The sequence below is a fragment of the Pseudomonas sp. AC016 genome (assembly GCF_979253365.1).
Genome location: NZ_CEEDCC010000001.1, coordinates 4,984,613 through 5,042,283, shown reverse-complemented (window position 1 = coordinate 5,042,283; position 57,671 = coordinate 4,984,613). Strand labels below are relative to the sequence as shown.

The following is a 57,671-nucleotide window of genomic DNA, read 5'->3' as shown; positions in this document are numbered from 1 at the left end:
CATCCACCGCGTAGGGTTTGACCTGGGCAATCGCCTGCGCCACGTTGGCCGACGTCAACCCGCCCGCCAGAATGACCGGTTTGCTCAGCTCACTCGGAATCAATGCCCAGTCGAACGTTTCACCCGTACCGCCGGGCACACCCTCGACGTAAGTGTCGAGAAGGATGCCGCGCGCATTACGGTAGGCACGGCAGGCCTGTTCGATATCGTCACCCGCTTTCACGCGCAACGCCTTGATATAGGGACGATGATAGCCGTCGCATTCTTCCGGCGTTTCGTCGCCGTGAAACTGCAACATATCCAGCGCAACGGCATCCAGCGTTTCATTGAGCTCGCAACGGCTGGCATTGACGAACAGACCGACCGTGGTGATGAACGGCGGCAACGCGGCGATAATTGCACGCGCCTGCTGCACGCTCACGGCGCGTGGACTTTTGGCGTAAAACACCAGCCCGATGGCATCGGCACCTGCCTCGACAGCCGCCAGGGCATCTTCTATGCGGGTAATCCCGCAGATCTTGCTGCGAACGGCTGACATGTGGTGAAAACCTCAGACCTTTCGGAAAGTCCCGGATGTTAGCAAATGCTTGCCGGGGCGTCAGCCGTCAAGTTCGGCGAAGCCCGTCAGAAAATGCGGACCGATATAACGCTCGGGCAACGGAAACTGCTCACGGTACTCGACCTGCACCAGATAGAGCCCGTAGGGATGCGCGGTGACGCCCCCGGTACGACGCACTTTGCTTTCCAGCACGTCACGCGCCCATTCGACCGGACGCTCGCCTGCGCCGATGGTCATCAATACACCCGCGATGTTACGCACCATGTGATGCAGGAACGCGTTGGCGCGCACGTCGATGACGATCATTTTGCCGTGCCGGGTCACGCGCAAGTGATGCAGTTGCTTGATCGGCGACTTGGCCTGACATTGCCCGGCACGAAACGCACTGAAATCGTGGGTTCCAACCAGATGCTGCGCGGCCTCGGCCATACGCGTCACGTCGAGCGGACGATGGTTCCAGGTAATCTCCTGTCCCAGATGCGCCGGACGGATCTGATCGTTATAGATCACATAGCGATAACGGCGGGCGATGGCCTTGAAACGCGCATGAAATTCGGCGGGCATCACCCGAGCCCAGGTCACGCTGATGTCGTGGGGCAGATTGATGTTGGCCCCCATGACCCAGGCTTTCATGGAGCGCTCGGCCTGCGTATCGAAGTGCACCACCTGCCCACAGGCGTGCACACCGGCGTCCGTGCGCCCCGCGCACATGAGCGAGACCGGCGAGTCGGCCACTTTGGACAGGGCATTTTCCAGGGTTTCCTGCACCGTCAGCACGCCGGACGCCTGACGCTGCCAGCCGCAATAGCGCGACCCTTTGTATTCCACGCCCAGCGCGATTCGGGAAAAGCCCTCGGCAGCCATCTCGGCGGCCGGGTTATCTATGTTCGCCAAGGTGTTACAGCCTGTCGATTTGCGAAAAGTCGGCCATTATACGGCCGCAAAAAAAAGACGCCACACCGGGCGCCAAATGCGGACGGCCGCAAAAGCGGCCGTCCGGGATCAGCCTGAATGGAGTCAGGCAAGCCGCGAGAGCATGTCACGCGCTTCGCTTTTCTGACCGTCATCACCTTCATTGACGACTTCGTCGAGAATATCCCGCGCCCCGTCGGCATCACCCATGTCGATGTAGGCACGCGCCAGATCCAGCTTGGTCGCAGCCTCATCGGTACCGGCCATGAAATCGAAGTCCGGCTCATCGTCCAGCGCCATGGCGTCTTCTGCGGTGAACCTTGGCTCGTCGAGAGGCGGATGCTCGAGGTTCTGCGAAAGACGGTCCAGCTCGGCATTCACATCGTCGATTTCAGATGCGAAAGCCTGACTGGCCTGGTCCGATTCGATTTCATCAGCCAGCGACAAGTCAAAGTCTTCCGGCAGTTCCAGATCGTCACTGACCGGCGGCGTCTCCAGCGGTGCAGCGTCGACAACCGGCTCGACAGGATCGTCGCCGAGGCCAAGCAGGAAATCATCCTCGTTCTTGAGCACCGGATCCTCTTCGGTGAGGTCCAGATCGAAATCAGCCAGGTCGTCAGGTGTCGCTGCCGCCCGAGCGGCCTCCTGCTCGCGCATGATCGATTCGAAGCTCAGCTCTTCATCATCAGGCGCAGCGGAAATGACCGGCTCGTCCAGCAACAGATCGTCAGGATCGGTCACAGTCGGCAGCTCTTGCGCTGCAGGCTCGTCGAACTCGTCCAGGCTCAGATCGAAATCATGATCGAACTCTTCGGAGGCGACGGGTGGCTCTTCTACCACCGGAGACTCGACCTCGGACGCCACAAAAGGCTCAGGCTCCGGCTCAAGAATTGGTTCCGGCTCTGGTTCTGGCTCTGCAGAATCGTCGGCCAGCAGTTCCTCGACATACTTGGCATCCAGCTCCGCAGCCAAGGCTGCCGCTGTGGCGGCACCTGCTGCCACTGCCACAGGAGCTACCACCGATGCCGGCTCAGCGACGACCGGCGCCACAGGAGTTTGGGTCGAGTGTGAATCTTTTAGCTGCTCGCCCTCAGCTTCAAGCTTTCCCGAGGCCACCAGTTTGCGCTCGTGCGCAGCGTAGGCCTTGTTGTTGCCCTGTTCAGCGTAGATTTCCATCAGCTTGAGGCGGATGTCATCACGCTCGGGCTCGTTCTTCACCGACTCCTCGAGCAGCTCGACTGCCTGATTCATACGTCCGTAAGCAATGTGGATCTCAGCCTGCACCAGCGGGTCGGCCGGTCGCTCGCGCGCAGCTGTTGCCGCTGCGGCAGCGGGACCTGCGCCCATGCGCACGTTAGGCGACACGACATCGAGGCCGTCAAAGCTGGCAGGCGGTGCGTTCATGTCCATGTCGGATACGAATTGCGACTCTTCAGCCAGTGCGCGAGCCATGCGGCGGTGCTTCTCGGCTTCGGCCTTGGCAGCACGGCGGCGCGCCATGAACAGCAGGATCAGCGCCAGAATCAGCAGCACGGCACCACCGATCAACCCCAGCAATACCGGGTTGTCGAGAATCTTCTGCAGGGTGTCCTCCTCTTCCGGAGCCGCGACCGGCTCGACGGCGAGTGGCTGTTCGGCGGCTGGAGTCGCCACCTGCGCAGCGCCCGCTGGCAAAGCATCTTCAGGCGCAATCTCGCCCGCTGGTTTGACCGGTGCGCCATTGGCATCGACCAGCGAAGCCGGCACGGCTGCGTTGGCTGGACTGGCAGGATCGACTGGCGTAGCGGCAGGCGGCGGCACGGCTGCACCGGCGGCCTGCATCTTGGCCAACTGACCGTTCTTGAGCTCAACCAGACGCTGCAGTTTGTCCAACTGGCTCTGCAGGTCGTTCATGCGGCTTTTCAGCTCGGCATTGTCGCGACGCGTGGTGTCCAGCGCTTCCTGAGCCACTGCAAGCTTGTTACTCAGGTCACTGTCGCCCGCGGCGCCCTTGGCGGCTGGCTTGCCGCTGGCCGAAACCAGGCTGAGGTTGTCGGCGGTATCCACCTTGGAAGGTGCTGCACCGGCACGATCACGGCGAGTGGCATCCACCTGGCGCGGCCCGGCCGGGAGGCGGCGACCTTCACGCCATGCGCTGTACTGGCGGGAGACCTCGGCAACGGCCTGAGGCTGCGGCAAGGCCGTGGTCTGCTGAGGTGTCGGCAGACGCAGGACCTGACCTTTCTTCAATCGGTTGATGTTGCCGCCCATGAATGCATCAGGGTTGAGCGCCTGAATCGCGAGCATGGTCTGTTGCACAGTTCCGCCGGTACGAACCTTCGCAGCGATTTCCCACAAGGTGTCGTTGTTGGCCGTGACGTACTGGGACTGCTTGTCGGCAGGCGGCGGTGGCAGGGTCGAGCCCTGCGTCGCAGCGGGTTGTGCCGGCTGCTCGGCAGGTGTCGCCTCAGCCGATGGCGCAACGCTTGGCAGTTGAGCAGGCGCTCCGGTTTCTGCGGCGGGAGCAGCGGGAGCAGCAGGCGCGGGCGCTGCTGCAGCGGCGGCCGCCTCTGGCGAAAACTTCGGTGGATCCAGCAGCAGGCTGTATTCGCGCAGCAAACGTCCGTTCGGCCACAGCACCTGAACCAGGAACTTTACATAGGGCTCCCGGACCGGCTTGCTGGACGTGATACGCAGGACACTCTTGCCATTGGCATTGATGACTGGCGTAAAACTCAGATCATTGAGAAACGCTTGGCGCGTGATACCCGCCTGGGCGAAGTCAGCCGTCGTTGCAAGACTCGGTACAACCTGCGCGGCGTTGACGCCCTGCGCATCGGTCAACTCGATCTCGGCTACCAATGGCTGGTTCAGGGTCGACTTGACAGACAATTCCCCGAGCCCCAACGCCTGCGCCATCCCTGATGACAGCGCCGAAGCCGCAGCGATCGCTAATACCAGTTTACGAACCTGAACCATAGCCCATCCCTTGTTTAAAGATTCTCCGGCATCCGGAGAGGTAGTCCTGCGTTGGGTGTAAGGCGTATCGCCGCTAGAACAATTATTCAAAGTGTTGCCAAGTATCTTTTACACATAGTCTTTTATCAACAATTCGCCAACCTGCACAGCGTTGAGCGCTGCGCCCTTGCGAACATTATCCGAGGTTATCCACAGTTCAAGTTGCTCCGGGTCGTCTATTCCTGTGCGCACCCGTCCTACGTAAACCACATCCTGACCGACAGCATCGCCAACGGGCGTCGGGTAATCGCCGGCATCGACCAGCTCAATGCCTTCGGCAGATTCGAGCGCCGCATTCACCGCAGCGAGATCAATCGGCGCGGCAGCCTGAATCGACACAGTAAAGCTGTCGCCAAAGAAAACCGGGACCTGAATGCAACTGGCAGCCACTTTCAACGAAGGCAGGGCCAGCAATTCACGCACTTCCGCGACCAGACGTCGCTCCAGCGCGAGGTGCCCTGCTTCATCCGGCTTGCCAACCTGAGCCAGCACGTTGAACGCCATCTGCCGATCAAAGAATCGCGTTTCCAGAGGGCGCACGTTCAACAGCTCAGTGGTTTGGCGCGCCAATTCGGTCACCCCTTCCCGGCCTTGAGTGGAGACGGCCAGACAGGCCGTTACCGCAACATGACGCAGATCGAACAATTGGCGCAGAGGAGCAAGTGCCAGAGCAACCGCAGTGGCCGAAGCGCTCGGGCTCGATATCAGGCGCGGCGCAGCGTTGGCAGGTGTCAGCAGTTGGCCATTGATTTCAGGGACAACAGTGGGTGCCTGCGCGGCGGGAAACACGCCTGAAAGATCGATAACTGCGCATCCGGCCGCCACCGCCTTCTCGGCGTGGCTGCGACTGATCGCAGGGCCGGCGGCGAAGAACGCCAGCCTGACCTTGCCGAAGTCAAATTCATCGACTTCGCGCACGCGCACGTTTTTGCCGCGGAAAGGCACTGAGTGCCCTGCCGATTCGATGCTGGCCAGCAGGTGCAGATCACCGACCGGAAAATCGCGTTCTTCCAGAATCTGGACGATGGTTTCGCCGACAGTACCGGTCGCGCCTACAACGGCGATGTCAATGGACTGACTCATGCAAAAACCTCAGGAAAATCAGGGAGCGGCACTTTAACCGCCGAACTGCCGACAGGCAATTGAGCCTGTCGAATACCGGGCCGTCTCAGGGCTCAAGGCCGATCCTGAAGAACACGCCATGGCTCCACACGCCCAACCAGCGCTGACCGTCGATCTCTTCGACGACTGCCAGCTCTACCAACTGGTAAAACACATTGCGATGAATCAGCGCTTCGAGGTTGGTCCGCACGTGAACATAAGGTGCGGGCTCTTGAGTCAGGGGATCGATGACGACGCGCAAGGGATGTTCGGCATTCGCCTCAACCTCGTCCTCGACGTTGGTCACGAAGCGCAATATCTGGCTGACACCCTCGCCGACCACCGCAAGCGTGACCGCAACGAACGGTGCGTCATCGACCTTGATGCCGACCCTTTCGACCGGCGTGACCAGAACATAATCGTCGCCATCACGGCGCAGGATGGTGGAGAACAACCGCACCATCGGTTTACGACCGATGGGGGTGCCCTGGTAATACCAGGTGCCATCCCGGGCGATACGCATGTCGATGTCACCACAGAACGGTGGATTCCATAAATGCACAGGCGGCAACCCCTTGGTTTTCGGGATCTGCGCAAACAGATCGCCCGCCTTGCCTGAATCGGTCATGCCTTACTCCTAACGCGCGATACCCAACAAGGTACGAGCGTAGTCCTCAAGTGGCGGACCTAGCAAATCTTCGGGACTTGTATCGTAAAGCGTCAGCAATCCGCCGCGACTGCGAATCCGCGCGCTGTCTATCAGGTAACGGGTGCTGGTTTCGATCAACATGAGCTGAATGACGCCCGAGTCGACGCCCAGGCGATCCACCGCTTCCTGGTCGGACCACTGGTCACCGTTGCCGATGCGGTCGTCAGCCTTGGCGAAGCGGGTGTAGAGCAGATAATGCGCACCGGCACTGCGTGCCTCGATCATGGCTTCGTCCAGACCCAGCGGCGCAGGGGCGCGACGAACCATGGGGAAGTACTCGACGAAGCCTTTGAACGCTTCTTCGGCAACTACGTTGGGGCGTGGATAGGCTCGGCCGGGCGGCACGAAGGCGCCCTGGGCGATATAGATGAACGAGTCGGGCTGCACGCGCCAATTGGCGATACGGCGGGTCTCGCTGTGATCGAGCAGCCCCGCATCGCTGAACTGTTCTCGAACACCCTCACCCATGTCACTGACTTTCATGCAGCCGCCCAACGCCAAAAACGTCAGCAGCAAAACCAGGCTACGCATCATCCCCTCCAAATACCGGTGACGGAAAACCGGCGAATGGTCGTCGGATGCAGCTTCCGCGCCATGTCCGCAAAGAGGCCTGCAGAGTCTTGAACGGCGGCACATGAAGTGCCGCCAGAGCGATCAGGATACAGCCGGATCCGGCTTCGTTTCAGGAGGGGTATCGCCATCACGCTTGCGCTTGTTGCCCATGCGCACACCGATGTCCATCAGGAAGTGGAAAAAGCCTTCCTGATCTTCCAGCACGTTGCTCCAGAACGGCGAGTGATACAGCGCGACAGCGCCATGCACCAGCGCCCAGGCGGCACAGTAGTGGTAATAAGGCGGGACGTCTTCCAGCTTGCCTTCGGTGATGCGGCCCTTGATCAGCAGCGTCAGGTGTTCGAAGTTGGAGGCGCGGATCTTGTGCAGTTCCTCGACCAGCTCAGGGACCTGATTGCCCTTGACCACCTTTTCCTCAAGACGGTCGAACAGGCGATAGCGCTGCGGGTCGCGCATGCGAAACTCAAAGTAGGCACGTGAAAGCGCCTCCTTGTCCTTGTCGACATCGGCCGAGTGCAGCAGCTCGTTCAAATCGCGCTCGTAATCGAGCATCAGGCGCAGGTAGATTTCCGCCTTGGATTTGAAATGCTTGTAGATCGTGCCTTTGCCGATGCCGACGGCGTCCGCGATCATCTCGACCGTGACGCTGTCTTCGCCCTGCTCAAGGAACAGTTTTAGCGCGGTGTCGAGAATTTCCTGCTCACGGCGGCGAAACTCACGGACCTTACGAGGTTCTTTCTGCATAGGAAGGTCTGATTGGGATCGAAATCGAAGCCGCGTATTATGCCCAATTGCCGACAAATTGCACGGATCATCCGACCATATCGCCGTATATGAGCGAATCCATGCCTTCATCGGGCATTTGGTGATCGGTGCCGGAGACGTTTGACTCCCACGCTGCGGGGGTTTGGTACTGACGGAGGGGGCTGAGTGGTTTTTGAGTGCTCAAGAACCGGTTTGGTATTCCAAAACTGTTTAAAAAACGACCAATTCAAGCTGGACGCGCCGCGATACTTGTCAATAATTAAATCGTTGGCGCGTCATATCCCCCAAGTGACCCGCCAGTAAAGGCGCCAAAGGACAGCGTGCCTTTGTTTTACTCCTAATGGTCTTAACCCGGCTTCACCCCCCCAGAATCCGGGTTTTTTTTGCCTGCGATTTGCCCGTCGATCCGGAGCAGACGATTCAGCGGGATACGTGCGCCAGCGGAAACAGACGGGTGAAGTTTTCAGTGGTCTGCTCGGCGAAACGCTCGTAGGGCTCGCCCCGCAGCATCGCCAAAAACTCAGCCACTTCTCGCACATACTGCGGCAGGTTCGGCTTGCCCCGGTAAGGAATCGGCGCCAGATAGGGCGAATCGGTCTCGACCAACAGGCGGTCGGCAGGCACCTGACGCGCCACGTCACGCAGAGCGTCCGCATTGCGGAACGTCACGATGCCGGACAGCGAAATGTAGAAACCCAGGTCCAGCGCGGCCTTGGCCATGTCCCAGTCTTCGGTGAAGCAATGCAGCACACCTGCCTGGGGCAATGCTGCCTCGCGAAGCAGGTCGAGCGTGTCGGCGCGCGCGCCTCGGGTGTGCACAATGACAGGCTTGCCGGTGATGGCCGCCGCCTGAAGATGCAGACGGAACGACGCCTGCTGCAGTTCGGCCGCTTCCGGCTCGTAGTGATAATCCAGACCGGTTTCGCCGATCGCTACCACGCGAGGGTGGTCCAGCTCGCTCAGCAGCCAGCCCAGCGCGGGCGCCTCGCCCGGTTTGAGGTCGAGCGGATGGATACCGACCGAGCAGTCGACATCGTCGTAACGATCGGCCAGCGCCTTTACGGCACCGGCATTCTCGGCACTGACCCCGATACACAAAAAGTGGCCGACGCCCCTGCCCCGCGCAGCCGCCAGGGCTGCGTCGAGCGAACCCTCGTGCTGGGTCAGGTCAAGGCGATCAAGGTGGCAATGGGAATCTACAAGCATGGGCAAGAGGACAACTACATCGTATGGGTGGGACGGTCGGACTTCAGCGCACCGACCAGATAGGTTTCGATCAGGTTGCGAGCGGTATTGTCGCCGTCATTGAACTGCACGCCGACACCGGCTGCGCGATTGCCCTGTGCGCCCTTGGGCGTTATCCAGGCAACACGGCCAGTGACCGGCACCTTCTCCGCCTGATCCATCAGATTGAGCAGCATAAACACTTCATCGCCCAGCTTGTAACTTTTGCCGGTCGGAATGAACAGACCGCCGTTCCTGATGAATGGCATGTAGGCGGCATAGAGAACGGCCTTGTCCTTGATGGTCAGGGACAGAATGCCGTTACGCGGGCCTGTGTTGGGCGGCAGGTTCATGACAATACCTCAACGGTTGATGAGCGCAGTCTACGCCTGTCCAGGCAGGCCTGCCCACTGGACCAGCAATGCTTCGAGCAACAGCACGCGATTGAGGTTGGCCTTGGACATGACTTTCTGCCGCTGCGCCAGCACCCAATCCTGAATCTCCAGCACTTTGCCACGCGGCGATTTCTGCGCCAGGTATTGCACCACCTTGCGCATGTCGCCCAGCCCCAGGCCTTCTTCATCCTGAGTCAGCTGGTAGCGCAAAATCAGATGCGACCAGTCACAGAACCAGTCGAACAGCAGCAACAACGGTATGTCTTTCCAGCCTTCGGCCAATTGGGTCGGCGATTGCTGTTGCTTGAGCAGCTTCTTGACGCCGTCCACCACCAGTGCACGCTGTTCGCGAACGCCCTGGGCCTGGAGCGTGACAGCAGCCAGCGGCGAACCGGCGGCCAGGGTCAGCAACTCCAGACGCTCCTGTTCGGAGCTGTCAGGCAACGCGTTGCTCAACCATGCCAGACTCGTCTGCTCATCCGGCAACGGACAGGCCTGCTGCACGCAGCGACTCTTGACCGTTGGCAACAGGCGGCTGGGCTGGTGACTGACCAACAGCAGCACGGTATTGCCGGACGGCTCCTCAAGGCTTTTCAACAGGGCGTTGGCAGCATTGATGTTCATTGCCTCGACCGGCTCGATGAGCACGACCTTGCGGCCACCCATCTGCGAGGTCTGCACAACGAAACTGACCAGATCGCGAACCTGATCCACCTTGATCGGCTTGTCGGCCTCTTCAGGCTCCAGCACGTAGTTGTCGGGATGGCTGCCAGCGGCCAGCAGCAGACAGGATTTGCAGGTTCCGCAGGCATCGAGTCCGTCCAGCCGCTGACACAGCAGACTGGCCATCAAACGCTCGGCGAGCGCCCGCTTGCCGATACCGGCAGGACCGTGCAGCAGGTAGGCATGCGCATGCTGAGCGCGCCCCGCCATCTGCTGCCACAGTGCCTGCTGCCACGGATAGGCTTCAGCCACGTTGCAACTCCAGCAGTTGCGGCAACAAGGCATCCAGAGAGCGCTGCACGTCGCTCAGTGTCTGCGCGGCATCCACCAGCCGGTAACGCGAAGGCTCGGCGGCGGCACGGGCCAGATAGGTGCTGCGCACGGCATCGAAAAACGCACGGCCTTCCTGCTCGAAGCGATCCAGACGGCCCCGCGCTGCGGCACGCGACAGGCCGACTTCCACCGGCAGATCGAACACCAGCGTCAGATCCGGGCGCAGATCACCCTGAACGAACTGCTCCAGCGCCGCGATGCGCTCATGGGACAAGCCTCGCCCGCCGCCCTGATAGGCATAGGTCGCATCGGTGAATCGATCGCACAAAACCACTTCACCACGCGCCAGCGCCGGACGAATCACTTCGGCCAGGTGTTGCGCACGAGCTGCGAACACCAGCAGCAGCTCGGTATCAGCGCACATGGCTTCGTCACTGGGTGCGAGCAACAGCTCACGGATACGCTCGGCCAGCGGCGTGCCGCCGGGCTCACGGGTCAACAGTACCTGGACGCCCTGAGTGCGAAGCTGCGCTGCCAGGTATTCACGGTTGGTACTTTTGCCAGCCCCTTCAGGGCCTTCGAGGGTGATGAACAGGCCGGTCACAGGCAATCCTTAGTCATATTCATTGCGAAGCAGGCTCGCCTTGCGGGGCGTCCGGGCCATCCCCGGATACAGGCTCGGAAGCGTTCGAATCAGGCTCGGGCGAGGCGCTGGGGATCGGTGCCGACACCGGTGCAGGGCTGGATCGATAATCCGCGCGTCGTTTGATCTGGTATTCACGCACCGCGGCGTTGTGAGCATCCAGATCATTGGAAAATACGTGGCTGCCGTCACCCTTGGCCACGAAGTACAGGCTGTCGCCCGATACCGGATTGAGCGCGGCATGAATCGCTTCGCGCCCTACCAGCGAAATGGGCGTTGGCGGCATCCCGGCAATCACGTAGGTATTGTAGGGCGTGGCCTGCTTGAGGTCGGCCCGGGTCAGCTTGCCGTTGTAACGCTCGCCCATGCCGTAGATCACGGTCGGATCGGTCTGCAACTGCATGCCCAGCTTCAGGCGGCGTACGAATACGCCGGCAATCTGCCCGCGCTCCTGAGGCACACCGGTTTCCTTCTCGACCAGCGACGCCATGATCAGCGCCTGATACGGATCGGCATAGGGCGCGTCGGCCGCTCGCGCTGCCCATTCCTCGTCCAGAACCTCTTCCAGACGGGCATAGGCCTGCTTGAGCACTTCGGCATCGGTCATGCCGCGAACATAGCGATAGGTGTCCGGAAAGAAGCGCCCTTCGGGAAATACGTCTGGATGGCCGATTTTCGTCATCAGTTCGGCATCGCTGAGGCCCGCCAGCGTCTGATCAAGCTTGGCCTGTTTGGCCAGCGCCGCGCGGACCTGCCGGAAATTCCAGCCTTCGACCAGCGTCAGGCTGTATTGCACCACTTCCTTGCGCTTCCAGACGCCGAACAAGGCATCGACGTCCATCCCCGGCACCATGCGGTATTCACCACTGTGCAGCGCCTGACCGGACAGATTGAAGCGCCAGTACAGACGCAGCCAGAAGGCATCCTTGATGACGCCCTCGGTTTGCAGGCGATTGAGAACGCCGGTGGGTGTCGAACCGGCCGGCACGTCCAACAGTTGTTCCTGAGTAATCTCAAGAGGCTGGTGCAGCGCCTGATACTGCTGCCAGAACGCGAAACCCAGCGCCAGGCCTGCCAGGACGAGTGCGGTTTCCAGCAACACCAATATTTTTCGGATCACGTATCAGATATCCAGAAGGCTGCAAGCGATGCCTTGCAGTTTACGGGTGAGCAGGCCAACCGGCCAGCCGAGGTGTTCAAAGGCGCGGACCGGCCAGATGCCATAGACGCTGTTGCACAGAAAGACTTCGTCCGCCTGCGCAAGATCGGATGCGCTCAGATCCCGGATATCGACATCAATACCCAGCATTGGTGCCTGATCCAGCAATTCGGCACGCATCACGCCGGCCACGCCGCACCGGGTCAGGTCCGCGGTCAACAGGCGTCCCTTCGAAACCAGAAACAAATTGCTGTACACGCCTTCGATCAGACGACCCGAGGTATCGCACATCAACCCTTCGGCATGCTCGCTGTCCTGCCACTCCGAACGTGCGAGGACCTGCTCCAGACGATTCAGGTGCTTGAGACCTGCCAACAGTGGCTGTTCAGCCAGACGGGTCTTGCAGGGAAACAGGCGTACGCCCTGCTCGGCATGGGATGCCGGGTACAAGGGTAAAGGACCACCCTGCAGGATTCGACGCGAGCGAGAGTCCGGAGCGGGACCATACCCGCGCTGGCTGTCGCCACGGGTCAGGATCAGCTTCATGACGCCCTCGCCAAGCTGGGCAGCGAAGCGGGTCATCTCGGAACGAACCAGCGCCTGATCAATCGGAATCGACAGGCGCTGACAGGCTGTTTCAAGACGCTGCAAATGGCGTTCGAACAGCAGCGGCTGCCCTGATTTCACTGCGACGGTTTCAAAAACCCCGTCGCCGTAGGCCAGCCCCCTGTCCTTGAGGGACACAGAGTCGGCCAGGCAGCCGTCGATCCAACTGAGCATTACTCGGTAAACCGGCGGAACACCAGCGAGCCATTGGTGCCGCCAAACCCGAAGGAGTTCGACAGAACGACGTCGATCGGCATCCGACGTGCTTCATGAGGCACGAAGTCCAGATCACAGCCTTCGCTCGGCTCGTCCAGGTTGATGGTCGGCGGCGCGACCTGATCAACCAGCGCCAGCACACTGAAGATGGCTTCGACAGCACCGGCAGCACCCAGAAGGTGGCCTGTCATCGACTTGGTGGAGCTGACCGCGAGCTTGTAGGCATGGTCGCCGAATACACTCTTGATCGCCGACGCTTCGGCCAGGTCACCAGCAGGTGTCGAGGTGCCATGGGCATTGATGTATTGCACCTGCTCGGGGTTGACCTTGGCGTCGCGCAAGGCGTTGACCACGCAGCGCGCAGCACCGGCGCCGTCGTCCGGCGGTGAAGTCATGTGGAACGCATCACCGCTCATGCCGAAACCGACCAGCTCGGCATAAATGGTCGCGCCACGTGCCTTGGCGTGCTCGAGTTCTTCGAGAACCATCGCACCGGCCCCATCGGACAGGACGAAGCCATCACGGCCCTTGTCCCACGGACGACTGGCACGGGCCGGATCGTCATTGCGGGTCGACAGCGCACGCGCCGCACCGAAGCCGCCCAGACCAAGACCACAGGCTGCCATTTCGGCACCACCGGCAATCATGACGTCAGCTTCGTCGTAGGCAATGTTGCGTGCCGCCATGCCAATGCAGTGAGTCGCCGTGGTGCAGGCGGTCGCGATGGCGTAATTGGGTCCCTGTGCGCCCAGATGGATGGACAGGAAACCGGAAATCATGTTGATGATCGAGCCCGGTACAAAAAACGGAGAAATCCGCCCCGGCCCCTGATCGTGCAGCAGACGACTGCTGTTCTCGATGTTGGTCAGACCACCGATACCCGAACCCATGGCAACGCCGATGCGCTCGCGATTTGCGTCGGTGACTTCAAGACCCGCATTGCGCACAGCCTGAAAGCTGGCCGCAAGTCCGTACTGAATGAAGAGATCGAGCCGGCGCGCCTCTTTGGGTGCCAGGTATTCTTCCACGTTGAATCCCTTGACCGAACCGCCGAAACGGGTGGTGAAGGCAGACAGATCCGTGTGCTCGATAAGGCCAATGCCACTGCGGCCCGCCAGAATGCCTTGCCAACTGCTGGGCACATCATTGCCCAGTGGCGACAGCATGCCCATCCCGGTGACCACGACGCGTCTACGCGACACAGGACTCTCCTTCTCTCTTGTTAACGGAACATCACAACGTTTTTTAAAGAAAAAACCGCACGCCGTTTAAAGCAGTGCGGTTTTCCCCGTGCAGCAAGCAGCGATTACGAATCTTAAGCCTGGTGGCTGTTGACGTAATCGATAGCAGCTTGAACGGTAGTGATCTTTTCCGCTTCTTCGTCAGGGATTTCGGTCTCGAATTCCTCTTCCAGAGCCATTACCAGCTCAACGGTGTCCAGGGAGTCAGCGCCCAGGTCTTCAACGAAAGAAGCAGTGTTGACAACCTCTTCTTCCTTGACGCCAAGTTGCTCGGCAACGATTTTCTTGACGCGCTCTTCGATGGTGCTCATACCTAGTTTTAACTCCTAGTGGAAATATTCAGGCATCTGGCCAGAGGGTAAGTGTATAGAAGAGGTTTTACGTTTTTCAAGCGTAACGCTCTCCGCCTTTGCCCCATCGCCCTTCTGCCCATTTATAGATTGCAGCTTTATAACGGATTTTAGACAGATCTTATGACATTTTTTTGAAACAGATCGTCACATTCAGCTCATGTACATGCCGCCGTTGACCGGGATTGTCGCCCCGGTCACGTAGCCTGCGCCTTCGGAAGCGAGGAAAGACACCACATTGGCGATTTCCTGCGCCTGTCCCAGACGGCCCAGAGGAATCTGGGTCAGCAACGCTTCACGCTGTGCTTCAGGCAATTCACGCGTCATGTCGGTATCAATGAAACCTGGCGCCACCGAGTTCACGGTCACTGCACGCGAACCCACTTCACGGGCAAGGGCACGGCTGAAACCTTCCAGCCCTGCCTTCGCGGAAGCATAGTTTACTTGACCGGCGTTGCCCATGGCACCCACTACGGAGCCGATGCTGATGATACGGCCCCAGCGAGCCTTGGTCATACCGCGCAAAACACCCTTGGAAAGCCGGAACAGGCTGTTCAGGTTGGTATTGACCACGTCGTACCATTCGTCATCTTTCATGCGCATCATCAGGTTGTCACGTGTGATGCCAGCGTTATTGACGAGGATCAACGGTGCGCCAACGCGCGCCTGAATGGTCGACAGCACGGAATCGACGGATTCGGCGCTGCACACATCCAGCATCAGGCCGAAACCTTCGATGCCAGCTTCCTTGAATGCCGCGCTGATACGCTCGGCACCGGACTCGGACGTCGCAGTACCCACGACCACAGCACCATTGCGGCCCAATTCCAGGGCGATGGCTTGACCAATACCACGACTGGCACCGGTCACCAGTGCAACTTTACCTTGCAGGCTCATGCAGGCTTCTCCTAATCAGACCAGTGCCGCACGCGCGGCGACAAAGGCGTCTGGGGTATCCAGGTTGTAAGTAATCACGCCCTCGGCGCAACGCTTGTTCAGACCGGCAAGCACCTTGCCCGGCCCACATTCCACCAGCTGGGTAGCCCCACGGCTTGCCAGACACTGGATGGATTCCACCCAGCGCACAGGCTTGTACAACTGTTCGAGCAGGTCGCGCTTGAGCGTCGCCAGATCACTGACTGCACTGGCGCTGACATTCTGCACCAGAGCGATTTCCGGCGCCTGCCACTCGATGGCTTCAACGGATTGGGCGAAACGCTCGGCAGCCGGGCGCATCAGCTCGCAGTGCGAAGGAACGCTGACCGGCAATGGCAGAGCGCGCTTGGCACCCCGCGCCTTGCACAGCTCCATCGCACGCTTGACGGCCTCGGCGGAACCGGCGATGACCACCTGACCCGGCGAGTTGAAGTTCACTGCGCTGACCACTTCGCCCTGAGCCGCTTCGGCACAGGCAGCGATGACATCGGCGTCGTCCAGACCCAGAATTGCGGCCATGCCACCTTGACCGGCCGGAACGGCTTCCTGCATCAACTGACCACGGCGCTCGACGAGTCTGACCGCGTCTTCCAGGCTCAGGCTCTGCGCAGCGACCAGAGCGCTGTATTCACCCAGGCTGTGACCTGCAACAAATGCAGGAACAGCGCCGCCTTCAGCCAGCCAGACATGCCACAGCGCAACCGAGGCGGTCAGGATGGCAGGCTGGGTCTTGTCAGTCTGATTGAGCAATTCGGCAGGACCGCTCTGGGTCAGCGCCCACAGGTCATAGCCCAGCGCTTCGGACGCCTGTTCAAAAGTATCGAGGATCAACGGATGCTCAGCAGCCTGCTCGGCAAGCATGCCCAGCGATTGCGATCCTTGACCCGGAAATACGAATGCGAGGGATGCAGACATTTAACAAGCCTCTGAAGTGGTTTAGCTGAAATAGGCATTCGGACGAACCGAACACGTGTATTCAAACATGGGTGTTCAAATTTACCCGACTGCCGGTTTGGATGACCGAGCAGTCGGATGCGTCACATTTTCACGACTGGCCGTTCTGCAGCATCGCTTCGAGCCGCCCACGAAGGCGTTCCGGCTGATTCTCCCGAGTCTCGATCAACGCGCGCTGAATCGCACTCTGGAAGCCTTGAACGCTTGCCGAGCCGTGACTTTTCACAACGATACCCTGAAGACCCAGCAGACTGGCGCCATTATGGCGGGCCGGCGCCAGATCAGCCTGCAGACGCTTCAGCATCGGCAACGCCAGGCCACCTACCGCGCGGGTCAACAGATTTCGCTTGAACAGCATCTCGATCCGGGCGGCGATCATTGCCGCCAGGCCTTCGCTGGACTTGAGCAGGACATTGCCGACAAAACCGTCGCACACCACCACATCAGCCTCGCCCCGGTACAAGCCGTCACCTTCCACGTAGCCGATGTAATTTAGACCCGGCGCCGCCTGCAGCAGAGCGGCCGCCTGCTTGACCTGCTGATTGCCCTTGATATCTTCGGTGCCGACATTCAGCAACGCCACTTTCGGTCTTGCGACCCCCAGCGTCTCGGCCATCACGGAACCCATGACCGCGAACTGATACAGCGCCTCGGCACTGCAATCGACGTTGGCGCCCAGATCCAGCAACTGACAATAGCCTGTGCGTGTCGGGATGGCGGCAATCATCGCCGGGCGGTCAATACCCGGCAACGTCTTGAGCACGAAACGTGACAGCGCCATCAGGGCTCCCGTATTGCCCGCACTGACGCAGGCCTGGGCCTTGCCACTGGCGACCAGCTCAAGCGCAACACGCATCGACGAGTCAGGTTTGCTACGCAGTGCCTGTGACGGACGCTCGTCCATCGCAACGACTTCACTGGCATTGACGATTTGCAGGCGCGAGCGATCCACACCGGAATGGCGGGCAATCAGTTCTTCAATAAGGGGTGTTTGGCCGACAAGGGCCAGATGAAGCGAGGGCGTAGCAGTCAGGCACGCGAGGCTTGCCTGAACAATGTTGCGGGGACCGAAGTCCCCGCCCATTGCGTCGATCGCAATGATCGGAGCGGACAAGAAATTACTCGTCAGCGCCCTTGTCGATCACTTTACGACCACGGTATACGCCTTCTGGCGATACGTGGTGACGCAGGTGAACTTCACCAGTGGTCTTTTCTACCGACAGAGTGCTTGCCTCAAGAGCGTCGTGCGAACGACGCATGTCACGGGCAGAGCGGGATTTTTTGTTCTGCTGAACAGCCATAATTGATTAACTCCTAAACGTTTGGGTCACGCTTTAACTGCGCCAATACACTGAACGGGTTGGACCGTGTCACCTCGTCCACGCTCGGTTCGGGCTCATCGAGACCCGCCGGTTGCTGGCATTCTTCCGGATGATGAGCAGGCACGATGGGCAAGGCGAGCAAAAGCTCCTCCTCGATCAGTGCCAGCAGATCCAAAGGATCTTCGCCCAGTTCCAGCACGTCATAACCTTTCGGTAACGACTGGGTATTCGCACCCTCCTTCACCACAGCGTAACTGCACTCGCTGTGAATCGGCAGGGTGACCAGCTCAAGACAACGCTGGCAAACCATCTTGACCGAGACGTCTATCGCACTGTGGATAACCACCGAACGGCGTTCGTCACGCTCGAAAATGAATTTGGCCTGCACCGTACCGACATTGTCGGCAAGCGGGTCGCAGAGTCTCTCCAAATCGGCCAGCAGCACTTCACCCTGAAGGGTAGTGCCGCGATCAGCCAATTTGCGCGGGTCAACGTGAGGTGGAATCGGGTCATTCAACATAGGCGCAGCATTCTAGGGATGCCCCCCTGGCATGTCAAAGGAAATTCAGGTCTGTTCGCATCTCTTATGGATCATTAGAATCTGCGCTCAGTTCAAGGAGAATCGCATGCCTTCCCTGCTTCTAGCTTCCAGCTCGGTCTACCGTCGCGAACTGCTGGCCCGACTGCGCCTGCCGTTCACCTGCAAATCACCCGATGTCGACGAAAGCAGACGCCCCGGCGAACCCGGTCTGGAGCTCGTGCTGCGCCTTGCACAGAAGAAGGCGCAGGCGCTTGCCAGCGAACATTGCGACCATCTGATCATAGGTTCGGATCAGGTAGCCGTGCTCGGCGACCGGATACTCGGCAAGCCCCACACGTTCGAAGGCGCGCTGGAACAACTGTCGGCTGCCAGCGGCAAACGCGTGACCTTCCTGACCGGTCTGGCCCTGCTCAACAGCCGGACCGGCGTCTGCCAGGTGGACTGCGTTCCCTTTACCGTGCACATGCGCGACCTCGACACCGCAAGCATCGAGCGCTACCTGCACGCAGAGCAGCCTTTCGATTGCGCAGGCAGCTTCAAAGCCGAGGGCCTGGGCGTGAGCCTGTTCCGCAGCACCGAAGGCGCTGACGCCACCAGCCTGATCGGCCTGCCGCTGATCCGTCTGGTGGACATGCTAATAAAGGAAGGGATCTCCATCCCCTGACCCACCATGAAAAAACCCGACAGCTGTCGGGTCTTTTCGTATCCTGCTCATCCCTGGCATGCGATCAACGCAAGGTCGGACCATTGAAGCCCGCCAGCATCGCAAGCCGCTCGGCAATGCTGGTGCCCAGCTTTTTGGAGAAACGGTCAAAAGGCGACTCTTCAACGGTGTAATCGACCATGTCTTTCTCGCCGATCACCTCACGCGCCACATAAGCCGCGCTGCCCAGACCGTCCACCAGACCCAGCGGAACCGCCTGCTCGCCGGTCCAGACCAGCCCGGAGAACAACTCCGGGTGATCCTTGTCTTTCAGGCGCTCGCCACGACCCTGCTTGACGCTGGCAATGAACTGCCGGTGCGTCGTGTCCAGCACACCCTGCCAGAACTGCGTTTCGTCCGCTTTCTGCGGCTGGAACGGATCAAGGAAGGCCTTGTGCTCGCCGGACGTGTAGGTCCGACGATCGACACCCAGCTTTTCCATCACCCCAACGAAGCCGAAACCGGCTGCCGTGACACCAATGGAACCCACCAGACTGGCCTTGTCGGCGTAGATCTGGTCGGCAGCACTGGCGATGTAATAGGCACCCGAGGCACCCAGATCACTGATCACGGCATAGACCTTGATGTCAGGCTTCTGCGCGCGCAGGCGACGAATCTCGTCGTACACATAACCGGACTGCACCGGACTGCCGCCGGGGCTGTTGATATTCAGGATGACACCCTTGGTCTTGGCGTCCTCGAACGCAGCACGCAACCCGGTAATGATGTTGTCGGCGCTGGCAGGCTCCTTGTCAGCGATCATGCCCTGCACATCGACCACAGCCGTGTGACTGGCGCGCCGGGATGCACCACCGCTCAGGTCCAGCATCGGCACGATCAGCACTGTAAACAGCACCACAAAGGTCAGCAGCTTGAAAAAGATCCCCCAGCGACGCGCACGCCGCTGCTCCTGGACACTGGCCAGTAAGGTTTTTTCCAGCAACTTCCAGCTTTTCGCCTCTTCCCTGTCTTCAACAGGCCCATCCGCCCTCTGGGAGGCAGGCGCTTTCCATTCGTCAGACATGCTCAACTTGCTCCGGAACGATGATTAAACGCTGCGCCGATTCAACCAGGTGCGCAGTTCGGAAAAATGCTCGATGGCCAGACGAGGCTCATACGCACGCAACGAATCCAGCGATTGCGCACCATACCCCACCGCCACCGAATCCATACCCGCATTGCGTGCCATCTGCAGATCGAAGGACGAGTCCCCGATCATCAGCGAACGCTCGGGCGCAACATCACAATGCGCCATGATCTCGTGCAGCATCAACGGATCGGGCTTGCTTGCCGTTTCGTCGGCAGCCCGGGTGATATCGAAAAAATCCAGCCAGGCATTGGCCTTCAATACGCGATCCAGCCCGCGACGCGCCTTGCCAGTGGCGACCGCGAGACGGTAACCCTCGTCGCGAAACGCCTGAATGGACTCCGATACACCTTCGAATAATCGAGAAGGCACGTTATCCATCGCCATATAACAGTCGGCGTAGCGTTGGCGGAAGTCGATCAGGTCGTTTGCCGTGATCGACGGATAGAGCGTACGGATTGCCTCGGGCAAACCCAGACCGATGATGCCTTTGATCGCCTCATCATCGCGCCCTTCCATACCGCCACCGATCGCGGCAGTCCGCATGGACTCGATAATGCGTCCGATTGAATCTGCCAGCGTGCCATCCCAGTCGAAAATCAGCAGATCATAGTGGCGCACTCAAACGCTCCACTGTCTTGGCCCACATCTCGTCTACCGGCGCCTGCAAGGTAAGCTTGTCGCCATCCGGCATCGGCACGGTCAGCATGTAAGCGTGCAGGAACAGACGCTTGCCACCCAGATCGCGGATTTCACGACTGAAATCCTCGTCGCCGTATTTGGTATCACCGGCAATCGCGTGACCGGCATGCAGCGTGTGAACACGAATCTGGTGGGTGCGACCGGTTACCGGCTTGGCCTCGACCATCGTGGCAAAATCACCGAAACGACGCAGCACCTTGAAAATCGTCAGCGCTTCCTTGCCCTCTTCGTTGACCTCGACCATCCGCTCGCCGGAACGCAGATTGCTCTTGAGCAATGGCGCGCGGACCTGCTTGATGGACGTTGCCCAGTTGCCACGCACCAGCGCCATGTAGCGTTTGTCCACGCCGTCGCCGCGCAGGGCTTCGTGCAGGTGACGCAACATGCTGCGCTTCTTGGCGATCATCAGCAGACCGGAGGTGTCGCGATCCAGACGGTGGACCAGCTCAAGCTCCTTGGCGTCCGGGCGCAACTGGCGGAACGCTTCGATGACACCGAAGCTCAGTCCACTGCCGCCATGCACAGCGATACCGGCCGGCTTGTTGAGCACGATCAGCGCCTTGTCTTCGTAGACGATGGCCGCTTCCAGACGCTGCAACAGCGCCTGCGCAACAGGCACGGGCTCGTCGCGCTCGGGCACGCGCACAGGGGGGATGCGGACGATATCTCCTGCCTGCAACTTGTACTCGGGCTTGATCCGCCCCTTGTTCACACGCACTTCGCCTTTGCGCAAAATGCGGTAAATCAAGGTCTTGGGCACACCCTTGAGATAAGTGATCAGAAAATTATCGATGCGTTGACCGGCAAGTTCCGGCGCAACCTCTACCAGCTGGACGCCGGGGGTTGGAGGGGCAATATTTGTCATGGCGCAAATCATAACAATTTTTTATGGATTTGAAGCACTTAATGATTGCTGCTATAGTCGCGAACGCCGCCAAAAGCGGCCGGACAGCGGACAAACGGTTGACAGCCGACCCTGACCAACGCAATTCACGAGGACGTGAGGCCGTCCTACGGGGCTTTCGGTGACAACGCAGCATGCTGGAAACGTAACAAGCGCGGGTGACATGAGGCCGGAAACACGCCAGATCGCTGAGCAGACAGCTCGCCTTCAGTGCGAATAATTCACGGCCAGTTCACAAGGTGCAGTCGCTTCCAGACGCTACGAGCGAATGCTTCGGGAACAACGCCTAAAGCCATGATGCGCGACCTTCCCTATCGAAGATCGCGGTAAATGCCAACCCGCTGCGGATTCTGCGCGCGGCAGCACCCGAATTATCAGGGATACGTGTAGGGTGGAGACGCACAACCATCGGACTGTGTAGCAAAAGGCTTGTTCTAGACGCTTCATCTCGTCCGCTACCGATGGTCGATTCCTCCTCCTGACAAAGCTTTTGCTGAAAGGGTGTCCTAGGTCACCACAGCAAGCAGGAAACGTCGTCGCGACGCCCCGCCCCATTCCGGGCAGGAAAATCGCTAGACACTGGAGTGTCCAACCACTCTTGACGTGCCCTGACACCGACCGTGAGAAGTCGTGTGTGCCGAACGCCGTTTCCGGCAGCCCGGAAACCGACGGTACTACATGAAAAGAATGCTGATTAACGCGACTCAACCCGAAGAGTTGCGTGTTGCACTGGTAGACGGCCAGCGCCTCTACGACCTGGACATCGAGTCAGGTGCACGCGAGCAGAAGAAGGCCAACATCTATAAAGGCCGGATCACTCGTATCGAACCCAGCCTCGAGGCTGCCTTTGTCGATTTCGGCTCTGAGCGCCATGGCTTCCTGCCCCTCAAGGAAATCTCCCGCGAGTACTTCAAGAAAGCCCCTGAAGGCCGCGTCAACATCAAGGACGTCCTGAGCGAAGGCCAGGAAGTCATCGTTCAGGTCGAGAAAGAAGAGCGTGGCAACAAGGGCGCAGCCCTGACCACCTTCATCAGCCTGGCGGGCCGTTATCTGGTCCTGATGCCGAACAACCCGCGTGCCGGTGGCATTTCGCGCCGTATCGAAGGCGAAGAGCGCAACGAACTGCGTGAAGCACTCAACGGTCTGATCGCTCCTGCCGACATGGGCCTGATCGTTCGTACCGCAGGTCTGGGTCGCAGCAGCGAAGAGATGCAGTGGGACCTCGACTACCTGTTGCAGTTGTGGACCGCCATCAAGGAAGCGTCCCTGGATCGCTCCGCGCCGTTCCTGATCTATCAGGAAAGCAACGTCATCATCCGCGCCATCCGCGACTACCTGCGCCAGGACATCGGTGAAGTCCTCATCGACAGCGTCGAAGCCCAGGAAGAAGCCCTGACCTTCATCCGTCAGGTGATGCCGCAGTACGCCAGCAAGATCAAGCTGTATGAAGACAGCGTTCCGCTGTTCAACCGTTTCCAGATCGAAAGCCAGATCGAGACCGCCTTCCAGCGCGTCGTCGAACTGCCTTCCGGCGGCTCCATCGTCATCGATCCGACCGAAGCCCTGGTGTCCATCGACATCAACTCGGCGCGCGCCACCAAAGGCAGCGACATCGAAGAAACCGCCCTGCAGACCAACCTTGAAGCGGCTGAAGAAATCGCCCGTCAGTTGCGCCTGCGTGACATCGGCGGCCTGATCGTCATCGACTTCATCGACATGACCCCGGCCAAGAACCAGCGCGCCGTGGAAGAAAAGGTCCGTGAAAGCCTTGAAGCCGACCGCGCCCGCGTTCAGGTCGGTCGTATCTCGCGCTTCGGCCTGCTGGAAATGTCCCGTCAGCGCCTGCGTCCATCGCTCGGTGAAAGCAGCGGCATCGTCTGCCCGCGCTGCAACGGCACCGGCATCATCCGTGATGTCGAGTCGCTGTCGCTGGCCATCCTGCGCCTGATCGAAGAAGAAGCCCTGAAAGACCGTACTGCCGAAGTACGTGCCCAGGTGCCGATCCCGGTCGCAGCGTTCCTGCTCAACGAGAAGCGCAACTCGATCACCAAGATCGAACTGCGTACCCGTGCCCGCATCATCATTCTGCCGAACGATCATCTCGAAACGCCGCACTTCGAAGTTCAGCGTCTGCGTGATGACAGCCCGGAAGCCCACAACAACCAGTCCAGCTACGAGATCGCTGCTGCCGCCGCCGAAGTGGAAGAAATCGCTCCGCTGGCTGCCGCGACCCGCACCCTGGTTCGCCAGGAAGCAGCCGTCAAGACCGCTCCAGCACGCGCCAACGCCCCGGTTCCTGTGGAAGCCGTTGCCGTAGCGCCAGCGCCTGCCCTTCCAGAGCCAAGCCTGTTCAAGGGTCTGGTGAAATCCCTGGTCAGCCTGTTCGCAACCAAGGAAGAGCCCGCCGCACCGGTAGTGGTCGAAAAACCGGCTGCAACCGAGCGCCCTGCCCGCAACGAAGAGCGTCGTAACGGCCGTCAGCAGAGCCGTGGCCGCAACAATCGTCGCGACGAAGAGCGCAAGCCTCGTGAAGAACGCGCTCCACGTGAAGAGCGTGCAGAACGCGCCCCTCGCGAAGAGCGTGCTCCTCGTGAAGAACGCGCACCTCGTGAAGAGCGCGCCCCACGCGAAGCCCGTGATGACACAGCACCGACTACAACCGCCCGCGAAGAGCGCCCGGCCCGCACCTCCCGTGAGCGCAAGCCTCGTGAAGGTCGTGAAGAGCGTCCGGTCCGCGAACTGCGTGAGCCGCTGGATGCCGCACCGGCCGTCAACATTGCCCGTGAAGAGCGTCCTGAACGCGCCCCACGTGAAGAACGCCAGCCTCGTGCACCGCGTGAAGAGCGTCAGCCACGTACCGAGCAGGCCGTTGTCGAGGCCAGCGAAGAAGAAGTGCTGCTGAACGAAGAACAGGCTCACGATGACAACCAGGACAGTAACGACGGCGAACGCCCTCGTCGCCGCTCCCGTGGTCAGCGTCGCCGCAGCAATCGTCGTGAGCGTCAGCGTGATGCCAACGGCAATGTGATCGAAGGCTCGGAAGAGAACGGTAACGAAGAGGAGCAAGGCTCCGATGCGACTGCCGGTCTGGCCGTTACTGCCGCTGCTGTTGCAGGCACGGTGATGAGCGCTCCTGCCGAGGCTCAGGCCCACGAGCAGGCCGAACGCGCCAACAACACCGTTGAAGCACCTGTCGCTGACGCGGTAGAGCCAGCAGCCACTGTCGAAACGCCAGTTGCTGAAGCAACCGTTGTTGAAGCGCCGACCGAGCAAGCGCCGGTGGCCGCAGAGCCGACCGTTGAGCAGCCTGCTGTTGAAGCACCAGTAGCCGACGAAACACCGAAGGCCGAAGCAGCGCCTGAAGTCGAGGTTCAACCGACAGTGACCGAAGTGCCAGCCATCGCTGCGCAGACCGAACTGTTCGAAGCCCCTCACGCAGAGCGCGTCGTACCGTTCACGCCAACGCCTGAGCCAACACCAGAGCCACAAGCTCCGGTCGAAGCCAAGGCTCAGGAAGAAGTGCCCGCCACTGAATCCTCGGAACTGCCGACACCTGCACCCGCTCCTGTTGCAGAGCCTGCGTTCGTGAAGGAAGAGCCTGCTCCTTACTTCGCGCCACAGGCACCGGCGGCTGAAGAAGCACCGGCCGTACAGGAAGCCCAGGAACCAGCAGCTGTTGAAGCTCCGGCCCTGCCGGTCAGCAGCACGGGTCGTGCGCCGAACGATCCTCGTGAAGTTCGTCGCCGCAAGCGCGAAGAAGAAGCCCGCCGTCAGAAGGAAGCCGAACAGGCCGCCTCTGCTGCACCGGTTGCTTCGGAGCCTGCACCTGTTGTCGCTGAAGCAGAATCGGTCCAGCCTGCGCTGAACACCGAGGAACATGCCGAGCAGCAACATGCCGAGAAAGAAACCGAGCCTAAACCCCTCGTCTAAACCCGGCCCATGAAAAAGCCCTGCCTGTGTAAACAGGCAGGGCTTTTTTATGCCTGCGATTCAAGCGAATCAACGACGGGCCTGATCACCTGCTGACTTCGAAAACGAAGCTCAGTACAGATTCGGCTCCATCTCCAGCTCGACATTGAACCGCTCAGCAATGTCAGCCTGAATGCGACGGGCCAGACTCAACAGCTGAAGACCAGTCGCCTGTCCGTAATTGACCAGCACCAGCGATTGATGCGCATGCACGCCCGCATCGCCGTCACGAAAGCCCTTCCACCCTGCCTGCTCGATCAACCAGCCGGCTGCCAGCTTCACTCGGGTATCGGCCTGTGGGTAACCGACAACCCCCGGATGCGCATGCCTGAGCGCAGCAAAGGATTCCGCGGACACAACCGGATTTTTGAAGAAACTGCCTGCGTTGCCCAGCACCGCAGGGTCTGGCAGTTTTTCACTGCGGATCGAACAGATCGCCTGGCTGACATCAAAAGGCGTCGGCTGCTTCACACCCATCTCGTCCAGACGTTGACGAACCGGACCGTATTCCAGATGCAGTTTCGATTCCCACGTGAGCCTGAAGCGCACACGCAGGATCAGCCAGCGACCCACTTCATGCTTGAACACGCTGTCGCGATAACCGAATGCACAGTCTTCCAGCGAGAACTCACGCAGCTCGCCGGTTTCCCGGTCCAGCGCAGTCAGACCATGAAACACGTCCTTGATCTCGACGCCGTAGGCTCCGATGTTCTGCATTGGCGCTGCGCCAACCGTACCCGGAATCAGACTCAGATTTTCAAGCCCGCAAAGCCCCATTTTCAGACTGGCCTGGACGAAGGGATGCCACGGCTCACCCGCCTCCGCCTCGACAATGGCTTCAGCGCAATCCTCACGCACGATGCGAATACCGCGGCTGGTCATGCGCAATACCAATGCAGGAATGTCACCGCTGAGCAGCAGGTTACTGCCACCGCCGACGACCAGCAGCGGCACGTCGTGCTCGGCCGAATAGGCAAGGGCCTGTCGAACATCATCGTCGCTGTGCGCCTCGGCAAAGAGTTTTGCCTGAACATCAACGCCAAAGGTGTTGAAGGGCTTGAGCGAAACGGCTGACTGCACTTGCAGGGTCATTGGACTGCGTTCCCGAACGACTGGAGAACCGACATCAAACCTCCAGCAGGCGTCTGACGCGCTCAAGGTCTTCGGGGGTGTCGACACCGGCAGGCGGTGCCTCGCAGGCATCGGCGACATGGATGCGCACACCATTCCACAGCGCACGCAGCTGCTCAAGGTTCTCAGTGTTCTCGAGCATGCACGGCCCCCATCTGACGAAGTCATGCAGGAAGCCGGCGCGGTAGGCGTAGATACCGATATGACGCCGCAAAGGCACGCCTGCGGGCAACTCGTCGCGGTTGGCAGCCAGGGCATCGCGCGCCCACGGCAACGGAGCGCGACTGAACGTCAGCGCCAGACCATTGATGTCCGAAGACACCTTGACCACGTTCGGATTGAACAGCGCTGCCACATCATCGATCGGCTCGGCCAGCGTCGAAATACCGGCTTCCGGATGCGCAGCCAGATTGCTGGCCACCTGATCGATTACCGCTGGCGGAATCATAGGCTCGTCGCCCTGGACGTTGACCACGATCGCATCCGCCGCCAGACCCAGTTGCGTAGCAACTTCAGCCAGGCGGTCAGTGCCGGAATTATGGTCATCGCGGGTCATCAGCACTTCAGCGCCGAACGCCTGACAGGCCTCGAAGATTCGCACGTCGTCGGTAGCAACCACCACGCGCTGTGCGCTGCTCTTGCGGGCCTGCTCCCAGACGAGCTGGACCATCGGCTTGCCCGCAATGACCTTCAGCGGCTTGCCCGGAAAACGGCTGGATCCGTAACGCGCAGGAATTACGACGGTGAAATCGGTAGTCATTTTTCCAGACGCTCATCGGCAGTCAGTGTGCGCGCTTCGCTTTCCAGCATCACCGGGATGCCGTCACGAACCGGATAGGCCAGACCTGCGCCCTTGCTGATCAGCTCGGTCTTGTCCGCGCTGAGCTTCAACGGACCTTTGCAGATCGGGCAGGCAAGGATATCGAGTAATTTGGTGTCCATAGGAGATCCTGAAGCAATCATGGGGAAAGACGTGACAGCTGTTCATCGAACCAACTGACAAACGCGTCGGAAGGCACCGCATCCACCGCCAGATACCACCAGTCATCTGCCGCGAAAGCGCGGCATTTCACGGCATCTTTCTCGGTCATCACAAGCGGCAGGGATGGCGTGAAGGTCAGCGCCTGTGCGCTATAGACAGCGTGGTCAGCGAAAGGGTGCTGCACAGGCCGCCAGTGTAATCCTTCGAGAGTATTGAAGAAACGTTGCGGATTGCCGATTCCAGCGACCGCGTGCACAGCCTGGCCGGGTGGAAAATGGTCAACTGGCCGACGTTCGCCACTGCGCAGGTTGATCAGTGCGGCAGGCTTGAGCGTGAAGGCATAGCCATCCTCGCGATCTGACCGGGCACCGTTATAAAGCACCGCATCGACACTGTTCAGCCGTTCGGCAGGCTCGCGCAATGGCCCGGCCGGCAGACAGCGCCGATTACCCAGACCGCGCGCGGCATCGATCAACACCAGCTCCAGATCACGGGCCAGCCGGTAGTGCTGCAGACCATCGTCGGAAAGAATCAGATCCAGCGGTTCAGCAGCCAGCAACGCCCGGACGGCGCGACTGCGGTCCGGGTCGATCATCAGCGGAACACCGCAACGCTGAACGATCAGCAGCGGCTCGTCACCGACTTCACTGGCCTTGTGCTCGGGCAGAACTCGCCAGGGCAGGCTTGGCGGTTTGGCACCATAACCCCGACTGACCACGCCGACCCGCAGACCACGCTGCTGGCAATGCCTGATCATCCAGAGAATGAGCGGCGTCTTGCCGGTGCCGCCGACCGTAATGTTTCCAACCACAATGACCGGCACCGGCGCGCGATAGATATCGCCCTCGCCCGCGACAAAGCGCGCACGCTTGCCGTCCACTACCCGGCGATAGAGGCTTTCGAGAGGACGCAGCAGCGCCAGCGCAGGATGGCCGTTGTACCAGGCGTCAAGCAAACGGTCGGTGAATGCCATCAATTAGCCTGTGTGGCCTCGACTGTGGTCATGCGCAGGTGACTGAAACCCAGCTTACCGGCAGCATCCATCGCAGTGATGACCGACTGATGAGGGGTCTTGCCGTCGGCGCTGATGGACAGTGGCAGACTGGTGTCGCCGGCCGACTCACGTTGCAGCGCTTCGATCAGGGTGGCCAGATCGTTTTTTGGCAACAACTGGTTGTTCAGGGAAAAGATCCCATCGGCGTTGATCGCAATGTCCAGATGTTTGGCACTTGCGTCGACTTCAGGTGTGCCGGTGACCGCCTGCGGCAGATCGACCCGCAACTGGGTTTCACGAGTAAAGGTGGTGGTCACGATAAAGAACAGCAGCAGGATGAACACCACATCGATCAACGAAACGAGGTTGATGTCGATGTTCTCCCGCGGTCTGCGGCGACGAAACTTCACTTCTTCTTGCTCCCGCCTGCCTTGGCCAGGGACTTGAGGTCGACCTTGGCGTCGATCAGATCGACGTCACGGTCGCCCTGCACCACCTCAACCAGACGAATGGCCTGCTGCTCCATGCCGACCACCAGCTCATCGACACGGCTTTGCAGAAAACGGTGAAAGAAGATGGCCGGAATGGCCACGATCAGGCCCGACGCGGTACAGATCAGCGCCTTGGAAATACCGCCCGCGAGAACACCGGCGTTGGCCGTGGCTCCAGAGCTGTTGAAAGATCCGAAGATATCGATCATGCCCAGCACGGTGCCCAGCAGACCCAGCAAAGGCGCCATCGCAGCAATCGAACCCAGCGCACTCAGGTAACGCTCCAGGTCATGAATGACACGCGCTGCGGCTTCCTCGATGCATTCTTTCATGATCTCGCGACCATGCCTGGAGTTGGCCAGGCCTGCCGCAAGGATTTCCCCCAGAGGCGAATCGGCGCGCAGTTGCTTGAGCTTCTCTTTATCGAGTTTCTGATCCTGGATCCACTGCCAGACCTGCCCCAGCAAGTGCGGCGGTGTGATACGGCTGGCGCGCAGCGTCCAGAGCCGTTCGATGATGATGCCGGCAGCGGCGATGGAACTCAAAATGATCGGCAACATCATCCAGCCGCCAGATTTGACCAGTTCCCACACAGTGACCACTCCCTTGAAAAATTGGCGCCACTCTATCATAGGGTCGCCGGGTGTCGTCGATATCCGTGGATTCAGTCACGCCAGAAACGTCGCTGCGCGCGCTGTGCCTCAGGGCTGCCGTAAGTACCCAGTTGCAAACGGATGGCACCCAGCTCGGCACTGTCGTAGCTGGCGATACCGTTCCATTTATAACGCGCCATGACCAGCGGGTGTGGGTGGCCGAACGCATTGTTGCGTCCGCGGGAAATCAGCACACCTTTCGGCATGACCGCTCTCAGAAACGGTTTCGAGGACGAGGACCGGCTGCCGTGATGCGGTGCCTGAAGCCACTGAGCGCGCAGGTCGAACCCGCTGTCGATGGCAGCCTGTTCGGCCTCGGCATCGACATCGCCGGTCAGCAGCAATCGCTCGCCACCGGCGTCGACACTCAACATGCAGGACCCTGCATTGCCTTCGGGTGCCTGCTCCCAGATCCAGGTCGAAAACACCACACCGTCCCACTCCCACTGCTCGCCGTTTTCACAACGACGTGCCCCGAGTGCAGGCGGAAGGCGCTCGATATCTCCGCCCAGCACACGCCCGACCGTAAACGCCTTGTAGACTGCCGGTGCACCTCCGGCATGATCGGAATCGGCGTGACTGAGCAGCATCACGTCCAGATGCCGTACCCCACTCTTGCGAATGGCAGGCACAACCACCCGCTGACCAATGTCGAACTCACCGAAACGCGGCCCGGCGTCATACAGCAGCGTGTGGTGCCGGGTGCGCAACAGAATTGACAGCCCCTGCCCGACATCCAGTTGCAGAACGTCAACCTGTCCGGCAGGCACCGACTTGAGTGGTGGAAACACGCACAGCAACAGTAGCGGCCAGCCCAGAGGCCGCATCGGCACACCTCTGGGCAGCAGGAGCAGTAACGCGCCCAGCAGACTCAGGACCAGAGTCCAGGCCGGCGTGGTACTGGGCAGCCAGGCAGGCACAAGGACCGCCATCCAGCCCAGAAACACGAACAGCCCTTCCAGCGCTCCACCGGCCAGCCACAACAGACCCTCGCCCACGATCGGAACGGGCAATAACAGCGTGCCAATCAATGCGGCAGGCAGAACGATCACGCTGACCCAGGGCACAGCCAGCAGATTGGCGAGCGGACCGCTGATACTGATCGGCAGGTTCAACATCATCAGGATCGGCAGCAGGCCGACGGCAATCAGCCACTGGGCTCTTGTCCAGCTCTGCACCCAGCTCCAGGCACCGAGGCGGCCGCTGAAGATCAGGATCAGAATCCCGACTGCCGAGAACGACAGCCAGAACCCCGGCTGCAGACTCACCAGCGGCTCGAACACCAGCACGGCGTTGAGCGACAGCAATAAAGGCCAAGTCATGCCCAGATGCCGAAAGCGCAAACGCCAGAGCAGAACCAGCCCCACCATCACACAGGCACGGCGCACCGGCACGTCGAACCCGGCCAGCAACCCATAACCCAGCGCCGACGCGAACGCCAGACCGCACGCCCAAGGCAGCCACGGCAATGTTCGCGGCCATAGCCCCGAGCGTGCCAGCAGACTCACCAGCGCATAAATCACTCCAGCCAGCAGACTGATGTGCTGACCGGAGATCACCAGTAAATGCACCGTGCCGGTGTCCTGCAGCACTTGCCAGTCAGTGGTCGACAAGCCCGAGCCATCCCCCAGCACCAGCGCTGCCAGCCCGCCTTCGCGCCCCTGTGCGTCAACGGCCAGCAGCCGTTGGCGAATGGCATCGCGCCAGGCAGCACGCGCCGGCGCCAGCAACTGACCGTCCACCACGGTGCCGGTCGCGCCGATACGCTGGGCCAATAACCAGGCCTCGTAATCGAACGCTTCGGGATTAACCAGCCCGCCCGGCCGCTTGAGCTTCACCGCCAGTCGCCATCGCTCACCGCTGCGCACTTCAGGACCGCCATACCAGGCAATGCGCATCAGCCGGGGTAATTTCGCCCGTCGTGACACACCATCCGCGAGCTCGAAACGCACCACCCCCTCAGCCGCACTCGGCAACCCGACCACCTTGCCTTGCAGCCACAGCGTCTGGCCGTCGAGCCGGGACAGCAATCGATCATCCAGTGCCGATTGCGCCGAGACGCAAGCCCAGGTGAAGCCGAACAGAAAGAAGGCCAGCGGATAGGTGCGAAACGGCAGCAGCATCAAGGCCACGACGGGCATCAGCAGCAATAGCCAGGTATCGGGCAAGGCAGGTAGGAAGCGCAGGGCCAAGAGGCCGAGCGCGAGCGCGATCATCCCTGTGCGCATGAGAAGTACTCGAAGCGGAAAGCCTCAAGAATGAGCGCCGGCAAAGAAGTATGGGCAGGAGGTATGTTTCAGAATTTGAAAGGACAGGCTTGCAGACGCATCGACCCGCCCTAAGGCGGGCCGATGGTGAAAGTGTTACTGACGCATACCACGCCCACTGACCAGCAACCTTGCGCAACCGAAGTACAGCACGAAGGTGGCAACGATCATGAAGGCCAGGGCGATGCTGATCTTGATGTCGGAAACACCCAGGATGCCGTAACGAAAGGCGTTGACCATGTGCAGGACCGGGTTGGCCAGCGACACGGTCTGCCAGAACGGCGGCAGCAGGTTGATCGAGTAGAACACGCCACCGAGGTAGGTCAACGGGGTCAGCACGAAGGTCGGGATGATCGAGATGTCGTCGAAGTTACGTGCGAAGACAGCGTTGATGAAACCCAGCAGCGAGAAGATGGTTGCGGTCAGTACGACCACCACGATGGTCACGCCGAGGTGGTGAACCTGCAGGTCGGTGAAGAACATCGACAGCATGGTCACGATGAAACCCACCATCAGACCGCGCAGCACGCCGCCCAGCGTGTAACCGACCAGAATGGTGTGCGGTGATACCGGCGACACCATCAGTTCTTCGATCGAGTGCTGGAACTTGGCACCGAAGAAGCTCGAGACCACGTTGCCGTAGGAGTTGGTGATCACCGACATCATGATCAGCCCCGGTACGATGTACTGCATGTAGGTGAAGCCGCCCATGTCACCGATCTGGCGACCGATCAGGTTACCGAAGATGACGAAGTACAGGACCATGGTGATCGCAGGCGGCAGCAGGGTCTGCGGCCAGATGCGCATGAAACGGTGCACTTCACGGAACACGATGGTTTTCAGGGCAACCAGATTGGGGCGCAGCTCGCCGGTCTGAGCAGTCATAGCGCCACCTTCGCCAGGTTTTTTTCCACCAGAGACACGAACAACTCCTCAAGGCGATTGGATTTATTGCGCAGGCTCAGCACTTCAATGTTCTGTGCAGCCAGCTGGCTGAACAGCGCGGTGATGCCCACGTTCTTGTCGACCTGCACTTCCAGCGTATGGCTGTCGAGCAGACGGCTGGGAAAGCCCGGCAATTGCGGTGCGGTCTGCCAGGTCGCCTTGAGGTCGAGCAGAAACGTCTCGACGGTCAGGGTGCTGAGCAGTTGCTTCATGCTGGTGTTCTGCACGATCGTGCCGTGGTCGATGATGCCGATGTTGCGGCACAACTGCTCGGCCTCTTCCAGATAGTGCGTGGTCAGGATGATGGTGATGCCCTTGCGGTTCAGTTCGGTGAGGAACGTCCACATGGAGCGGCGCAATTCGATGTCCACACCAGCGGTCGGCTCATCGAGGATCAGCAGGCGCGGCTCGTGAATCAGCGCACGGGCGATCATCAGACGACGCTTCATGCCGCCGGACAGCGAACGCGAAGGCACGTCGCGCTTGTCCCACAGCCCCAGCTGGGTCAGGTACTGCTCGGCGCGTTCCTTGGCGATCTTCGCCGGAATGCCGTAGTAGCCCGCCTGGGTGACGACGATGTCGAAGGTTTTCTCGAACTGGTTGAAATTGAATTCCTGCGGCACGACACCGATGGAGCGCTTCAGCGCAGCAGGCTCGCGGTCCAAGTCATGGCCGAAAATGTTCACCGTGCCGCTGGTCTTGTTGACCAGTGTCGAAATGATGCCGATGGTGGTGGATTTGCCAGCGCCGTTGGGGCCGAGCAAGGCGAAGAAATCACCTTCGGCGACGTCCAGGTCGATACCACTCAGGGCCTGGAAACCGTTGCCGTAGGTTTTGGTTAGCTGCCGGATGGACAGAGCAGAAGACATATCGGAAAAGGTACCAAATCAGAATAGAAAGAAAGGGGTGGGCTGAAAGCAACTGAATGCGTCACTTTAGCCCGATCAGGCAATGGTGCTTGGCCGGGCCATTCAAGTACAGACACATTTGTTAATAGTAAATATCGAAGTGCCAGAAGGCTTGCGGCGAAAAGCTGACAATCAGGTCAACGAACTCATGACGGCCTTGCGGTACGCCGGACGCGTCTTGAGGCGTTCATACCAGGCTTGGAGTTGAGGCAGCGGCGGACGTTCAATCGGCATTTCAAACCAGGCGTAGGCGAAACAGCCCAGCGGGATGTCCCCCATCCCGAACGCCTCCCCCGAAAGGTAGGGCTGGCGGGACAAGGCTTCGTCAGCGACCAGCAGCAGGCTGTGCAGATGGATGATGCCCTCGTTGATGGCGTTCCAGTCCTGCTTGTCAGCCGGCGTGCGCACTACGCCCCAGAATACCGGACTAAATGGCGCAGCGATGGTCGAACTGGTCCAGTCCATCCATTTGTCTGCCAGGGCCCTGGCTTGGAGATCGGCGGGATACAGGTCGGAATCCGGAGCATGACGGGCGGCCAGGTAACGCACGATAGCGTTGGATTCCCAGAGCACGAAATCGCCGTCTTCGATCATGGGTATACGGCCGTTGGGGTTCTTGCTGCGGTACGCCGCTTCATTGACCAGTCCGAACGCACCACCGGCGTCCTGGGTCTCGTACGGCACGCCGACTTCTTCGGCAATCCAGAGTGCCTTGCGCACGTTGCTTGAATTCTTCCGACCCCATATCTTGAGCATTGCGTTCCCCTCGCAGTGGCTGTGAAAAACTGACTGCTCAGTCTACCCGATCCGCTGGCAACTTCCTTGTCAGGACAGGGTCACTATCGATGTCGCCCCACCACTGCCTGGCGACCAGTTCTTGAGCGTTGCGAACGCAGCGTTCATCACGGAGGAATACGTATGCTGCTGTTGTGGATTGTTGTGCTGGTCGTGGGCATTGCCTGGCTGGCGCACCGACGTACCGACCCGCTGCCCGCGTTGGGCGTAGTGGCGGTCTACCTGCTGGCGATGGGCATTTTCAGCCACGCTCCGGGCTGGCTGTTGACGATTTTCTGGATACTGTGGCTGGCGATCTTCATACCGATGATCCTGCCCGACCTGCGCCGCAAACACTTCACGGCGCCGATGTTCAGCTGGTTCAGGAAAGTCCTGCCACCGATGTCCGAAACCGAGCGTGACGCCATCGACGCCGGTACAGTCTGGTGGGATGGCGAACTGTTCAGCGGCCGTCCCGACTGGGACAAATTGCTGGCCTATCCAAAAGTCCAGCTGACTGAAGAAGAGCAGGCGTTCATCGACGGTCCGACCGAAGAATTGTGCGCGATGGTCAGCGACTGGGAAATCGGCCAGGCCATGGACCTGCCGCCGCAAGCCTGGGAGCACATCAAGCAGCACGGCTTCTTCGCGCTGATCATCCCGAAAGAATTCGGCGGCAAAGGCTTCTCGGCCTATGCCCACTCGCAGATCGCCATGAAACTGGCGACCCGCAGCGGCGACCTGGCTTCGACCGTGATGGTCCCCAATTCCCTCGGCCCTGCCGAACTGTTGCTTCATTACGGCACCGACGAACAGCGCAATCACTACCTGCCCCGCCTGGCGCGTGGCGATGACATCCCCTGCTTCGCCCTGACCGGCCCGCTGGCAGGTTCCGATGCGGGCGCGATGCCGGACACCGGCATTATCTGCAAGGGTGACTGGCAAGGCGAAGAAGTCATTGGTCTGCGCCTGACCTGGGAAAAGCGCTACATCACACTGGGTCCGGTCGCGACCCTGCTCGGTCTGGCGTTCAAGGCCTACGACCCCGAGCACCTGTTGGGCGAGGAAGAAGACCTGGGCATCAGTCTGGCGTTGATTCCGACCGACACACCGGGCGTCGAGATCGGTCGTCGTCACGTGCCACTGGGTGCCGCGTTCATGAACGGCCCCAACTCCGGCAAGGATGTGTTCATCCCGTTGAGCTACCTGATAGGCGGTCAGCCCATGCTGGGCAAGGGCTGGATGATGCTGATGAACTGCCTGTCGGTGGGTCGCTCGATCTCGCTGCCCGCAGTCGGCACTGGCGCGGCCAAATACACCAGTCTGGTGACCGGTCAGTACGCCAAGGTGCGAGAGCAGTTCAACGTACCGCTGTCGGCATTCGAAGGTATTCAGGAAGCGCTGGCGCGCATCGGTGGCAACGCCTGGCTGATGGACAGTGCGCGGATGCTCACCGCCAATGCCGTGGATCTGGGCGAAAAACCGTCAGTCCTGTCGGCCATCCTCAAATACCACCTGACCGAGCGCGGCCGCGAGTGCATCGGCCACGCCATGGACGTGCATGGCGGCAAGGGCATCATCATGGGCCCGAACAACTATCTGGGTCGCAACTGGCAAGGTGCGCCGATTTTCATCACCGTCGAGGGGGCCAACATTCTCTCGCGCAACCTGATGATCTTCGGTCAGGGTGCGATTCGCTGCCATCCGTTCGTGCTCAAGGAAATGGCATTGGCCGGGCGCACAGACCACGACAACGCACTGGCCGAGTTCGACACCCTGTTGCTCAAGCACATCGGCTTTGCGGTCAGCAATGCGGCCAGTACGTTGATTCTCAATCTGGGCTTCGGACACTTCGAGCGTGCGCCGGGCGACAGCCTGAGTCAGGGCTATTTCAGAGCGCTGAACCGTCAGGCCGCGGCTTTCGCCATGTTGGCGGATCTGAGCATGATGCTGTTGGGTGGCGAGCTGAAACGCCGCGAGCGCCTGTCGGCCCGCTTGGGCGATGTGCTCAGCCATCTGTACCTGGCTTCCGCGTCCCTCAAGCGTTACCACGACCTGGGTTCGCCGGACCATATGAGCCCGTTGTTCCGCTGGGCCATGGAAGAAAGCCTGGGACATTCGGAACGCGCGATGGACGAGATCCTGAGCAACTTCCCGAATCGCATTCTGGGCGGTCTGCTGCGGGTCATCGTCTTCCCGTTCGGCCGTCGCCACAAAGGCCCGTCGGACAGGCTCGACGCCGAAGTGGCTCAGGTACTGGGTCGTGCCAAGGGCGATCCGACGCTGGAAGAGCTGCTTGCAGGCTGCTACCGCCCGCAATCGGCCGAAGATCCGGTCGGCGCACTGCAACATGCCAGCGACCTGCTGAGTGCCGCGTATCCGCTGCACAAAAAACTGCAGGTTGCGTTCAAGGGCGGGCAGGTTCTGCCAGAAGCCGGCGAGCCACTCATCGACGCCGCGCTGCGTCTCGGGGTGCTGCAGGCTGATGAGGCGCAGACGCTGAAAAACGCTGAAGCGGCGCGTCGCAAGGTGATAGACGTAGATGATTTCGACAAGGAAGAGCTGACGCACACACCGGGCAAGATCCGCTGATTGACCCAACCTGACCCTCGCAGGTCAGTTGATCCACAAAACAGGCGCGCAGAGCTTTATACTCTCGCGCCTGTTTTTGCATTTGAGGATTACATCATGGCCGACGCCACTCTCGACCATCATCTCGGTCTGCTTGCGCACCTGCGCAGCATTCTAGTCGCGCTGGGCGAGGCCGAGCAGGTTCCAGAAGAAAGCCATGCACTGTTCATGGAGCGCTTCGACGAGCTGGTCGAGCAATTGCCGCAAGACCCTATCGAAAGCCAGTACCTGGGCCAGGACATTCTGTGTCAGGTCATCCAGCGCTACCCGCAGATCGCCCATCTGGTGCCGCGCGACCTGCTGTGGTTCTTTGCCGGTGACTGCCTGCATTTCATGCCTGACGATGAAATCGATCTGTATCAGGCCCTTGAAGAGCGCCGGTACGAAGCCGAGCAGAACGACGAGCCGTTCGACTGGAATCAGGAGAAGCAGTTGCTGGCGATGTCGACCCAGGGCAGCAAGCACTGACATGCTTTTCCAACGCGATGGTGAACACCGCCAATCGCGAATCCGCAGTCTGCGCCATTTGTGACGCGGAGCGTCACGGGAGGCATGCCCACGCAGAGCGATGGGCACGATCAGGGTTGAGGCAGACTCGCGGATAACACCTCTTAACTGATCCCCGCCAACAGTTCCCGCGCAAGACGCTGATGTTCTTCGTCAGACTCGGCGATCACCTGCAACAGGATTTCACGGGCCGACTCGATATCCCCGTCGTCGATCAACACTTGAGCCTGATTGATCTGGCTCAACGGTGGCTCCTCCAGATCCAGCAGGTCGAAGTCCGAATCGTCACTCATGAAGCTGTCGAGGAAGTCATCACTCAAATCGTCTGCAGCGGACGGCGCAATCACTTCGATGGGTTCTACGGCATCCGAATCCGAGAAGTCGCTGAGGAATTGCTCGTCAGACAGCTCGAATACTTCCGGCAATTGATTCAGATCTGATGAAAACCCCGGATCTACTTCAGGCCGATCGGCGGGTTTGGTGCGGGCAGGCGGTGCGTCGAACGGATCGACCAGATCCCAGTCAGCGTCCATCGACAACTCGTCCAGATTCAGCTGGAATTCGTCTGACGGCTCGGGATTCAGCGCTGCTGCCGTGGTTTCATCCAACTGCGTGATGGCAGGCTGCTCCTGTTCTGAAACAGGATCGGGGGCAGCCGCAGCGTTGGACTCAGGCGCGCTCTTGGCCAGCGAAACAGCCCCGACAGCAGCGGCCGTCAACGCTGTGGAGGCAGCGAGCGCCTCACGCGTCTTGAGCTGCGGATAACGTTCACGAACATCCTGAATGGCTTGCGGGGTCACACCGTGGTTCAGCGCAGACTGCTCCTCGGCAGCAAAACCGGTACTGTCGCCCTGCTCGGCCAGCAATTCGAGCAGCCTGATACGAATGTCTTCACGTTCCGGCTGTTTTTCAAGCGCATTGCGCAGGATGCCGATCGCTTCGCTGAAGCGCCCGTAGGCAATGTAGATGCTGACGCCGTCCAGCGCATCGGGGGCAGCGCCCGCCATGCGTTGTGAAGACGAGGCCTTGACCACGGGTGCGGCGACAGGTGCGACCACCGGCTGTGGCGCCACCGCAGGCACTTCGAAGACCGGGAGAACCGCGGCTTGAGCAGGTTTGATCAGCGGCTCGTCAGGCGTAACGGCAGGGGCCACGCTCTGAGTGCGTTGCTGCCGTCTTCTGTTATAGGCAAATGCCAGGAGCAGCAGAATGATCAACAGACCGGCCAACAGCACTGGAATGCTGAGGAAAGGTTCGCTTGGAGCCGCTGCAACGACAGGTGGTTGAACAGGCACGACCGCCGGTGGCGGTGTCGACACCTTGCTGGCGCCGGACTGAGCCTGCACGAGATCGGTTCGAAGCGCGGTGATCTGCTTGTCCTTGCCGACCAACTGGTCCTGCAGATCTGCGGTCTGCGCCTTGAGTTCTTCAAGCGCTTTGGTCAGTTGCTGGGTTTCGATGGCGGCCGTCGCCATCTGCTCGGCCGCCTCCCGGGCTTCGGCAGGTTGAACGGATGGCGCGGAAGGACTGGCTGTCGAAGGGCCACTTGTGGGCAGCACTGCCGAATCAGGCAGTAACAAGTCCTGCCCAGGCTTGAGGCCTGCCCCTTGGGCGAATACCTGAGGATTGAGCAGCCGTATGCCATCGGCCATCTGAGTGGTCGAGACCTTGCTGCCCTGGCCCTGAACACGGGCGGCAATGGCATTCAGGGTATCGCCGCTGAGAACCTTGTAGTGCTTGCCTTTGACAGCGGCCGGCGGCGCGACCGGCATGCGCGACTCGGGAGCCGCCGACTGTGCCGTGCGCTGCGTATTGCGACTGCGGGTCGCTGCGACGCCTTCGGGCGACGTCGCAGGATCGAGCAGGACGGTGTATTCGTGCAGCAGATCGCCATTGGGGCGGGACAGCTGCACCAGAAAACTCAGGTAAGGCTCGGTGACGGCTTTGTGCGAAACCACACGGATCACACCACGCCCGCCATTCAGCACAGGGGTGAAACGCAGATCATTGAGAAAGAACACGCGCTCGACGCCTGCCTTGGCGAATGCCTCTGGCGAGGCCAGCCTGGCCACAACATCTTCGGGGCTCAGACCATCGGCTTCCAATAACGCAATTTCGGCATTCAACGGCTGATTGAGCGCCGAGTGCAGGGTTATTTCACCTAGCCCCAACGCTGATGCCAGCGACGAATAAACCAGTGTCGAGGCTACGACAGACGCCGCCATCAGGCGCGTGTAAAAACGATGACCGACGGTGCGACCCGTACTCGCCTGAGAACTCTTCAGCATGCTAACCCTTATGGAAACCACAGCAGGCTTCTCACCTATCCCGATGAACTTCACTATCCGTGGCAAGAGTATGGGGGAGAACTCGCAGGCTCGTCTCAGGATCTTTCGAGATTGGCCAGAATTCGCGAGTGCACGCGTACGCACACCCGCAAGTCTTCCTCATCCACACCCTCGAAGAGTTCGACCCGCAACACATTGGCAATGGTTTCGATCTGTTCGATCAATGGCAGAGCCGTGTCGCAAAGCACGATTTTCTTCGCACGACGGTCCTCAAGCACCGCCTGACGCTGCACCAGTCCCTGGCCTTCAAGGCTGTCGAGCAACCGTGCAAGGGTCGGTCCCTCGACGCCAACGCTCTGGGCAAGTTCACGCTGGGTGGGCGCCTCACCGAAGCGGGCAAGGTGCAGGAGCACCAGCCAGCGAGCCTGAGAAAGGCCCATACCGGCCAGACGACGATCCAGTTCGGCCCGCCAGCCACGGGAAATCTGTGCGAGTTGCATCCCGAAACGATGTTCATCAGTCAATGGCATAGAGCACTCGTGATCAAAACTAACTATTAGCGAGCTAAGCATGCTCCTTGCAATCAGGCAAGCGCCCCACCGTGGCGTCTCGTCGCAGGTTCCTACATCTCGAATTCGGATTGCAGGGCGGCGCGCACGCAATACAGCACACCTTCAGGAACACGCCCAGTGAATTGTTCGATCACTGAAGAAACCGGGGGCAGTTCACCTTCCCCGTCCAGAAACGCATCCTGAATCTCGCCCAGCAAGTCTTCGGGCAGATCCAGTGCCTGTTCGACGGACAATTGCTGTTTGCCGATGGCTTCGGCCAGCAGGGTGTAGACATTCTTTTCCGAGCACTGCAACTGGCCGGCAATCTGTGCCGGGGTCATCCCGGCGTGCGCCAGACTGATCAGTTCATGACGCAGGTCGGTGACCACCCGTGGCGCTTCGGCCTTGCCGCTGAGCACTTCCAGAAACGCCTCGCCGTAGCGCTCCAGCTTGCGCGCGCCGACGCCACCGACCCTGGCCATTTCGGCCATGGAACCGGGTTTGCTGCGCAGCATTTCCAGCAGGGTCGAATCCGGGAAAATGACGTAAGGCGGCACCGCGTGTTCTTCGGCCAGCTTGCGGCGCAGCGTGCGCAGGGCTTCCCACTGCTCGCGTTCCTCGCCTCGCACCAGTTGACTGGCCGGGCTGCCGGAATGGCTCTTGGCGGTGGTCTGCGGCTTGAGATCACGACGCAGTTCCAGCGTGACTTCGCCGCGCAGCAGCGGACGGCAGGTGTCACTCAGACGCAGTCCGCCATAACCTTCCAGATCGATGTCCGCCAGACCGCGCGCGACCAGTTGCCTGAACAACGAGCGCCACTCACCTTCAGAGCGCGCCTTGCCGACGCCGAACACCGACAGGTGCTGATGGCCGAAGCTCTCCACCTTGTCATTGGACTTGCCGAGCAGGACGTCCACCAAGTGCCCCACGCCATAGCGCTGACCGGTGCGATAAATGGCCGACAGCGCCTGGCGCGCAGGCTCGGTGGCATCCCAGGTCTGCACGCCATCGACGCAGTTGTCGCAATGGCCGCAAGGGTTGGGCATGTCTTCATCGAAATAGGCGAGCAGCGTCTGGCGACGGCAGCGGGTTTCTTCGCACAGCGCCAGCATCGCATCGAGCTTGTGGTGTTCGAGCCGCTTGTGCCGCTCATCTCCTTCGGAGTTCTGCAGCATCTGCTTGAGCATCAGCACGTCCTGCAGACCGTAGGCCATCCAGGCATCCGCAGGCAGACCGTCACGCCCTGCCCGGCCGGTTTCCTGGTAGTAGGCTTCCAGCGACTTGGGCAGATCCATGTGCGCGACGAAACGGACGTTGGGCTTGTCGATGCCCATGCCGAACGCGATGGTCGCGACCATGATCAGGCCTTCTTCATTAAGGAAGCGCTTCTGATTGGCGGCACGGGTTTCGGAAGGCAGTCCTGCGTGATACGGCAGCGCCGGGTAGCCGTTCTCGCTGAGGAAAACCGCGACCTCATCGACTTTCTTGCGTGACAGGCAATAGACGATGCCTGCATCGCTGCGGCGCTCGGACAGAAACGCCAGCAACTGCTTGCGCGGCGACTCCTTGGGCACGATGCGGTAGAAGATGTTGGGGCGGTCGAAACTGGACAGAAACCGCTCGGCATTCTGCAGGTGCAGACGCGTGACGATTTCTTCACGTGTCCGCTTGTCGGCGGTGGCCGTCAGGGCGATGCGCGGCACATTGGGAAACAGTTCGGCCAGTTGACCCAATTGAAGGTATTCCGGGCGGAAGTCATGTCCCCATTGAGAAACGCAGTGCGCTTCATCGATGGCGAACAGTGCGATATCGAGGTTTTGCAGAAAGGACAGCATGCGCGGTTGAACGAGACGTTCCGGCGCCAGGTAAAGCATTTTGACTTCGCCCTGACGAATCCGGTTGGCCAGGTCGCGCTGCTGTTCGGCACTGAGTGTGGAATTGAGCGCAGCGGCCGAAACACCCAGTTCTTCAAGGGTCGCAACCTGGTCATCCATCAATGCGATAAGCGGCGAAACCACCACGCACAGACCGTCTCGCAACAGGCCGGGAACCTGGAAACACAGGGACTTGCCGCCGCCGGTCGGCATCAGCACCAGTGCATCGCCGCCGTTGGCTACACGTTCGATAATGGCACCCTGGCGACCACGGAAGCTGTCATAGCCGAAGATGTCTTTAAGTACGCGTTGTGCCTGTTCGAGCATAAAAACCCCAGATTGTCCTGCTGCACTGCAAAACGGGGGAGTATACCCGAGCGCTCACAGGCAATGGATGACTGGGACATGAGTGGTCGAAATTAACTGCAATGGGCCGCCGCGCTGGCGCCACAGGCGCTCAGGGCCTAGAATTCAGCATCGTTTATTTCCAAGGTAGTGCGTCCATGTCCTTCGCTGAGCAACTAACCCGCCTGCAAGTCTTCCTCGATGCAGATGAACTGCACGAAGAAGCACTGGACTACGTGGCCGCTCATGGCTACCTGACCGCCCTGTCGATCTGTTCCGAACCCGTGCCGGAGCGCGAGTGGATCGATGCCCTGTTCTCCGAGCCGCCACATTACGCGAGCGACGCCCAGCAGGTAGAGATCGAAGCCACTCTGATTGCATTGCAGGCCCATATCGCCCGCCAACTGGCGTCGGACGAAGAGTTCGAACTGCCATGCGATCTGGATCTGGGCGACGACCCGGATGATTCGGATCTGCGCGGCTGGTGCATCGGCTTCATGGAAGGCGTGTTCCTGCGTGAAAATGCCTGGTTCGAAAGCGCCGAAGACGAAGTCAGCGAAATGCTGCTGCCGATCATGGTCGGTTCGGGTCTGTTCGACGAGCAACCGGAGTTTTCCGATATCGCTCAGGACGCCAACCTGATGGACGACATGATCGTGCAGATTCCGGAAGCCCTCACCGCGCTGTACCTGCTGTGTCAGGCTCCGGACGAGAAACCGGCAATTCTCAAACCCCGTCACCACTGAGTCCGCGCCTATGGCGCAGGAGTCAACGCGCACCAGCCGTCACCGGCCGGTGCGCTATGTTCTGCTGGCCATCGGCTGGCTGAGCGTTGCGCTGGGCGTTGTCGGGATTGTGCTTCCAGTGCTGCCCACGACGCCTTTTCTGCTATTGGCTGCCGCGTGTTTCGCTCGCAGCTCCCCTCGTTTCTATCACTGGCTGGTCAATCACAAGCGGCTCGGCCCGTGGATCAAGGACTACCTTGAAGGCCGCGGCATTCCTCTCAAGGGCAAGGTCTACGCGATTGGCACGATGTGGGCCAGTATCAGCCTTTCCTGCTACCTCGTTCCCCTGCCGTGGGCTCGTGGCTTCATGCTGGTCAGTGCAGTGCTGGTGACGGTTTATATCCTCAGGCAGAAGACATTGCGCAGGCATTGAAGTCCTGTGGTGATTGTGTGGAAGACCCACCATGCCTTCAACGTCGCGCTGTCACGCAGCAAACACTGGACGTAGGAGCGGACTTGTCCGCGAATACCGTAGTTCAGCCGATAAATATTCGTTGGATGTGCAGCCCTTTTCGCGGACAAGTCCGCTCTTATCAAACAACCTGTAACTTACTGAAGAAACGCGATTTTTTGTAGGAGCGCGCTTGCCCGCGATTGCGTCATGTCAGTCACTGATTTTCTGTCTGTAAGAACCTATCGTCGGATTGCCGCCCAGACCAAGCGCGCTCCTACGGTCCGTGTTTGCTGAGCGACAGCGCTAGGTCGAAGACGTAGTGGCGCCTCCCACGAAGTTTGCTGCGCGGCAGCAATATATCGAAAACGTAGTGCCTCCCACAGTCAGCTGTTTGCCAGAGGCAGTCGCTAAACTACATCCACCTTCAACGAATGATCCCCCAGCATGCCGTTGATGATGGTTGCAGTGTCTGCACCTCCGGCAATCCAGCCACCGGCTCCCGGGGTGACGCCGAACTGCGCGGCGAGGTCGACGCCCGCAAGCTCGATGCTCTGGCTCGGATGACCCGCATCCACGCCCACTTCAAAGGTCGAAACCGGTTGTGTGCCGACACCATTGACCCGGACATGCAGGAAATCCTCCAGTGTTTCAACCTTCGCACCCATGCCCTGCAAGAGCTGGGACAGGTCGAGGCTATCGATACCGACGTTGAAATCAGTCACCCGATCATGGCCCGTGTCGCCCGCCAGCCACATGAACCGATCCAGCCCTTCACCGCCTGTCAGCACGTCGTTGCCCGGCCCGCCGATCAGCACATCGTTGCCGTTGCCGCCGTTCAGGCAATCATTACCGCCTGCTGCAAGCAGCACGTCGTCGCCATCCGTGCCGAGCAACAAAGGGCCATGCTGGTAATCGATACTGACCGCCGCAGCGTCCTGACCGCCATGCGCGTCCTGGATGAAATAGCTGCCCTGATAACCTGGGGTGGTATTAACCTGACTGTAGTCGATGCTCAGGCCCAATTGGTAATCCATCCCCTCATTGGGCACGCCCGGATCGGGCTGGTGGATCAGAATCAGCCGATAGGCGCTGTCCTCACTGGCAGTGAACGAACCGTCCGCCGCCAGACTGTGGAATTCGCCATCGTCCATCTGCCACGCCAATCCGACCTGACCGGAAAGCTGCCGGGTATCGACCGTCAGCTTTTCACCCGCCTTCAGCTCAACGCTGTACAGGTCCTGGTGATTGAAGGTGTCACCCTGCCAGGCACCCAGATAGCCGCTGAGCAGTACGGTGGCCGTCGCTGCATGAGTGACGTGAAAGTCGGAGCGCTGCAGATCCTTGATCCGGTTTTCCAGCACATCTTCCTGTCCGCAGAACCGGATCGTGTCCAGCCGTGGCGAAGAGAAGTCCGAAGCGGCGTCCCGCCAGCCCGTTTGAAACACGGTGGGAGTCGCGCTCAGTGGATCACCGCTGGGCGAATGATCGTTGGCCAGCAACGCAGCGGCGGGCACTTCGATGCTCGGGGCGAGGATGTTGGTGATGATGTGATCGGCAACGGCTTCGGGCGATGGCGTCGGTGCGCAGGGTTGCACATGAATCGACAACGTTGCGCCCGCCAGATCCCCGTCATGGTCACTGAGCACGTAACCGATGTTTTCCGTAACAGGCGTCCGCGAACTGCCCGGCGTGTAGCTGAACGCGCCGCTTTCCATGTTCACCACCAGGGTGCCGCCAGTCTGGGTGGCCAGGGTCAGCGTGCGCGCAGCACTGTCGAAGTGAGCCTGACCCGCACCGCCGCTGATGCTGCCCTGCCCGCTTCGGTCATAGGTGTAGGCCAACCCGTCGACCATCAATACCTTGACGAAGCCACCGTCGGCACCGAATGTGCCGCCCGCAAGCAGGCTGCCCTCTGTGCTGCCCTGAACCGTGCCACTGAGCACGGCGTTCAGTTCACGCGGCTCCAGAACGATCACCGAGCGCATGTCGGTGCCGGACTGCCCATCGTGTGCAATAGGGTCCAGGTACGTCTGGCTGACGTCGTTGCCGATACCGATGGCGAACGACTTGATGCTGTGAGCATCGAGAAAGGCCGTCCAGATCGCCTGTTCACCGGCATCGATGCCGTCGCCCTGGCTCGGGTCGGGCTGATGGTTGGGTTCGGAATGTTCGGGGGACAGCGTAGGGTTGCCGTCCGACAGAAAGTACGCCAGATTCTGCGCGCCCGTCAGACTGCCAGCGCTGAGAAACGCTTGCTGCGCGGCCGCCAGTGCTGCGTCGTAGTTGGTACCGTTGCCAGCCTCCAATGCATTGATGATGTCTCGGGCAGTGGCGACGTCTACCCAGACCGAACCGGGCAGGTCGGCCTGGCTGTTGAAGGTCACAATCTGTACGCGTACCTCGCCCATGGCGGCGTACTGATCGAGCAATTGGTTGATTGCCTGTTTGGCCAGGTCCAGCCGTGACAGACCATCGACGCCGCTCGCGCCCTTCATGCTGTCGGAGTTGTCGATGATCAGCAGCAGGTTCGAGTCTTGCGGCACGGGCGTTACCGTCAGTGCAATGTCGGTGGCGAGCGGCTGGTCATCTACAATGACGATGTCCAGCTGTCCGGTGCCCACGTCTCCATCGTGATCGACGGCCACCACCTTGATGGTCTCACCCAGCGTATTGGCACCCTCGCCGTTCGGGTGCGTCAGCGGATTGAGAAAGGTGTAGCTGTAACTGACCTGGCCACTGACCGGGTCGTAGCCCGTGATGCTAAGGCTGTTGCCCAGCGCAGTCAGCACAGACTGAGAGAAGTCCATGACAACGCCTGCCCTGACGATTTCTACGCCGCCGACCACCAGACTCTGCAGACCGTCAGGCGCCCTGACGATGAAGCTGCCGGTCTGCGTCAACGCCGCCGGATCAGGCGCCGAGCCGCCGCACAGATTGGCTTCGTGAAACGTCAGTTCGCTGCCCGATACGCTGACGCAGTGATTGACCGGGGGCTCAACGGGCGGTTCGACCGGTGGCTCTGTGGGCGGCTCTGTGGGCGGCAACGGGGGTTCGATTACAGGCGGTTCAGTAATAGGCGGTTCTATAACGGGCGGCTCGGTGATCGGCGGCTCGACGAAGGGCGGCTCAGGAGCCGGTGCAATCACGTCATCAGGCAGGGCTGGGGCATCCCCACCGCCACGTGCAAAGACGTCTCGCCCTTCAGGAAAGATCGGTGTCATCACCAAGCCCTCGGTGTCAAAGCCGACCACCGGCAGAACCTCGCCGCCGGTTTCGCTGAGCATGACGACCGTGTGCCCTCCACCGCCTGCATTGACTTCAGACTCACTCGAAGACCCGTGATCATCGGCGGTCACGATGCCGAGTGTCGGAGTCAGCGGATCAAGGGTTTCCACATGCGGAGCCTGATCGTCGAGCACGGCCGCATCAAGCAGCACGCGACTGTCACGCCCCAGGGTCAGCTCTCGACCGCTCTCCAGCCGGATAGCGACAGCCCCGTCAGACCCGGCCTGCACCTGTTCGCCGATGAACACCCGATCGCCGGCAACCAGCAGCCTCTTCGAACCGTCGCCCGCTACCGCAAACACATCGCCCAAGACTCTCCACACTGTTCCGATGACGCTCGCCATAGGCTTCTCCACTGTCGTGATGATCAGCGCTGTCACTGCCTGGCAACACGTTCGACTTCGGTACGCGTGTAACGCCTCGGTGCTGAAAAATAAATAATCGCCAAAATATCGACATCCCTCGCGCTTGAGGCTCTCAGGGCTGAAGACTGTACACATAGACGCATGACAATATTTCGTCAGTCCGACGCCAACCTTCTACTGACGCCCATAATTGCTTGAAATATCGATTTTCGAGCGAACAACCATCGCTCGAAATGGAAAAAACGCATAAGTTTTTTTTGGCATAACCCCTATGAAAAAAGCGTCTGAGGTTTTCTCAAAGTTGTTCTTAGCTGTGTTGTTACACGCCTGATACGGCTGACACCACACGAATCGTCACTTTTTTGGCGATCAGGAACCACCTTACGGAGAAGTCCTCCATGCGCGATTTAACCCCGCTTTACAGTGCTGTGGTCCTGGCAGTGGCCTGTGCGCAAGCGCAAGCCATTTCGCTGACTGAAGCCATTCAAAGCACCCTCGACAATCACCCTGAAGTACAGGCAGGCAAACATGAACGCCTGTCTGCAGATGAAGAGCTGAATGTGGCCAAGGGTGGTTATCTGCCAGTGGTTGACGCCATTGCCGCCTACGGCAGACAGAAGAACGACAGCCCGAGCACACGCGCACTGTATGGGCACAACACCGAAGCCATGACCTACACCCAGTCGGAACTGCGCCTGCGTCAGTTGTTGTTCGACGGTTTCAACACGCCGAACGAAATCGGACGCACACAAGCGGTGGTCAACTCGCGGGCCTACTACGTACAAGGGACGTCGCAGAGCCTGGCGTTGCGCGCTGTCGAGGTGTACCTGGAAGTGCTAAAGCGTCGCGAACTGCTGACGCTGGCGAAAAACAACCTGCAGGCGCACCTGCGCATCAATGACCAGATCAACCTGCGCAGCGAGCGAGGCGTCGGCAGCCTGGCCGACCGTGATCAGTCGCTGGCACGTCGCGCCCTGGCGCAAAACAACTTCCACACCGCGCAGGTAGATCTGGCTGACGCTGAAGCCAACTTCCAGAGCGCCGTGGGTCGCCTGCCTGACGAACTGGAATCGCCACCCTCGATCAAGGGCGAAGTGCCGCTTAGCCTGAGTGATGCGCAGCAAAGCATGCTGCTCAACAACCCTTATCTGAAGTCGGCGCAGGCCGATGTCCAGGCGGCCGAAAAACAGTACGAAATCGCCAAGGCCCCTTTCTACCCGCGCTTCGACGCCGAACTGGCAATCGGGGCCAACGACAACCTGCAGGGCGAACGCGGCCACGACAACGAATGGCGCGCCGCCGTGGTGATGAATTACAACCTGTTCAACGGCAACCGCGACAAGGCGCGCATGCGCTCCAATGCGCACAAGACCGGTCAGGCAATGGACATTCGCAACAACGCATTGCGCATGCTCAACGAGAACATGTCGCTGGCATGGAATGCCATGAGCAACGCCCGTCAGCAGACACCGATTGCACGTGAATACGTCGAATCGACGACCCGCGTGCGCACGGCTTATCAGGATCAGTTCGGGCTGGGCCAGCGCAGCCCGCTGGATCTGCTGGACAGCGAAAACGAGCTGTACAACGCCAGCCGTCGCTACACCGAAGTGCGTTACACCGAGGAACTGGCCATGTACCGGGTGCTGGCCAGTGAAGGTGAGCTGCTGCGCAAACAGCGTGTGGTACTGCCTGCCGAAGCAGTGGCGCTGAACGAGGTGCAGAGCGAAGCCCGCCTGCCCGAACTCAAATAAGCCGCGACCGGGAGCACGCTCTTGAACAGTCTGAAAATGCCTGATGCCGATATGCATGAAGCATCGTTCACCGATGTCGAGGATCCGTTGCTCGACGGCCTGATGATGCTCTGCCGGTTGCATGGCCGATCCAACAGCCGCGCCAGCCTGAGTGTGGGTTTGCCGATGAGCAATCAGCGGCTCGAACCCTCGCTGATGCCAAGGGCCGCTGCCCGCGCCGGTCTGCAGGCGCGCTGGCTGCGTCGCGATCTGGAACAGATCCACGCGATGAACCTGCCCGTGCTGCTGTTGCTGAAGGACCAGCATTGCGCGGTGCTGGTGCGTCGTGACAAATCAGGCCGACTGTTGATCCTGCCCTCGGAAAACCAGGGCGGCGAGCAGTGGGTCGCGCCTGAACAACTGGCGCAGCGCTACACCGGTCAGGCGCTGTTCGCCAGCCCGCACCATGAACTGGAACAACTGCGCTCGCCTCTGCTGCCCAGAGTGACCTCCTGGTTTCGCGACACCGCAAGACTGTCCCGAAGACTGTATGGCGACGCGATTCTCGCCAGCCTGCTGATCAATGTGCTCGGCCTGATGGTCCCGCTGTTCGTCATGCAGACCTACGACCGCGTGGTGCCCAATCAGGCCACCGCAACCCTTTGGGTGCTGGTCATCGGTCTGCTGATCGGCACACTGTTCGAAATGGGCCTGCGCCTGATCCGCGCCCGGCTGCTGGATCAGGCGGGCAGCAAGACTGATCTGATCCTTTGCGCGACGCTGTTCGAGCGCATCATCGGCATGAACCTCAAGGCGCGCCCGGCCACGGTCGGGGGCTTTGCCCAGAGCATTCATGACTTTCAGGGACTGCGCGAGTTCCTGACCGCCGTGACCCTGACCAGCCTGATCGACCTGCCTTTCGCGATTCTGATGCTGGCGGTCATTGGCCTGCTGGGCGGCTGGCTGGTGCTGATTCCGCTGCTGGCCTTTCCGCTGACGGTCGCCTTTGCCTGGGCGATTCAGATTCGTCTGCGTGACACGGTGCAGAAAAGCCTGAGTCTGGGTGCCGCGCGTCAGGCCTTGCTGATCGAAACCCTCGGCGGTCTGGAAACACTCAAGGCCTGCAATGCTCAGAGTGAACGTCAGCATCAGTGGGAAAGCACCCACGGCGCCCTGAACCGACTGGACAGCCGCGCCCGTCACCTCGCCGCACTGGCCAGCAACGGCACACTGTTCGTGCAGCAGTTCTGCGGCATGGCCACGCTGGTCGCCGGGGTCTACAGCATCATCGGCGGGCACCTGAGCGTCGGTGCGCTGGTGGCGACTTACATGTTGGGGAGCCGGGTGCTGGCGCCGCTCGGGCAAGTCGCGGGGCTGATCACCCGCTACCAGCAAGCGCAACTGACGATGAAAAGTACCGACGCGTTGATGGCATTGCCTCAGGAACAGGCGCCGGAAAAACGCCCGCTGCAAACACCACCGCTCAAAGGCGCGGTGAGCATCAGCAACCTGCGTTTTGCCTATGAACCCAAGGGTGCGCCGGCCCTGAACGGTATTCGCTTCAGTCTGGAACCTGGGGAACGCGTCGGCATCATTGGCCGCAGCGGTTCGGGCAAAAGCACACTGGCGCGTCTGCTGATGGGCTTTCGCACGCCGGACGAAGGTCAGGTGCTGTTCGACAACCTGGACCTGCAGCAACTGGACATCAGTGAACTGCGCCAACAGATCGGGTACGTCGCCCATGATTTGCCGCTGCTGGCGGGCAGCCTGCGCGACAACCTGTTACTGGGCGCACGCCAGGTGAGCGACACGCGCATGCTGGAAGTGGCACGCATCACCGGCGTCGATGAGCTGGCGTTGCGTCATCCGCGAGGCTTTGACCGGCCCGTCGGCGAGCGCGGCCAGTTGCTCTCCGGCGGGCAGCGGCAGAGCGTATTGCTGGCGCGCGCCCTGCTGCTGGACCCGCCCATTCTGCTGCTCGACGAGCCTACCAGCCACATGGACAACGCCAGCGAAGAACACCTGCGCCAACACCTGCATCGCCTGATGCCCGGCAAGACCCTGCTGCTGATCACCCATCGTCTGTCGATGCTGACCCTGGTCGACCGCCTGCTGGTGCTCGACCACGGCAAGCTGGTTGCAGACGGCCCGAAGGACGCTGTCATCGAAGCACTGCGCAAGGGCCAGATCGGCCCGGCGCCGGTTTGAAGGAGAATATTCATGACCACGTCCGGCAGCCGTCACGTCGAGCACAGGTTCCTGCCCTATCGGTCTGCCGCGCTGGCAGCCCCCTCGTCACGCGCCATGAGCCTGACAGTGTGGATTGCCGCCGCACTGTTGCTTGGCGCTTTGCTCTGGGCCGGATTCGCGGTGCTGGAAGAAGTCACCACCGGCGAAGGCAAGGCCATTCCGTCGAGCAAGGTGCAGGTCATCCAGAACCTGGAAGGCGGGATCGTGAGCGATATATTTGTGCGAGAAGGTCAGGTGGTGGACAAAGGCGACACCCTGCTGCGCCTCGATGACACGCGATTCATGTCCAGCCGCAGCGAAAGCGAAGTCGACCGTCTGACCCTGACCGCGCAAGTAGAGCGGCTGGCCGCCGAGGCCGAAGGTCGTGCGCTGACGCTGCCTGCTGAAGTGACGTCCAGCGCTCCGCAAGTGGCTGTCGACGAGCAGGCGCTGTATGAATCCCGGCAGCGGCGACTGGCCAGCGAGCAGCGCACGCTCAACGAGCAATTGCGTCAGAAGACCCAGGAATTGGCCGAGTTTCGTTCCAAACAGGAGCAGTTTCGCAGCAGCCTGGCGCTGGTTCAGCAGGAGCTGGACATGTCGGCACCGCTGGTCAGCTCCGGCGCAGTGTCCCCGGTGGAAATCCTGCGCCTCAAACGTAACGCTGTAGAACTTCGCGGCTCGATGAACGCCAACACTCTGGCAATCCCGAGGGCCGAGGCGGCCATCAGTGAAATAAAAAGCCGGGTGCAGGAATCGGAACTCGCGTTTCGCGCTGACGCTGCCCGCGAACTCAACGAAAAGCGCAACGACCTGGCCCGAATCAGCGCCAGCCGTATCGCCATCGACGACCGAATGAGCCGTACGACAGTGGTGTCGCCGGTGCGCGGCATCGTCAAGACCCTCAAGGTCAACACCATCGGCGGCGTGGTTCAGCCCGGCAGCGACCTGCTGGAAATCGTGCCACTGGAAGACAACCTGCTGATCGAAGCGAAAGTGCGCCCGCAGGACGTCGCCTTCCTGCACCCCGGCCAGAAGGCCATGGTCAAGTTCAGCGCGTACGACTACACCCTTTATGGCGGCCTGCCTGCGCGCCTGGAAATGATCGGCGCCGACACCATCACTGACGACAAGGACAACAGCTTCTACCTGATACAGGTGCGCACCGACAGCAATCACCTGGGCAGCGACAGCAGGCCGCTGCTGATCATCCCCGGCATGATCGCCACCGTGGACATCATCACCGGGGAGAAAAGCGTGCTGGATTACCTGCTCAAGCCGGTACTCAAGGCCCGGGCCGAAGCGTTGCGTGAGCGGTGAGTCGTGCAACGCTTGCTGAAACCTGTAAGCCACTGAAAAAAAGCGATTTTTCGGGAGGCGGCTTGCCGGCGATGCAGCCGACGCAGTCTGTCAGGAAAATCGCGTCATCGTTCATCGCCCGCAAGCCGCCTCCCACGGGTTGTTGTTACTTCTTCTTGTCCTTGGCGAACGCAGCCTCAAGCGCTTCGTTGAGCGTGCGCAGTACCTTGACCCGGGCCCAGCGCTTGTCGTTGGCTTCGACCAGCGTCCAGGGTGCGATTTCGGTGCTGGTGCGGTCGACCATTTCGCCGACGGCCTGACGGTATTGCGGCCACTTCTTGCGGTTGCGCCAATCGTCCTCGGTGATCTTGTAACGCTTGAACGGGATCTGCTCACGCTCCTCGAAGCGCTCCAGTTGGGTCTGTTCATCAATCGCCAGCCAGAACTTCACGACCACGATGCCGAAATCGGTGAGCTGTTCTTCGAAGTCGTTGATTTCGGAGTAAGCGCGCATCCAGTCGGATTCGCTGCAGAAACCTTCGACCCGCTCCACCAGCACGCGCCCGTACCAGGAACGATCAAAAATGGTGAACTTGCCGCGTGCCGGAATCTGTCGCCAGAATCGCCACAGATAAGGCTGAGCGCGCTCGTCCTGAGTCGGTGCGGCAATCGGCACGATGGCGTACTGCCTCGGGTCCAGGGCCGCCGCAACACGACGGATCGCCCCGCCCTTGCCGGCCGCATCGTTGCCTTCGAACACCGCCACCAGCGCATGACGCTTCATCCGCTTGTCGCGCAGGTTGCCGGACAGGCGCGCCTGCTCGGTGATCAGCGCTTCCTTGTAATCATCCTTTTCCAGACTGCGGCTCAGGTCGAGGCTGTCCAGCAGGGTCAGCTCTTCGTCGTGGCTCGCCTGCGGGCCTGCGCTCTGCGACTTGACCTCAGGTTCGACCTTGTTCAGTGCCGCCTGCATGCCTTCGAGCAGCAAGCGCCCGACGGTGAGGCTGCGATAATTGGCGTCCACGCCTTCAATGACATGCCACGGCGCGTATTCGCGGCTAGTGCGGCGCAACACACGCTCACCGAAGCGCACGAACTTGTCGTAGGTTCGGGACTGCTGCCAGTCCAGCGGGCTGATGCGCCAGCTGTGCAACGGGTCGTCCTTCAGCGTCTTGAGGCGCAATTTCATCTGCTTCTTGGACAGGTGAAACCAGAACTTGAAGATCACCGCGCCTTCATCGCAGAGCATCTTTTCCAGACGTTCGGCACCGCTGATGGCCTGATCCAGTACCGCATCCTTGAAACGACCGTGCACCCGGCCCTGCAGCATCTGGCTGTACCAGTTGCCGAAGAAAATCCCCATGCGCCCCTTCGCGGGCAATTGTCGCCAGTAGCGCCAGACCGGTGGATGGGCCAGTTCCTCGTCAGTCTGCTGATCGAAGGTGCGCACCTCGATATAACGCGGGTCCATCCATTCGTTGAGCAGCTTGACGGTCTCGCCCTTGCCCGCGCCTTCGATGCCATTGATCAGCACGATGACCTGCCGTCCGGCCTGCTCATGCAGATCGTACTGGGCTTCGAGCAACGCCTCGCGCAAGGCTGGCACGGCGGCCTCGTAGGTTTCGTCGTCGATGGCGTGACCGATTTCAGCGGATTCAAACATGCACTGCTCCCTTCATGATCGGGGCCGGGGATGATGGCCAGATGCATATAGTGACCACCGAATGCCCACATGGGTCAATCGGTGCAACAGCAATGCCGCTTTTATCCGCACACACGGCTAAAATGCGGCCATTGCCACCGCTGAGCCGAACATGACCATTACCCGCCACGCCCAGATCGACTGGGACGAACACGGCAATCCGCATTCGCGTACGTTTTCCGATGTGTACTTTTCCACCGAATCCGGTCTTGAAGAGACGCGCCATGTGTTTCTGGTGCAGAACGACCTGCGCCGACGCTTCACGGAATTGCCGGAAGACGGACGGCTGATCATCGGTGAAACCGGTTTTGGCACCGGGCTCAATTTCCTCTGCGCCTGGCAGTTGTTCGAAGAATGCGCCCGCCCCGGTGCAAGGCTGCAGTTCGTCAGCTTCGAAAAATACCCGTTGAGCCGCGACGACCTGCAACGGGCGCTGGCGTTGTGGCCGGAGCTGGCGGCGTTCGCAGATCCTTTGCTTGATCAGTACGTGGCCGTGCATGAGGGCTTTCAGCGCATGGTGTTCGATCAGGGCCGGATCACGCTGACGCTGCTGATCGGCGATGCGCTGGACATGCTGCCACAGCTCGACGGCCAGATCGATGCATGGTTTCTCGATGGCTTCGCGCCCGCAAAAAACCCCGAGATGTGGACACCGGAGCTGTTTGCCGAGTTGGCGCGACTGTCGACGACAGCGACGACCATCGGCACCTTCACCAGCACCGGCTGGGTACGCCGCGCACTGAATGCTGCGGGTTTCAAGATGAAGCGCGTGCCGGGAATCGGTCATAAATGGGAAGTGCTGCGCGGTACGTTCATCGCGTGGCCTGAAGAGGCCGTCCCTGTGCCCGCCGCCAAACCCTGGTTCGCCCGTCCGCCTGCGCTGCACAATGAGCGCAAGGCATTGGTGATCGGCGCCGGGCTGGCCGGTTGCGCCACGGCCGAGAGCCTGGCGAACAGGGGCTGGCAGGTGAGCCTGCTGGAGCGTCATGCCGCGCCCGCGCAGGAAGCGTCGGGTAATCCGCAGGGCGTGTTGTACCTCAAGCTGTCGGCGCACGGCACGGCGTTGTCCCAATTGATTCTCAGCGGGTTCGGGCATACCCGGCGCCTGCTCGAACGCTTGCAGCGCGGTGTGGACTGGGACGGTTGCGGTGTGCTGCAACTGACCTTCGACGACAAGGAAGGCAAACGTCAGGCACAACTGGCCGAGGCCTTTCCCGAATCGCTTCTGCACCTGCTGGACCAGTCTGCGGCCCAAGCACGCAGCGGTATCCGGCTGGCCAGCGGCGGGCTGTTTTACCCGGAAGGCGGCTGGGTTCATCCGCCTGCCCTCTGCGATGTGCAGGCCACCCACCTGAACATTCGGTTGATCGCTCATCACGAGGCGCTGGAACTGCGTCAGGTCGGTGGGCAGTGGCAGGCGTGGGATAACGAGCGCTTGATCGACAGCGCGCCAGTTGTGGTGCTGGCCGGTGCCGCCGACATCAAACAGTTTCCGCAAAGCGCGGAGTTGCCGCTCAAGCGCATTCGCGGGCAGATCACTCGCCTGCCGCAGACCCCGGCCAGCACGGCATTGAGCACGGTGGTCTGCGCCGAAGGTTACGTCGCGCCCGCGCGCCTGGGCGAACATACGCTGGGGGCGAGCTTTGACTTCAACAGCGTCGATCTGACGCCCAATCTGGCCGATCATCTGGGCAATCTGCAGATGCTTGAGAAGATTTCCCATGATCTTGTACAGCGTCTGGAAGCAGCAGACCTGCCACCCGAGCAACTGCAAGGCCGCGCCGCGTTTCGCTGCACCAGCCCCGATTACCTGCCCATTGTCGGCCCGCTGGCGGACCGTGAAGCATTTATGGAAGCTTTCGCTGCACTGGGCAAGGATGCACGTCAGGTGCCGGACGTCGCCTGTCCCTGGCTGGACGGTTTTTACGTCAACAGCGGCCACGGCTCACGTGGATTGATCACCGCCCCGCTGTGCGCCGAACTGCTCGCCGCCTGGCTCGACGACGAACCGCTGCCGCTGCCTCGCAGCGTCGCCGAAGCCTGTCACCCGAACCGGTTTACCTTGCGCGGATTGATTCGGGGCGAGCATAAAGTCTCTGACTGAATGCGTACCCGTGGGAGGCGGCTTGCCGGCGATGGCGTCAGCTCAGTCGCTGATGTGTTGCTTCGGAAAATGCATCGCCGGCAAGCCGCCTCCCACAGTCCGTTGGTTGCAGCAAGACTTGTGTATAACGATGAGTGCAGAGCGATAAGCATGCAGCCCGTAAGGCTCTGCGTCACATTCCCGGCCTTACGCGAGTGTTCAGCGGAACACGCTGCCCTTAGCGCAATCAGTATTAAGCCACTCAGCGACGCACACTCGCTCAGCCGCTATCCTTATTGTCAGTACATCCAGTCGAGCCCCTCATGTTGCAAGTGCGAGACGTATTCAAGAATTACACCACGGCTCAAGGCCCATTGGCGGTTTTGCGGGGTGTCGATCTGCACATGGCGCGAGGTGAAAGCCTGGCGTTGATGGGCGAATCGGGCAGTGGCAAGAGCACGCTGCTGCATCTGGTCGCCGGGCTTGATCATGCAGACTCAGGCACGATCGAAATCGCCGGGCAGCGTCTGGACCTGATGAACGAAAGCCAGCTGGCAAACTGGCGGCGTACGGAAATCGGTCTAGTGTTCCAGCAATTCAACCTGATCGGCAGCCTCAAGGTTGCCGATAACCTGGCGTTTCAGGCGCGTCTGGCCGGGCGCTACGACCCGATCTGGCAGGCACGGCTGGTCGAGCGCCTGGGTCTGGATGCGCTGCTGGACCGTTATCCCGAGCAGTTGTCCGGCGGCCAGCAGCAACGTGTCGCCATCGGCCGCGCCCTTGCCTCCCGGCCGAGTCTGCTATTGGCGGACGAACCCACTGGAAACCTCGACGAAACCACCAGTGGCGAAGTGCTGCAATTGTTGCTGGACCTGCTCGACGACAGCGCAA

Annotated in this window: 49 protein-coding genes (2 of these 49 running past the window's edge); 11 read left to right on the top strand and 38 right to left on the bottom strand. The window is 60.5% G+C overall.

The window, feature by feature from the left end:
* From AC0IXS_RS22810 to AC0IXS_RS22715, 20 genes are all read right to left on the bottom strand, one after another.
* Positions 1 to 538 carry the 5' portion of a phosphoribosylanthranilate isomerase gene (locus tag AC0IXS_RS22810; protein ID WP_025994109.1) on the bottom strand. The gene continues 83 nt to the left of window position 1, outside the view, so the window shows 538 of its 621 coding nt (coding positions 1-538); the start codon lies at positions 536 to 538; the stop codon falls past the left edge of the window.
* A gap of 60 nt (positions 539 to 598) precedes the next feature.
* Positions 599 to 1,423: a tRNA pseudouridine(38-40) synthase TruA gene (gene truA, locus AC0IXS_RS22805; RefSeq protein WP_004884553.1), complete on the bottom strand. Its 825-nt coding sequence runs from the start codon at positions 1,421 to 1,423 to the stop codon at positions 599 to 601.
* A 153-nt stretch (positions 1,424 to 1,576) separates the two neighbouring features.
* A complete protein-coding gene (locus AC0IXS_RS22800) occupies positions 1,577 to 4,429 on the bottom strand; it encodes a motility hub landmark protein FimV (RefSeq protein ID WP_471825747.1) in 2,853 nt (950 codons plus the stop codon).
* A 108-nt stretch (positions 4,430 to 4,537) separates the two neighbouring features.
* Positions 4,538 to 5,551 carry an aspartate-semialdehyde dehydrogenase gene (locus AC0IXS_RS22795; RefSeq protein WP_057410323.1) on the bottom strand — a complete coding sequence of 338 codons (1,014 nt, stop codon included), beginning with the start codon at positions 5,549 to 5,551 and terminating at the stop codon, positions 4,538 to 4,540.
* Between the two features lie 85 nt (positions 5,552 to 5,636).
* A complete protein-coding gene (locus AC0IXS_RS22790; protein WP_057410324.1) occupies positions 5,637 to 6,197 on the bottom strand; it encodes a DUF1285 domain-containing protein in 561 nt (186 codons plus the stop codon).
* A gap of 9 nt (positions 6,198 to 6,206) precedes the next feature.
* Positions 6,207 to 6,809: a DUF4823 domain-containing protein gene (locus tag AC0IXS_RS22785; RefSeq protein ID WP_004884561.1), complete on the bottom strand. Its 603-nt coding sequence runs from the start codon at positions 6,807 to 6,809 to the stop codon at positions 6,207 to 6,209.
* A gap of 123 nt (positions 6,810 to 6,932) precedes the next feature.
* On the bottom strand, positions 6,933 to 7,595 hold the full coding sequence (locus AC0IXS_RS22780; protein WP_004884565.1) for a TetR/AcrR family transcriptional regulator: 663 nt from the start codon (positions 7,593 to 7,595) through the stop codon (positions 6,933 to 6,935).
* A 441-nt stretch (positions 7,596 to 8,036) separates the two neighbouring features.
* A complete protein-coding gene (locus AC0IXS_RS22775; protein ID WP_471825744.1) occupies positions 8,037 to 8,822 on the bottom strand; it encodes a TatD family hydrolase in 786 nt (261 codons plus the stop codon).
* 14 nt (positions 8,823 to 8,836) lie between these two features.
* On the bottom strand, positions 8,837 to 9,193 hold the full coding sequence (locus AC0IXS_RS22770; RefSeq protein ID WP_004884570.1) for a PilZ domain-containing protein: 357 nt from the start codon (positions 9,191 to 9,193) through the stop codon (positions 8,837 to 8,839).
* 30 nt (positions 9,194 to 9,223) lie between these two features.
* Positions 9,224 to 10,210 (bottom strand): DNA polymerase III subunit delta', encoded by a 987-nt coding sequence (locus tag AC0IXS_RS22765; protein ID WP_043305630.1) that lies wholly within the window; start codon positions 10,208 to 10,210, stop codon positions 9,224 to 9,226.
* Complete coding sequence (tmk, locus tag AC0IXS_RS22760) at positions 10,203 to 10,835, bottom strand: dTMP kinase (protein ID WP_471825741.1); 633 nt, start codon at positions 10,833 to 10,835, stop codon at positions 10,203 to 10,205. The genes AC0IXS_RS22765 and tmk overlap by 8 nt, the downstream gene beginning before the upstream one ends.
* A 19-nt stretch (positions 10,836 to 10,854) precedes the next feature.
* Positions 10,855 to 11,994 carry an endolytic transglycosylase MltG gene (mltG, locus tag AC0IXS_RS22755; RefSeq protein ID WP_122570055.1) on the bottom strand — a complete coding sequence of 380 codons (1,140 nt, stop codon included), beginning with the start codon at positions 11,992 to 11,994 and terminating at the stop codon, positions 10,855 to 10,857.
* A 3-nt stretch (positions 11,995 to 11,997) separates the two neighbouring features.
* A complete protein-coding gene (gene pabC / locus AC0IXS_RS22750) occupies positions 11,998 to 12,813 on the bottom strand; it encodes an aminodeoxychorismate lyase (RefSeq protein ID WP_057410328.1) in 816 nt (271 codons plus the stop codon).
* The gene (fabF, locus tag AC0IXS_RS22745) at positions 12,813 to 14,057 is read right to left on the bottom strand and encodes a beta-ketoacyl-ACP synthase II (RefSeq protein ID WP_004884576.1); all 1,245 of its coding nucleotides are present in this window, start codon (positions 14,055 to 14,057) and stop codon (positions 12,813 to 12,815) included. The genes pabC and fabF overlap by 1 nt, the downstream gene beginning before the upstream one ends.
* A gap of 113 nt (positions 14,058 to 14,170) precedes the next feature.
* Entirely contained in the window at positions 14,171 to 14,407 is a 237-nt protein-coding gene (gene acpP / locus AC0IXS_RS22740; protein WP_004884578.1) for an acyl carrier protein, read from the bottom strand.
* Positions 14,408 to 14,599: 192 nt separating this feature from the next.
* Positions 14,600 to 15,343 carry a 3-oxoacyl-ACP reductase FabG gene (gene fabG, locus AC0IXS_RS22735; RefSeq protein WP_004884579.1) on the bottom strand — a complete coding sequence of 248 codons (744 nt, stop codon included), beginning with the start codon at positions 15,341 to 15,343 and terminating at the stop codon, positions 14,600 to 14,602.
* 15 nt (positions 15,344 to 15,358) lie between these two features.
* Complete coding sequence (gene fabD / locus AC0IXS_RS22730) at positions 15,359 to 16,297, bottom strand: ACP S-malonyltransferase (protein WP_057410329.1); 939 nt, start codon at positions 16,295 to 16,297, stop codon at positions 15,359 to 15,361.
* A 130-nt stretch (positions 16,298 to 16,427) separates the two neighbouring features.
* Positions 16,428 to 17,450 (bottom strand): phosphate acyltransferase PlsX, encoded by a 1,023-nt coding sequence (plsX, locus tag AC0IXS_RS22725; protein WP_471825737.1) that lies wholly within the window; start codon positions 17,448 to 17,450, stop codon positions 16,428 to 16,430.
* A 4-nt stretch (positions 17,451 to 17,454) separates the two neighbouring features.
* The gene (gene rpmF / locus AC0IXS_RS22720) at positions 17,455 to 17,637 is read right to left on the bottom strand and encodes a 50S ribosomal protein L32 (protein WP_003179396.1); all 183 of its coding nucleotides are present in this window, start codon (positions 17,635 to 17,637) and stop codon (positions 17,455 to 17,457) included.
* Between the two features lie 13 nt (positions 17,638 to 17,650).
* Positions 17,651 to 18,178, bottom strand: coding sequence for a YceD family protein (locus AC0IXS_RS22715; protein WP_004884585.1), 528 nt, complete (start codon positions 18,176 to 18,178; stop codon positions 17,651 to 17,653).
* Positions 18,179 to 18,284: 106 nt separating this feature from the next.
* Here AC0IXS_RS22715 and AC0IXS_RS22710 point away from each other — a divergent pair, with 106 nt between their 5' ends.
* On the top strand, positions 18,285 to 18,863 hold the full coding sequence (locus AC0IXS_RS22710) for a Maf family protein (protein ID WP_025994097.1): 579 nt from the start codon (positions 18,285 to 18,287) through the stop codon (positions 18,861 to 18,863).
* A 64-nt stretch (positions 18,864 to 18,927) separates the two neighbouring features.
* Here the strand turns inward: AC0IXS_RS22710 and AC0IXS_RS22705 are convergent, their stop codons facing one another.
* Genes AC0IXS_RS22705 through rluC form a run of 3 tightly spaced genes read right to left on the bottom strand, consistent with a single transcriptional unit; the run spans position 18,928 to position 21,556 of the window.
* Positions 18,928 to 19,926, bottom strand: a complete 999-nt coding sequence (locus AC0IXS_RS22705) for a S49 family peptidase (RefSeq protein ID WP_025994096.1) — start codon at positions 19,924 to 19,926, stop codon at positions 18,928 to 18,930.
* 24 nt (positions 19,927 to 19,950) lie between these two features.
* Positions 19,951 to 20,610, bottom strand: coding sequence for an HAD-IIIA family hydrolase (locus tag AC0IXS_RS22700; protein ID WP_122690659.1), 660 nt, complete (start codon positions 20,608 to 20,610; stop codon positions 19,951 to 19,953).
* Positions 20,597 to 21,556 carry a 23S rRNA pseudouridine(955/2504/2580) synthase RluC gene (gene rluC / locus AC0IXS_RS22695; RefSeq protein WP_004884593.1) on the bottom strand — a complete coding sequence of 320 codons (960 nt, stop codon included), beginning with the start codon at positions 21,554 to 21,556 and terminating at the stop codon, positions 20,597 to 20,599. Before rluC ends, AC0IXS_RS22700 begins: the two co-directional genes overlap by 14 nt.
* A gap of 726 nt (positions 21,557 to 22,282) precedes the next feature.
* Here rluC and rne point away from each other — a divergent pair.
* Complete coding sequence (gene rne, locus AC0IXS_RS22690; RefSeq protein ID WP_471826283.1) at positions 22,283 to 25,525, top strand: ribonuclease E; 3,243 nt, start codon at positions 22,283 to 22,285, stop codon at positions 25,523 to 25,525.
* Positions 25,526 to 25,636: 111 nt separating this feature from the next.
* On the opposite strand, the gene murB is transcribed toward rne, so the two are convergent.
* The 10 genes from murB to AC0IXS_RS22640 all read right to left on the bottom strand — a co-directional run bounded on the left by murB (position 25,637) and on the right by AC0IXS_RS22640 (position 34,691).
* Positions 25,637 to 26,656 carry a UDP-N-acetylmuramate dehydrogenase gene (gene murB / locus AC0IXS_RS22685; protein WP_471825733.1) on the bottom strand — a complete coding sequence of 340 codons (1,020 nt, stop codon included), beginning with the start codon at positions 26,654 to 26,656 and terminating at the stop codon, positions 25,637 to 25,639.
* A gap of 34 nt (positions 26,657 to 26,690) precedes the next feature.
* Complete coding sequence (gene kdsB, locus AC0IXS_RS22680; protein WP_122690656.1) at positions 26,691 to 27,455, bottom strand: 3-deoxy-manno-octulosonate cytidylyltransferase; 765 nt, start codon at positions 27,453 to 27,455, stop codon at positions 26,691 to 26,693.
* Positions 27,452 to 27,637 carry a Trm112 family protein gene (locus AC0IXS_RS22675; RefSeq protein WP_004884599.1) on the bottom strand — a complete coding sequence of 62 codons (186 nt, stop codon included), beginning with the start codon at positions 27,635 to 27,637 and terminating at the stop codon, positions 27,452 to 27,454. Before AC0IXS_RS22675 ends, kdsB begins: the two co-directional genes overlap by 4 nt.
* Positions 27,638 to 27,654: 17 nt before the next feature.
* Complete coding sequence (lpxK, locus tag AC0IXS_RS22670; RefSeq protein WP_122532954.1) at positions 27,655 to 28,650, bottom strand: tetraacyldisaccharide 4'-kinase; 996 nt, start codon at positions 28,648 to 28,650, stop codon at positions 27,655 to 27,657.
* Positions 28,650 to 29,081, bottom strand: coding sequence for an ExbD/TolR family protein (locus AC0IXS_RS22665; protein WP_004884601.1), 432 nt, complete (start codon positions 29,079 to 29,081; stop codon positions 28,650 to 28,652). The genes lpxK and AC0IXS_RS22665 overlap by 1 nt, the downstream gene beginning before the upstream one ends.
* A complete protein-coding gene (locus AC0IXS_RS22660; RefSeq protein ID WP_074454496.1) occupies positions 29,078 to 29,794 on the bottom strand; it encodes a MotA/TolQ/ExbB proton channel family protein in 717 nt (238 codons plus the stop codon). Before AC0IXS_RS22660 ends, AC0IXS_RS22665 begins: the two co-directional genes overlap by 4 nt.
* Before the next feature lie 32 nt (positions 29,795 to 29,826).
* Positions 29,827 to 32,043, bottom strand: a complete 2,217-nt coding sequence (locus AC0IXS_RS22655) for a DNA internalization-related competence protein ComEC/Rec2 (protein ID WP_471825730.1) — start codon at positions 32,041 to 32,043, stop codon at positions 29,827 to 29,829.
* 135 nt (positions 32,044 to 32,178) lie between these two features.
* On the bottom strand, positions 32,179 to 32,967 hold the full coding sequence (locus AC0IXS_RS22650) for an ABC transporter permease (protein WP_004884611.1): 789 nt from the start codon (positions 32,965 to 32,967) through the stop codon (positions 32,179 to 32,181).
* Entirely contained in the window at positions 32,964 to 33,896 is a 933-nt protein-coding gene (locus tag AC0IXS_RS22645; RefSeq protein WP_099229980.1) for an ABC transporter ATP-binding protein, read from the bottom strand. The genes AC0IXS_RS22650 and AC0IXS_RS22645 overlap by 4 nt, the downstream gene beginning before the upstream one ends.
* A 171-nt stretch (positions 33,897 to 34,067) precedes the next feature.
* Positions 34,068 to 34,691, bottom strand: a complete 624-nt coding sequence (locus tag AC0IXS_RS22640) for a glutathione S-transferase (protein ID WP_122690653.1) — start codon at positions 34,689 to 34,691, stop codon at positions 34,068 to 34,070.
* 162 nt (positions 34,692 to 34,853) lie between these two features.
* Between AC0IXS_RS22640 and AC0IXS_RS22635 the strand changes: the two genes are divergently transcribed.
* Together AC0IXS_RS22635 and AC0IXS_RS22630 are read left to right on the top strand one after the other, a co-directional pair.
* Positions 34,854 to 37,301, top strand: coding sequence for an acyl-CoA dehydrogenase (locus tag AC0IXS_RS22635; RefSeq protein ID WP_122408888.1), 2,448 nt, complete (start codon positions 34,854 to 34,856; stop codon positions 37,299 to 37,301).
* A gap of 96 nt (positions 37,302 to 37,397) precedes the next feature.
* A complete protein-coding gene (locus AC0IXS_RS22630) occupies positions 37,398 to 37,808 on the top strand; it encodes a PA2817 family protein (protein ID WP_029241573.1) in 411 nt (136 codons plus the stop codon).
* A 143-nt stretch (positions 37,809 to 37,951) separates the two neighbouring features.
* Here AC0IXS_RS22630 and AC0IXS_RS22625 read toward each other — a convergent pair whose 3' ends face one another.
* From AC0IXS_RS22625 to recQ, 3 genes are all read right to left on the bottom strand, one after another.
* Positions 37,952 to 40,135, bottom strand: coding sequence for a motility hub landmark protein FimV (locus AC0IXS_RS22625; RefSeq protein ID WP_057410338.1), 2,184 nt, complete (start codon positions 40,133 to 40,135; stop codon positions 37,952 to 37,954).
* 95 nt (positions 40,136 to 40,230) lie between these two features.
* Entirely contained in the window at positions 40,231 to 40,665 is a 435-nt protein-coding gene (locus AC0IXS_RS22620) for a MarR family transcriptional regulator (RefSeq protein ID WP_057410339.1), read from the bottom strand.
* 92 nt (positions 40,666 to 40,757) lie between these two features.
* Positions 40,758 to 42,887, bottom strand: coding sequence for a DNA helicase RecQ (recQ, locus tag AC0IXS_RS22615; protein ID WP_057410340.1), 2,130 nt, complete (start codon positions 42,885 to 42,887; stop codon positions 40,758 to 40,760).
* A 176-nt stretch (positions 42,888 to 43,063) separates the two neighbouring features.
* Between recQ and AC0IXS_RS22610 the strand changes: the two genes are divergently transcribed.
* Together AC0IXS_RS22610 and AC0IXS_RS22605 are read left to right on the top strand one after the other, a co-directional pair.
* Positions 43,064 to 43,651, top strand: a complete 588-nt coding sequence (locus AC0IXS_RS22610) for a UPF0149 family protein (RefSeq protein WP_004879452.1) — start codon at positions 43,064 to 43,066, stop codon at positions 43,649 to 43,651.
* Between the two features lie 10 nt (positions 43,652 to 43,661).
* A complete protein-coding gene (locus AC0IXS_RS22605; protein ID WP_025994082.1) occupies positions 43,662 to 44,063 on the top strand; it encodes a YbaN family protein in 402 nt (133 codons plus the stop codon).
* 428 nt (positions 44,064 to 44,491) lie between these two features.
* Here AC0IXS_RS22605 and AC0IXS_RS22600 read toward each other — a convergent pair whose 3' ends face one another.
* Complete coding sequence (locus tag AC0IXS_RS22600; protein ID WP_057410341.1) at positions 44,492 to 47,713, bottom strand: retention module-containing protein; 3,222 nt, start codon at positions 47,711 to 47,713, stop codon at positions 44,492 to 44,494.
* A 419-nt stretch (positions 47,714 to 48,132) separates the two neighbouring features.
* Here AC0IXS_RS22600 and AC0IXS_RS22595 point away from each other — a divergent pair, with 419 nt between their 5' ends.
* From AC0IXS_RS22595 to AC0IXS_RS22585, 3 genes are read left to right on the top strand one after another with little or no spacing between them, the layout of a single operon-like run.
* Complete coding sequence (locus tag AC0IXS_RS22595; RefSeq protein WP_471825725.1) at positions 48,133 to 49,488, top strand: TolC family outer membrane protein; 1,356 nt, start codon at positions 48,133 to 48,135, stop codon at positions 49,486 to 49,488.
* Positions 49,489 to 49,524: 36 nt separating this feature from the next.
* Complete coding sequence (locus AC0IXS_RS22590) at positions 49,525 to 51,675, top strand: type I secretion system permease/ATPase (protein ID WP_471826281.1); 2,151 nt, start codon at positions 49,525 to 49,527, stop codon at positions 51,673 to 51,675.
* A gap of 12 nt (positions 51,676 to 51,687) precedes the next feature.
* On the top strand, positions 51,688 to 53,016 hold the full coding sequence (locus AC0IXS_RS22585; RefSeq protein ID WP_191957925.1) for an HlyD family type I secretion periplasmic adaptor subunit: 1,329 nt from the start codon (positions 51,688 to 51,690) through the stop codon (positions 53,014 to 53,016).
* Between the two features lie 145 nt (positions 53,017 to 53,161).
* On the opposite strand, the gene pap is transcribed toward AC0IXS_RS22585, so the two are convergent.
* Positions 53,162 to 54,658 (bottom strand): polyphosphate:AMP phosphotransferase, encoded by a 1,497-nt coding sequence (pap, locus tag AC0IXS_RS22580; RefSeq protein ID WP_029241919.1) that lies wholly within the window; start codon positions 54,656 to 54,658, stop codon positions 53,162 to 53,164.
* 151 nt (positions 54,659 to 54,809) lie between these two features.
* On the opposite strand from pap, the gene mnmC reads away from it, so the two are divergent.
* Both mnmC and AC0IXS_RS22570 read left to right on the top strand, forming a co-directional pair.
* The gene (mnmC, locus tag AC0IXS_RS22575; RefSeq protein WP_471825722.1) at positions 54,810 to 56,801 is read left to right on the top strand and encodes a bifunctional tRNA (5-methylaminomethyl-2-thiouridine)(34)-methyltransferase MnmC2/FAD-dependent 5-carboxymethylaminomethyl-2-thiouridine(34) oxidoreductase MnmC1; all 1,992 of its coding nucleotides are present in this window, start codon (positions 54,810 to 54,812) and stop codon (positions 56,799 to 56,801) included.
* Between the two features lie 302 nt (positions 56,802 to 57,103).
* Positions 57,104 to 57,671: the 5' portion of an ABC transporter ATP-binding protein gene (locus tag AC0IXS_RS22570; protein WP_057407738.1), read on the top strand. The gene runs 101 nt beyond the window's last position; only the first 568 of its 669 coding nucleotides appear in the window; its start codon is at positions 57,104 to 57,106; its stop codon lies beyond the right edge, outside the window.

Coding starts and splice junctions, on each gene's coding strand:
- AC0IXS_RS22595 (WP_471825725.1), top strand. CDS start 48,133: ATGCGCGATTTAACCCCGCTTTACAGTGCTGTGGTCCTGGCAGTGGCC.
- AC0IXS_RS22770 (WP_004884570.1), bottom strand. CDS start 9,193: ATGAACCTGCCGCCCAACACAGGCCCGCGTAACGGCATTCTGTCCCTG.
- recQ (WP_057410340.1), bottom strand. CDS start 42,887: ATGCTCGAACAGGCACAACGCGTACTTAAAGACATCTTCGGCTATGAC.
- AC0IXS_RS22710 (WP_025994097.1), top strand. CDS start 18,285: ATGCCTTCCCTGCTTCTAGCTTCCAGCTCGGTCTACCGTCGCGAACTG.
- rpmF (WP_003179396.1), bottom strand. CDS start 17,637: ATGGCTGTTCAGCAGAACAAAAAATCCCGCTCTGCCCGTGACATGCGT.
- AC0IXS_RS22660 (WP_074454496.1), bottom strand. CDS start 29,794: ATGATAGAGTGGCGCCAATTTTTCAAGGGAGTGGTCACTGTGTGGGAA.
- fabD (WP_057410329.1), bottom strand. CDS start 16,297: ATGTCTGCATCCCTCGCATTCGTATTTCCGGGTCAAGGATCGCAATCG.
- murB (WP_471825733.1), bottom strand. CDS start 26,656: ATGACCCTGCAAGTGCAGTCAGCCGTTTCGCTCAAGCCCTTCAACACC.
- AC0IXS_RS22640 (WP_122690653.1), bottom strand. CDS start 34,691: ATGCTCAAGATATGGGGTCGGAAGAATTCAAGCAACGTGCGCAAGGCA.
- AC0IXS_RS22715 (WP_004884585.1), bottom strand. CDS start 18,178: ATGTTGAATGACCCGATTCCACCTCACGTTGACCCGCGCAAATTGGCT.
- rluC (WP_004884593.1), bottom strand. CDS start 21,556: ATGACAAATATTGCCCCTCCAACCCCCGGCGTCCAGCTGGTAGAGGTT.
- AC0IXS_RS22610 (WP_004879452.1), top strand. CDS start 43,064: ATGTCCTTCGCTGAGCAACTAACCCGCCTGCAAGTCTTCCTCGATGCA.
- pabC (WP_057410328.1), bottom strand. CDS start 12,813: ATGCTCAGTTGGATCGACGGCTGCCTGGCCGACTCTGTGTCCCTCAAG.
- kdsB (WP_122690656.1), bottom strand. CDS start 27,455: ATGACTACCGATTTCACCGTCGTAATTCCTGCGCGTTACGGATCCAGC.
- AC0IXS_RS22800 (WP_471825747.1), bottom strand. CDS start 4,429: ATGGTTCAGGTTCGTAAACTGGTATTAGCGATCGCTGCGGCTTCGGCG.
- AC0IXS_RS22645 (WP_099229980.1), bottom strand. CDS start 33,896: ATGTCTTCTGCTCTGTCCATCCGGCAGCTAACCAAAACCTACGGCAAC.
- pap (WP_029241919.1), bottom strand. CDS start 54,658: ATGTTTGAATCCGCTGAAATCGGTCACGCCATCGACGACGAAACCTAC.
- acpP (WP_004884578.1), bottom strand. CDS start 14,407: ATGAGCACCATCGAAGAGCGCGTCAAGAAAATCGTTGCCGAGCAACTT.
- AC0IXS_RS22600 (WP_057410341.1), bottom strand. CDS start 47,713: ATGGCGAGCGTCATCGGAACAGTGTGGAGAGTCTTGGGCGATGTGTTT.
- AC0IXS_RS22605 (WP_025994082.1), top strand. CDS start 43,662: ATGGCGCAGGAGTCAACGCGCACCAGCCGTCACCGGCCGGTGCGCTAT.
- AC0IXS_RS22650 (WP_004884611.1), bottom strand. CDS start 32,967: ATGACTGCTCAGACCGGCGAGCTGCGCCCCAATCTGGTTGCCCTGAAA.
- fabG (WP_004884579.1), bottom strand. CDS start 15,343: ATGAGCCTGCAAGGTAAAGTTGCACTGGTGACCGGTGCCAGTCGTGGT.
- AC0IXS_RS22635 (WP_122408888.1), top strand. CDS start 34,854: ATGCTGCTGTTGTGGATTGTTGTGCTGGTCGTGGGCATTGCCTGGCTG.
- AC0IXS_RS22790 (WP_057410324.1), bottom strand. CDS start 6,197: ATGACCGATTCAGGCAAGGCGGGCGATCTGTTTGCGCAGATCCCGAAA.
- AC0IXS_RS22620 (WP_057410339.1), bottom strand. CDS start 40,665: ATGCCATTGACTGATGAACATCGTTTCGGGATGCAACTCGCACAGATT.
- truA (WP_004884553.1), bottom strand. CDS start 1,423: ATGGCTGCCGAGGGCTTTTCCCGAATCGCGCTGGGCGTGGAATACAAA.
- mnmC (WP_471825722.1), top strand. CDS start 54,810: ATGACCATTACCCGCCACGCCCAGATCGACTGGGACGAACACGGCAAT.
- AC0IXS_RS22630 (WP_029241573.1), top strand. CDS start 37,398: ATGGCCGACGCCACTCTCGACCATCATCTCGGTCTGCTTGCGCACCTG.
- AC0IXS_RS22785 (WP_004884561.1), bottom strand. CDS start 6,809: ATGCGTAGCCTGGTTTTGCTGCTGACGTTTTTGGCGTTGGGCGGCTGC.
- AC0IXS_RS22795 (WP_057410323.1), bottom strand. CDS start 5,551: ATGAGTCAGTCCATTGACATCGCCGTTGTAGGCGCGACCGGTACTGTC.
- AC0IXS_RS22705 (WP_025994096.1), bottom strand. CDS start 19,926: ATGTCTGACGAATGGAAAGCGCCTGCCTCCCAGAGGGCGGATGGGCCT.
- AC0IXS_RS22780 (WP_004884565.1), bottom strand. CDS start 7,595: ATGCAGAAAGAACCTCGTAAGGTCCGTGAGTTTCGCCGCCGTGAGCAG.
- lpxK (WP_122532954.1), bottom strand. CDS start 28,650: ATGGCATTCACCGACCGTTTGCTTGACGCCTGGTACAACGGCCATCCT.
- AC0IXS_RS22590 (WP_471826281.1), top strand. CDS start 49,525: ATGCCTGATGCCGATATGCATGAAGCATCGTTCACCGATGTCGAGGAT.
- AC0IXS_RS22775 (WP_471825744.1), bottom strand. CDS start 8,822: ATGCTTGTAGATTCCCATTGCCACCTTGATCGCCTTGACCTGACCCAG.
- rne (WP_471826283.1), top strand. CDS start 22,283: ATGCTGATTAACGCGACTCAACCCGAAGAGTTGCGTGTTGCACTGGTA.
- AC0IXS_RS22675 (WP_004884599.1), bottom strand. CDS start 27,637: ATGGACACCAAATTACTCGATATCCTTGCCTGCCCGATCTGCAAAGGT.
- AC0IXS_RS22625 (WP_057410338.1), bottom strand. CDS start 40,135: ATGCTGAAGAGTTCTCAGGCGAGTACGGGTCGCACCGTCGGTCATCGT.
- AC0IXS_RS22655 (WP_471825730.1), bottom strand. CDS start 32,043: ATGCGCACAGGGATGATCGCGCTCGCGCTCGGCCTCTTGGCCCTGCGC.
- AC0IXS_RS22585 (WP_191957925.1), top strand. CDS start 51,688: ATGACCACGTCCGGCAGCCGTCACGTCGAGCACAGGTTCCTGCCCTAT.